Here is a 57,317-nt window from a genome sequence, read left to right on the forward strand (position 1 = left end):
AACGCCTTGGCGCAGTTGAAAGGTATAAGTGAGACCATCTTCACTGACCAACCAACTACTAGCGAGACCCGGCTCGATTAAGCCATTGGTTGGATTGAATTCTAGTAGGCGGTCATAAATCTGATGGGCAGATGCATCTGCAGTGGTGCTAGATGTATCGAGCTGCGGATTAAATGAACCTGGGTTACTTTCAGAACAAAAGGTAATAGCGTCGACATCATGACGTTGCTTTTTTCCACAGCCAAACATTAGCACGCTTACCATTGCTAAGCATATTAGTTTGGGGGGTAAAAAAGCACTATGTTGCATTAGTCTGCGTCACTATTTTCAAGTAAATTGTACTTCTTGAGATATCCTCTTAACTGATGATAGGTTAACGACAGTTTTTCTGCAGTCTTTTTCTGATTAAATTGCGATTCTTTCAAGGCCTGCTTAATCATGTCCACCTCAAAGTCCTGTGAAACTTGCTTCAAATCTAAGGGGAACGTAAGAGCAGGTTTTACCAGCGCAGACGGTTTTTGAGGATTAGTAGAAGCGACGATTTCGTCTGCAGAACTACTGTTAACTGCGACCGGCGTGGGTGGTGGATGAGATAGTGCAGTCGGTGCTTTCGTTCTGCCTTGAGGCCTAAACTTCGATTCGAAGGGGTCAATGGTAATGTCGTGCACAGGCAAGTGAGGCGAGTTTCGGTAAACTGAGCGTTCTACCACGTTCTTAAGTTCTCGTATGTTGCCTGGCCAGTGATGGTCAAGCAGTATTTCTTTGGCACGCTTACTAAACCCGCTAAATAACTCCATTTTGAGCTCCCTTGCCATATTAATGGCAAAGTGTTCAGCTAGCATCATGATGTCTTCTCTGCGCTCTCTTAATGGTGGAATGGTTACTACATCAAAAGCAAGCCGGTCTAAAAGGTCTGCTCTAAACTCTCCGTGTTCAGCTAAGGTGGGTAAATCTTCATTGGTGGCAGCAATTAATCGTACGTCGACTTTGACCGTGCGGGTGCCACCGACGCGTTCGAATTCTCCATACTCTATTACCCTTAGGAGCTTTTCTTGCACCAAGGCAGAGGTATTGGCTAACTCATCTAAAAACATGGTACCTTGATGGGCATATTCAAAACGACCTTCACGCCGTTTACTCGCGCCAGTGAATGCGCCAGCTTCATAACCAAACAGCTCACTCTCTAATAAACTATCGTTGAGCGCGGCGCAGTTCAATTTTACGTAATTTTGGTCCCAACGTTTTGATAGGTAGTGTAATCGAGCTGCCACTAGCTCTTTTCCTGTGCCACGTTCGCCTATAACTAAAACAGGTTTATCAAGTGGGGCAACTTGGGATATTTGCTCAAGTACTTCTAGGAAGGAATTTGCTTCACCGATAAGATTATCGGTTTTGGTAAATACAGCCACGAGAGATCCCTTATTAGTTAGTCAAATCGACTAAATAGTAGTGTACTTTATTAGTAGGTGAATGCCCAAAGCTTTTTAAATAAATATAAATATCATAAAAAACATGTACTTATTTGGTTTTGCTAAGTTGGCAGGTTAATTGAATATACTTGGGTAAGAACTAACGAATTGAATTAAGTAATTCTTACTAATCGATTTTATTTATAAACTAAGAGGTAACATACCATGGGTGTATTTTCACGTTTTACCGATATTATCAACTCAAATATCAATGCGATCTTAGATAAAGCAGAAGATCCTGAAAAAATGGTTCGCTTAATTATCCAAGAAATGGAAGACACATTAGTCGAAGTGCGCAGCGCATCTGCAAAAACTATCGCCGCGAAAAAAGACGTGTCACATCAAATTAACAAGTTATTAGACGAATCTGATAACTGGCAGTCTAAAGCAGAATTAGCACTTTCAAAAGATCGTGACGATTTAGCAAGAGCTGCTCTTCAAGAGAAATCAAAAGCCGCTGATGCTGCACAAACACTTGGTAAAGAGTTACAAATCATCGAAGATGAATTAACCAAGTTGCAAAGTGAAACCGGTCAGCTACAAGACAAGTTAGCCGACGCGAAAAGTCGTCAAAAAACCATTATCATGCGTCAAAACACAGTAAACTCTAGACTGCAGGTGAAAAAGCGCCTGGACTCAGGCACTGTCGATGCTGCTATGGGCAAATTTGAACAGTTTGAGCGTAAAATTGACGATTTAGAGTCTCAAGTTGAAGCCTACGATATCGGCAAACATTCGTTAAGGGATGAATTTGCCAGCCTCGAAGCAGATGGCAAAATTGAGGACGAGCTAGCCGCATTAAAACAAAAAATGCAGGGCAAAAATACGAAAACAGCAAGCGTGACGGAAGTAAAAGCGAAGACTAAAAAAGCGTAAGCTTGAGTCAAAACTATTGAGCTTTCATACTAATTGGTAATTTAGTTGAAAGCTCGCTTTCGATTTAAACGATATAAGGGAGAAATATAATGGGAGAGATGTTCGTAATACTAAGTGGAACGTCGCTGATACTCTTTATGTTAATTGTCGCTCCAATCTGGCTGATATTGCACTATCGCAGCAAGAAACAGGTAAGCCAGGGTTTAACCTCAACAGAGGTCGCGACTTTGCAAGATTTAGCAACGAAAGAAGAGCAGATGTCTGAGCGTATTAAAACCTTAGAAGCGATTTTAGACTCAGAATCACCTAGCTGGAGAGAGCGCGCATGATTAAGTCAAAGACCTTGTACAGAGACCCTACACGAGGAAAGGTTGCTGGCGTCTGTGCTGGAATAGCAGATTACTTTTCAGTTGAAGTATGGCTGGTCAGAATCGTTACCATCACCGCGTTTTTGCTAACAACAGGTACCTTTATTTTTGTATGTTACATTGCGGCTTGGTTGATACTTGACAAAAAACCTGCAGAAGACTCTGCAAGCGGGTTTACGGCATCAGGGACAGACGGTCATGCATTCTCGGGCAAAGGCTATAGAAATGCCAGCAGCACTGAAAAAGTCTGTGTTAAGTCTAAAGTATGGCAAGCAGGAATGCCGCCGAAACAGGCATTTGTTAACATTCAACAACGTTTTAATCGCAGCGAAAATCGTCTACGTAAGTTGGAAAGCTATGTCACTAGCAAAGAATTTCAACTGAATCGCGAACTTAACCGCTTGTAAAAATTAACGTTCCCGTTTATGAGGCACAAACTCCTATTTAAGTTGACCTGTGTTTGTTTATTTTATCTAACATAGGCAGAAGTTGTGCTTCATAGTTTTTTTGGTCACTAATAAGGTAATGGTTGTTTATTAGAGCTCTTTTCGACTAGTGTTTGATTTTGAATATATTATTTCTAAAGAAACCTAAATGTTGAACAAATTTACGATTGACGAAATAAACAGCTCTTTCTGAGCATTCTCCTTTCTGTTTGCCTTTAATAAATGGCTAGCTTTTAAGATGTACTCTCAAAATTTTATTATTTCTAAAGCGTTATAGAGAAGTTTTGTAAAAATTAGAATACAAAAGGTAATGGTCTTACCACTTCAATTGGGTTGCGAGATCTCTCTTTAAATTCCCTTTTTGATTAACATGAAGACGTGTTTAATTTTAGCGTTAGAGTTGTATGTCAAAGCAAACGAAATATGTTTCAAAAAGCATAAATGAAACCGGTTATATTCAGTGGAGTGATGAAGAGAACGATAGATGGGCGCGATTATACGAGCGACAAATTGGCCTTTTGAATAACCGTGCCTGCAGCCAATATATGCAGGGTCTTAAATTATTGAATATGCCCTCTGATACTATCCCGCAGTTGCCCGATATTGATAAAATATTGATGGAAACCACAGGATGGACGACTGCAGCGGTTCCAGCCCTGATCAATTTCACAGAGTTTTTTACGCTATTAGCAAATAAGCGATTTCCAGTTGCCACATTCATTCGTAGTGAAGAAGAGTTTGATTACCTGCAAGAGCCGGATGTGTTTCATGAAATATTCGGTCATTGCCCTTTATTGACGAATCCGGCTTTTGCCCATTTTACGCACACATATGGCCAGTTAGGATTGGCGGCAAATAAAGAAGACCGCGGGTTTTTGGCTCGCCTTTATTGGTTTACGGTCGAATTTGGTTTGGTTCAAACTGATGAAGGGCTAAGAATTTATGGGGGGGGTATTTTATCTTCCCCTGGCGAAACCTTATATGCTCTAGAGAGTGGAATACCGGTTCATAAGCCTTTACAGGCTTTGGATGTACTTAGAACCCCTTATCGCATCGACATTATGCAGCCGGTATATTTCATACTCAATCACTTTAATGGTCTATTCGATCTTGCTGAGCTTGATGTAATGGCATTGGTCGAACAAGCAAAAGCTTTGGGTTTATACGAACCCATGTTCCCACCAAAGTTAAAACAAGCCAGTTAAACCGTCGGCTCTGAAACACAAGCGTAAAGGCTCCAAACAAATGCCTTTACGCTTATTCAAACATTACAAAAATGTCATATTATTCAGCCTTCAAACGGTGATCTAGCCATTTCCAGTCGCGTACTTAATGCTATACAGGTAAATATATGTTTACAACGGTGACCTAGAGGCAACGAGGGTCCCTCAAATTTGCGAGTCCTAGGAGTAAGAAGGTTATGCGTTTAGAGATAAATTGTGAAGACCGTTTGGGGATTACTCAAGATGTACTCGACATATTAAGCGACTATCATATCGATTTACGAGGTATCGAAATTGACGCTTTGGGTAAGATATATCTTGATTTCCCGACGATAGAATTTACTGATTTTCAGGTGTTAATGCAGAAATTGCGTAGAGTTGACGGCATAACTGATGTCAAAACAACGCCATTTATGCCTATTCAACTGGAACGAAATCAACTTCGGGCACTCCTTCAGACATTGCCCGACCCCGTGTTTTCAATAAACACTCAAGGCAAAATCATTCTTTTCAATGACGCTGTGATAAGTGGCCTAGAGCTGCCGCGAGAAGAAATTATCAATTTACACATTGATGACGTACTCGACGGTTTTAATTTTACAAAGTGGCTAGAGGGCAAGGAAATTTATGCACAAACCCAACGTGTGAAATTTCTGGAGCAAGACTACATTGCAGATTTGTTGCCGGTTGACGTACCTGATTCAGATAAAGCAATACTTGCGGGGGCAGTTGTAATGCTTAAATCAGAGGTTCGTCTTGGGCAACAGTTAACGGTGTTTCATCGCAGCGCCAGCAATAGTTTTGATGCCTTTGATGCAAACTCTACGGCAATGAAAAAAGTGGTACGTGAGGCAAAACGAATGTCTGAGCTCGACGGCAATATGCTGATTACGGGTGAAACCGGCACGGGCAAAGAGCAAATTGCAAAAGCCTGCCATGATAGCAGTCGAAGAAGCATGGGAGAGTTCGTGACTCTTAACTGTGCGTCATTACCAGATGATGTTGCTGAAACTGAGCTGTTTGGCTATGCGTCTGGCGGTTTTAATCAACAAGAAGGCAAAATGGGGCTTTTCGAGCAAGCCTCTGGTGGTACTTTATTGCTAGATGAAGTGAGTGAAATGTCTGCCCAACTGCAGGCTAAGTTGCTTAGAGTACTTGAATATGGCACCTATCATCAGGTCGGTGATAGCAGAGTAAAGAGCATCGACTGCAGAATCATTTGTACAACATGCAAAGAGCTTGCAGACTGCGTGGAAGACGGTACGTTTAGAGAAGATTTGTATTATCGTTTGAATGTTTTGTCGTTAGTTGTGCCGCCGATTAGAGAGCGTAAGGCTGATATCGTGTCATTGGCCAATAGAATTTTGCTGCAACATAGCAAAAAGCTTGGGATACAGGTGCCTAAACTAAGTAAGTCCTGCGTTGAGTATCTACAGGGCTATCCGTGGCCTGGAAATATTAGGCAGTTAAAGAACGCCCTTTACCGAGCCATTTCTTTGATTGATGGCAAAGAAATTACAAAAGAAGCAATACAAGTTCCTTCGTGCAGTGCGACCGTTACATATATAGACGAAAACTTTGACGGCACCTTAGAGCAAGAAGTTAAAAAGTTTGAACGAGATATGCTCAAACGCTTGTATCCGTCTTATCCAAGTACGCGACAACTGGCCAGAAAGCTGGGCTTAAGCCACACCGCTATCGCAAACAAGCTGCGTGAATATGGTATTAACAAAAGCACAGTAAAGTACTAGACTGGTATTGGGCATACACAAATCGAGAAGTGACATGAGCTTAAAGTTATACGGGTATTGGCGTTCATCTGCAAGCTACAGAGTACGCATTGCGCTTAACCTAAAACAATTAGACTATGAATATATCCCTGTTCATTTAGTTAATAATGGCGGTGAGCAAAAAAGCGAAGAGTATCAACGCCTAAATCCGAGCAAACTTGTGCCGACATTTGTTGATGACAATGCAGATATTACCTTAAGCCAGTCGCTGGCGATTATCGAGTATTTAGACGAGCAGTATCCGGAGCATATTCAGTTACTTCCCAAACATGCTCAAGACAGAGCTAGAGTGCGTATGCTGGCACAGGATATAGCTTGCGATATTCAGCCAGTGACCAATCTTCGAGTTTTGAATAAAATAAAGCTTGATCATCACGCCAGTGATGAACAGGTCAAGCAGTGGGTGGACTATTGGGTTACCGAGGGTTTTAAAGCATTATCGGCTAAAATTAAAACTAGGGCAGGAAAGTTTGCCTACGGTTATCAAGTGTCGCTGGCCGATATTTGTATTGTGCCGCAAGTTTACAATGCACAGAGGTTTGGTGTTGATATGTCGGCTTTTCCAATGATTCAAAAGATATATAATAACTGCTTGGCGCTTGAGGCATTTCAAAATGCCTCGCCGGAAAATCAAAGTGACGCGACTTAGTATTAAGAGACTGCTTAAATAGGTAACGCAGTAGTTATTTTTACCTGCTTTAAGGCAAAGGTTGAGCTTAAATGGTCTACCAACGGGAGACTTGTGAGCTTAGTTTTTAGCAGAATTTCATATTCTTCAATGCTGCGAACAATCACTTTTAGCAAATAATCTTTGTCGCCACTGGTAGTGTGGCACTCAATAATTTCATCGATATCTTGAACGGCAGTTTCAAATTTTGTCAATGAGTCACCGTCATGATTTTTCAGGGTGACATAAATAAACACCGATACACCCAAATTCAGTTTTTTAGCATCGAGCAGGGTAACTTTTTGACGAATAATTCCGTCAGCTTCCATCCGCTTTACCCGTCGCCAGCAGGGTGTGTGAGATAGTCCAACATATTGCGAGAGCTCTGCCATTGAGACAGTGGCATCTCTTTGCATGACTCGCAAAATTTCCCGATCAAATTTGTCTAACTTCATATGCTATTAATCATCACTAGATAAAAGGCTCTCGATCACCAAATGGCTTGATACTAAGAAACTATGATTTTTAAATTGGTCTATATTATAGGATGTATATCCTAGAAAGGCGAAGTAATAAAAACATATATTTAACATTTAATTTCGTTAATCAGGTGTTATTGCAATACACGTCCTCGTCCATATCATATAACATGCTCGACAGTTTAGTCTAAACAGTCCTACTTTAAAGGCGGCAGCATGTCAGTGTTTGAGCATCCAGATTTCGACGAGCATGAACAGGTTTCATTTTTTCACGACCCGATTTCTGGCTTAGATGCCATTATCGCAGTGCATAACACCCAACTTGGCGCAAGTTTAGGCGGCTGCAGAATGTGGCCGTATGCAAACTCCCAGGACGCACTAACCGATGTACTGCGACTGGCAAAAGGTATGACCTACAAAGCAGCCATCGCTGGTCTGCCCCAAGGAGGAGGCAAAGCCGTAATCATTGGCAATTCAAGGCAAGATAAAACTCAAGAGCTTATGTATGCAATGGGCAGGGCGGTTGATACCTTCAAAGGGCAATATGTGATTGCTGAAGATTCAGGAATATCAGTACAAGATCTGCAATATATGGCAACACAGAGTCATCATGTGGCGGGAACCTCAGCAAAATTTGCATATGATGGCAGTCCTGCTGATGGCAATCCTGCGCCTTCAACGGCATATGGAGTATTTGTCGGAATAAAAGCCGCGGTTAAATTCGCTACAGGTTCCGACTTGCAGGGCAAAAAAATTGCAATTCAGGGACTGGGTCATGTCGGTTTGCGTCTTGCAAGACATCTGCACAATGCAGGAGCTAAACTTATAGTGGCTGATATTTTCAGTGATGGTGTGGAAGCCGCTCGACAAGAGTTTGGTGCTCAAGTTGTTGATCCCTTGGATATTCATAAGGTCGTTGCAGACGTTTTTGCGCCTTGTGCGATGGGCGGTGCTATTAATGCGCACAGCTTACCTGAGATCAGCGCTGGGATTATTGCGGGTGCTGCCAACAATCAGTTGGTGTCAAAGGATATGGGTGAGCAATTATGTGAGCGCGGCATTATTTATGTTCCTGATTATGTTATTAACGCAGGTGGCATTATCGATATATTTCATCAGCGAAACGAAAGCACCGCTGAAAAAATGCGCAGCCAATTAGAACAGATAGGCGAAACTGTCACACAAATATTAACTCGGTCACGCCAGTTAAATAAGCCAACTGAGCAGGTTGCAAATCAAATAGCAGAAGAAAAGTTCAGACACTAAGCTGCCGACGCTTGCAAGGCTATGCACAAATCGTCATAATGCGCGTCGCGTGTTTAGAATCTCCTTTTGCGAGATTTGCTAATTCGTTTCTATGGTGAACCCTGGTTCTCCCGCAATGATAACTTAGGAACCTGGTCAGGCCCGGAAGGGAGCAGCCACACTAAGGGACTCATGTGCCGGGAAGCGGCTGGGGTTTGCCACCTAATTCCTTTCGATATTTGCACATTATACGCGCTTGTTTAGCTGCGTGTTCCTTTGCATTACTAGCTTAGATAATAGACTCACATGGCCTTTTTAGGGTGCGCGTCAAGATAGTCAACAGCTGAACGGATCGCTTGAATAACATTCATTTCCATTTGTTGGCGCTCCGACCCTGGCAAGTAAAAGGCCATATCGACTTCATGCCTTATGTATCTTGGCGGCAGTTGGTTAAGAACTAAGCAAGATAAATCTGCTAAATAATCATCGCTTTTTGTTTTACCTAATTCTAGCGTTATGAGCTTTTCTAAGACTAAATGTTCGTAGTAATTATGTATGTCATCGTCTAATTTCACTTTATATTTCCTTAACATAGCGATAAATGCTTTTACCCTTCCATTTATCGGCAAGCGCCGACTATTTGTAACTTTTTATTACAGCTACTGACACGTGTTGACAAAAAACACTGGTTTATATAGCGACAGTATGTTGACCAATGCTTGCAATACCGTATATAGTATGGCGACTGGGCGAAAGCTCATGACATAAAATCAATAAATAATTGATAAAAATTATAATGTCTAGGGAGACATGAATGTTTACAAATACTAAATTAGCGAAAGCAGTTAAGATTGCTTGCGCCTTCGGCGCGGCATCTACAATAGGTTTCACTGGTTCTGCACTTGCTCAAGAGAGTGGCGCAACAGAAGAGTCAGTTGAAAAAATCCAAGTAACAGGTTCACGTTTACGTCAAGCAGAGTTTGCATCAGCAGCGCCTATCGCGGTTGTTGGTCAAGAGCAGTTTGAATTAACCGCTACTGTGAACACTGAACAACTACTTAACACCTTGCCACAAGTTGTTCCTGGTTTAGACAGAACGTCTAACAACCCAGGTAACGGTACAGCTACTGTAGACTTACGTGGCCTAGGCACAAACAGAACACTAGTTCTAATCAACGGTACGCGCGCAGTTCCTACTACTGCTGGCGGCGCAGTTGACATTAACTCAATTCCTACAGCTCTTATCAAAAGCGTTGAAGTTTTAACTGGTGGTGCTTCGGCAGTATACGGTTCTGACGCGGTTGCTGGTGTTGTTAACTTCATCCTTAAAGACGATTTCGAAGGCGTTGAAGTTCAAACTGGTTACGAAACTACAGAAGAAGGCGATGCTGAAATATTCAACGCTGATTTTACAGTTGGTGGTAACTTCGCTGACGGTAAAGGTAACGTAGTATTCAACCTTGCTTACACTGACCGCTCAGACCTTTTCCAAGGTGATCGTGACTTTGCTGCAACCGCATTGTTTGATGATGGTGATGGCGGCTTGGAGCCAGGTGGTTCTTCTGGTGTTCCAGCAACAGCAATCTTCAACGGTGGCTTTAACTCGTTTTCTGGTAACGGTGGTATTATATTCGGCCAAGACGGTGGCGTTCGTCCATTCGTTTCTTCAGGTCAAGTAAATGATTTTTACAACTATGCACCTGTGAACTATATTCAGTTACCACAAGAGCGTCACCAAGCGACTGCTCTAGGTTCATATGAAATTTCAGATACTTCGGAATTATATGGTCGTGTAATGTTTACTGACAGCCGAGTGCCTTCTCAGTTAGCACCAACGCCTATTTTTGAAACGTCTACTTTTACCTTAGACGGTAGCCCATTTATTACACCTGCTGCACAACAGATTATTTCTGACGGTATTGGCTTGGGTGTTGATACTGATGGTGATGGTATTGATGACGAAGCTCGTGCATTAGTGCGTCGTCGTTTAGAAGAAGTTGGTCCACGTCGTTCTGAAGATGCATTTACTTCATTCCAGTTCCAAGTAGGTATCAAGGGTGATATTGGTGATACTCCTTGGTTCTATGATGCTTACTACCAAACAGGTAAAGTGAACAACTCTACTGCGCAACTTGGTAACGTAAACAGAGGCCGCTTTAATCAGGCGCTTCTATTAGCTACTGATGCAAATGGCCAAGTTATCCTTGACGCAAATGGCAATCCATCTTGTGCTGATACATCAGCGAATGGTGCAACAAGTGGCTGTGTGCCAATGAACATCTTCGGTGAAGGTAATATTTCACAAGGTGCTGCAGATTTCTTAAAAACTGCCGTTGCTTCAACTGCATTGTTCGAGCAAAAAATCTTTGGTGCAACGCTTGGTGGTGATTCATCAGACTACTTCGAACTTCCGGGTGGTCCGATCGCTATTGGTCTTGCTTACGAGCATAGACAAGAAAGCTTCGAGTTCTTACCTTCACAGGATTTAGCGGCTGGTACTATCGCTGGTTTTAACGGTGCTCCTGGCTTAGCCGGTGGATTTACAGTTTCTGGTCTGTCTATCGAAATGAAAGTTCCAATTTTGCGTGACGTTGAGTTCGCAGACTTATTAGAACTTGATTTAGCTTATCGTTCAGAAGACTACTCAACTGCTGGTTCTGTAGATTCTTACAAGATTGCTGGTATTTGGGCGCCAACTGAAACATTCCGTTTCAGAGCTGGCTTTAACACAGCGGTACGTGCTCCTAACATCGGTGAATTGTTTGCTCCACGTGGCGAAGGTTTCCCTGGTGCTTCAGATCCATGCGCTGGTAACGGTAACCTAGACCAAACTGATGCATTGCGTCAATTATGTCAAGCAACTGGTGTACCTTCAAATGTTGTGTTTTCTGCTGCTATCAACCCAGCATCTGGACAGGTTCGTACCATCAGTGGTGGTAACCCTGACCTAGTGCAAGAAGAGGCCGAAACGCTTACAGTTGGTATCGTTTATGACGTGACTGAAGAGTTTACATTCTCAATCGATTATTTCGATATCTCAATCGACGATGCAGTTGGTGCATTTGGTGGTGGTACTAACAACATTCTTGCTACATGTTATACTGCAGGCGCAGTCGGTGGCGGTGTTGGCGGTCCATTCTGTAATGCGGTAAATCGTCGTTCAGATGGTTCAATTGACTTCGTTGAAGGCGCAGCTCAAAACATCGCATCTATCGAACTTAGCGGTATCGATCTTATTGCAAGCTACGATACTGAAATGATGGGTGGCGATGTAAGTGTGAACTATATCGGTACTTACACTGAAACGTCTGACTTCTTCCCTGGTCCAGGTGAACCGGCTATTGAATGTGCGGGCAACTTTGGTGCAGATTGTGGTGAACCTACTCCAGAGTACAAGCATCGCGTAACATTTAGCTATGGAACAGATGATTTCACTGCTCAGCTATTATGGCGTTATGTTGGCGAAGTAAACGATGACGATCCAGACACTGTATTTACGGTTGATAAGATTGACGGTACTAGCTACTTTGATCTAGCGGGTACTTATTTCATCAACGATACTTATCGCGTAACTGCTGGTATTGATAACTTGTTAGACGAAGCTCCACCAGTAATTGGTGACAACGATGAACAAGCTAATACTTACCCAGCAACTTATGATGTATTCGGTCGTACTTACTATGTAAGTTTCAGAGCTTCTTTCTAAGAAAGAACTTAACTGAATCAAAAAAGAGAGCTTAGGCTCTCTTTTTTTTTGGATTATGAAAATGGTCCGAAAAAAAGTATGATAACTCGATGAAAATTATAGTCAGGTAATTATGGATAAGTGGCTGGAATATTGGCAGCAAGATAATTTGCAGCCTGATGTTTTTACAGATGATACAGGCAACAAACATGCATCCCTGATGCAGTTTTGGCAAAAGCATATTACAGGTTTTGGAGAGGGTGCTAGTGTGCTCGATATTGCGAGCGGGGCTGGTGCGGTTTATCGCTGTGTATCGAATATTGCGGATTATGACGCCCATGCTCTCGATATCTCACAAGACGCTTTAGAGCGTCTGAATGCTGATATGCCAAGTGTCAAAACACACTCTGTATTTTTGAATGATAATACATTACAGGACACTCAGTTTGATGGTGTAGTGAGTCAATTCGGTATTGAATATTTAGGTGATAAAGGTTTCTGCCAAGTCCCACGTTTGTTAAAAACAGGTGCTAAGTGTGTGTTTTTGAGTCACATCAGAGGAGGTGTCGTAGATAATGTTACCGAGCAGAATCTTAACGGTCTTCTTTTAGTTCAACGAACTGATTTCTTAAATCGTGCTCAAAGTGTTGCAAATGCTTTTCGTATAGACGATAAGCTTAAGGTAGAGCATGCAGTTAAACTTTTTATGAAAATTGAGCCAGTACTAGCGGATTATTGCCACAAAGTCCCTAAAGGGCATCATGCGCATCTTTATAGCGGTATTAAAGCGCTACTGTCTCGCTATAATAGTTATGAACATAAGACCGTTATAGACTGGATTAATGTTGCGCGAAAGCAGGCCGCTGAGAACATTGAGCGTTTGCAGTCGATGCATAACGCAGCCTTAGGAACAAGCGACATTGACAGAATTTCAAAGAAATTGTCAAAGCAAGGCCTCTCTATACTGAGTACCGAACCTTTTTATCTGCGCCCCGGCGACCCGCCAGCAGCATGGGAAATTATCGGTGTTAAACAGAGATAGTGCAAAATGGATGCAGCAAGGTCTGCATTATCATCAAAGTGGTAATTTAGAAGAAGCTGAGAATTGTTATAAACAAAGCTTAGTTTTGCAGAGTGATAATTATGAAACTTTGCAATTATTAGGCGCATTAATGCATCGATTAAAACGCCACGCACAAGCTATTAACTATCTTCACCGCTCGCTCAATATAGAGCCAAACCAAGCACATGTTTTGAATTCACTAGGCAATGTTTATAAGGCAATGGGCCAACTTAGTGACGCCCAAAACCAATATGAATTGTCTTTGAAACTAAAGCCCGATTATATTGATCCCTATCTTAACTATTCGTCCCTACTACTTGATCTCAAGCGTTTAAACGAAGTAGGTGTTGTGTTAGAAACGGGACGAGCATATTTTGCACGTAATCCTAGATTTATGCTGATAGAGGCTAAATTAGCGAAAGAGCAGCAAAACTATTCAAAAGCGATTGATATATTGCTTAACTCAATATCCATCTCACCAAATCAAATTGCGACACTTCATGACTTAGGTTTGGCATACCGCTTAAATGGTCAATCTTCATTGGCTATCGAATGTTATCAGAAGGTCGAAAAGTTAGGTCATAGATCGGAAGCCTTTTTTCATAACTATGCGAATGCGCTGAGTGATCAATCAGCTTCTAATATTGCGCTAGAGTATTATTCTAAAGCGTTGCAAATGAATCCTATTGCTAGAGAAACCTTGCTCAACTGGTGTGATTTGATGTGGGAAAGTGGTCAAGCAAGCCATATGTTTGTAGCTTATGAGAGGGCTATTTCCTCTAACACAGATGCTCCCGTTGAGGTTTTTCTTGATTACATTCAAAAACGCTTGCGAATTAAACAGCGTGAAAGTGCACAAGAAATATTACAAAAGATGCAACATTTGTTTCCAAATAGCCCGTATTGTGACGTTGCAGATATTGCGATAAAACGGGAAATGAAAGATTACACCTATAATGAAAGCGCACTCAATATCGCTCTAAGAGAGCCTTCGCTTGAGCTTCAATATAAATTAGATGTTCTTGAATACCTGCTTGAGGCAGGTGCTGTCGAGGGTGTATACAGGCACATAACTGAGTTGTTGAAAGTGCATCCAGATGATCAACTGTTATTGGCGTTATTGCACACCTGCTCGCGTTTGCTGCCTCAATTGAGTTATCCCTTTGGTAGCCTTGAAAACTATCTTTTTGAATATCAAATTCAGCCACCAGAAGGTCAATCGTTAAGCTCTTACCTAGCCGAATTGAAAATTTATTTACTCGAACTTCACAGTTCAAAAGAGCAGCCTTTAGAGCAAACACTGCATAAAGGGACGCAGACGCGCGGTAATCTTTTTGATATCGACCATCCTTTACTCGCGCATATTCAGGCTCAATATCAATTAGCAGTGCGCGCATATATTGAGCAAAAGGGACATTTGCCGCAGTTGTACCCCGGTTTTTGGCAGAAAAAGAAGACCGAATTTAGTGGTTCGTGGTCGGTTGCTTTGAAACAAAGTGGTTTTCATAATCATCATGTACACCCAATGGGGTGGTTAAGTTCGGCGTGTTATATTGCACTGCCAAATCTAACTGATGTCGATAATCAAGGATATTTTCAAGTGGGCGTTCCTAATTTGGCAAATAATGGTTTAGGATTGTCTCCTCTAAAAGAAGTCAAACCTACCCCAGGAAAATTGGTGCTTTTTCCTTCGATGTTGTGGCATGGTACTGTTCCCTTTGAAGAAAATTCCCTTCGACTCTCTATTGCTTGCGACATTGTGTACAGCAAAACCTAAGTAAATTTCAAAAAACTGATATTCATATAAAAGTTTTTCTGCATAGAGAGTTCTCACTTCTTGACATTTATGCAACATCCTGTGAGTATTTGTGTATTGCCCTGCGCAAAAGGGGCAAAACTTTGAATAATAATAAGTGCAGTGACGGTATGTCATTTGTAGCATTTTAATAGACTATAAACGGTTGGGAATATGTCCAAAATGAGCAAGAGAACTCAAATAGCTTCTTGTGTGATCGGCGCCTTTGCGTTGTCAGCAGGCAGCGTCGCATACGCAGGCCCACTTGAAAATTTACAGAATGAAGAACGTAAAATTCAGGTTGCTGCCGCAAAATCACAAGAAAAAATCAATGGATTGTTTGAACAGTCTCAAGAACTGCTGGTTGAATACCGCGGTGTCGTTGATCAAACTGAAAACTTGAAAATATACAATGACTATCTTGCCGGTCTTGTAGCTGACCAGCAACGCGCTATCGATTCTTTGCAGCGTCAAATAGACTCAATCGAAGACACCAAACAAAAGATTGTTCCGTTAATGTATAAAATGATAGACAGCTTAGAGCAGTTTATTAACCTTGACGTGCCAATCAACTTAGAAGAGCGCCTTGCTCGTGTCGAAAGACTTCGTACTCTTATGACCCGTTCAGATGTAACTGTTTCTGAGCAGTTCCGTTTAGTACTAGACGCTTACTCAATCGAAAATCAATACGGTCGTACTATCCAATCTTACGATGGCACCATCAATGTAGGTGGGCAGGATATTTCTGTTGATTTCTTTAATCTAGGTCGCACAGCAGTTATGGCCTTAACCTTGGATCAATCAGCAGCCTATGCGTGGGACAATGATTCACGTTCATGGGAAGAACTAGGTGGTGAGTATCTTGACTCGGTTATTACAGCAGTGCGCATGGCGCAGGGCTTAGTACCAGAAGATCTTATCAAATTACCAATCAAAGCAGCGGAGTAAGGGTTAATGAAAACAACAATAAAGACACTTGTCGCAGCAGCATCCATTGCTTTGGTAGCGGGTTTTGCAAATGCACAGGCACCAACAACACTAGATCAGTTACTTGAGCAAGTTAAAAGAGATAGAGTTTCTGAGCAACGTATCAACGAAGCGCGTGAGCGTGAGTTTTTAGACGACCGTGCTGATAAACAAGCGCTTCTTAGAACTGCTCAAGCAACCTTAAAAGCGGAAGAAGATCGCGGAGATCGCTTAACTAGACAATTCGGTGTAAACGAACAGACATTGATTGACAAAGAAGAAGAGCTAGACCAAGCCTCAGGAACATTAGGCGAAATGTTTGGTGTAGTACGTCAAGCCTCTGCTGATGCATATGGTGTAATTTCTACTTCTATCGTTAGCGCCCAGTACCCAGGTCGCGATACCTTCCTAGCAGAGATGGCGCAAGATTCAAAAGGCCTTCCAAACATCACCGAGCTCGAGCAATTATGGTTAGCGTTACAAACCGAGATGACTGAATCTGGAAAAGTTGCACGCTTTTCGACAGAAGTTGTAGATCTAAACGGCGGTTCTAGTACTCAAGAAGTCATCCGTATCGGTACCTTTAACCTTGTGGGTGAAGCGGGTTACTTATCATTCAATGATGAAGACAACAAAGTTCAGCCATTAGGGCGTCAACCAGAAAGCTTTCAAGTATCTTCTACGCAAGACTTACTTGGTGCTACAAGCGGTATTGTCGCGACATTTGTGGATCCTTCACGAGGCGCGATTTTAGAGCTCTTCAAACAAAAAGCGACGCTCATGGAGCGTTACCATGCAGGTGGTATTGTTGGTTATATCATTACCTTTATGTTGGCCATCGGCTTGTTGATTGGTTTGTATAAAATTGTCTCTTTGACTGCTGTTGGCGGAAAAATGAGAGCACAGTTGAACAACATTGATAATCCTTCTAACAGCAATCCTCTTGGTCGTATATTGACGGTGTATCAAGCAAACAAAACCGCTGATTCTGAAAACTTAGAGTTGAAGCTAGACGAAGCCATACTCAAAGAGTTACCGCGCGTAGAAGCCGGCATCAATATCATAAAAATATTTGCTGCCATTGCTCCGCTGCTAGGTCTATTGGGTACGGTACTGGGTATGATTGCAACCTTCCAACAAATTACATTGTTCGGTACGGGTGACCCACGCATCATGGCTGGTTCGATATCAATGGCACTTGTAACGACTGCACAGGGTATTATTGCGGCTCTACCGCTAATCCTAATGCACAGTATTGTTGCTGGTCGTGCGAAGTCTATCGTTCATATCTTAGATGAGCAGACTGCTGGCATAATTGCCCAGCACGCTGAAACGGAGAAAGCATAATATGTTATTCCTGATTGGATTATGGGAATCTGTCAGGGAATTCATCGCAGCCGGCGGTAACGTTTTGTATTTCGTTGCCGGCGCGCTCTTCTTAATGTGGACGTTAATGATAGAGCGGTATTGGTATCTAACTTCTGTTTTCCCAGGTGTAAGAAAGAAAATTATTACCGATTGGGAAGCGAGGAAAGATACTACATCATGGTATGCGCATAGAATTCGTGATGCATGGATTTCACAAGCCTCTGATGGTTTACAAGCTCGCTTGATTATTATTAGAACTTTAGTGGCAATGTGTCCTTTAATAGGATTACTAGGTACTGTAACTGGGATGATTGGTGTGTTTGAGACCATGTCAACTCAGGGTACAGGTAACCCACGATTGATGGCCGCAGGCATATCAATGGCAACTATCCCAACAATGGCGGGAATGGTTGCAGCACTTTCAGGATTGTTCTTTAGCTCAAGAATTGAGGCTAAAGCGAAGATGTTGAAAGAGTCGCTGGTTGATAGTTTGCCACATCATTAAAAGAGGTTGTTATGGGACGTAAAGTAAGAGAGCCGGATGAAGATGCACAAATTGATATGACACCGATGCTCGATATCGTGTTTATCATGTTGATCTTTTTTATCGTAACAACCGTGTTTGTTAAACAAGCAGGTATTGAGGTTAATAAACCCGACGGTGTGACTGCGGTGCAGTACAAAAACGCAAACATCTTTATTGCGATCACCGAAGACGGCGATGTGTGGATGGATCGGAGACAGATTTCTCTAGAGGCCGTTCGCGCTAACCTCGAAAAACTATTGTTAGAGCAGCCGACTGACGTTGTGTTTATTCAAGCAGACCTAAAAGCGAAACATGGCTTAGTGGTTGAGGTGATGGACCAAGTGAAGGCTGCAGGTATTGATCGCGTGGCTGTAGCAGTGAGAGGCGAATAAGATGGTAAGATTCCTAGTATCCATATTGTTAGGCGCTGGTATTGCATTTACTCTTTTTGTAGTAATGGCAAAGCTAGTCGAAAACACGGGTTCACCTGGCGAGAAACCGCCGCCCCCTCCAGTTATTGATATCGTAATGGCCAAACCAGACGATGAAGCGCAAACGCGTATTCGTACTCCACCACCGCCTCCACCGCCTCCACAAGAGCCGCCAAAGGTAGAAATGGTTGAGCCAGACACTGCAGAAGCGAACGCTGATGGATTTAGTTTGAACATTCCTGGTGTTGATACTGGAAACGTAGGTGTGAGCATTGGCGGTATTGGCGATATGATGAGAGACGGTGATGCGACTCCTATCGTTCGTATAGATCCAAAATATCCGCCAGACGCAGCTCGCGACGGTAAAGAGGGTTGGGTGCTATTATCGTTTACAATAGATACTCTTGGCGGTGTTACTGACGTTGAAGTCTTAGACGCTGATCCGAAGCGAGTATTTGATCGTGAAGCCAAGCGTGCGTTGCGTAAATGGAAGTATCGCCCGAAAGTGGTTGATGGCGTTGCGCAGATGCAACCTGGTCTGCAAGTAAGACTTGATTTCACTTTGGCAGGAAATTGATTATGAGAAATTTAAATATTCAACTTAAAAAATCTGTCGCGCTGTGTTCTCTATTACTGATTGGAACCGCTTCTTCTGTCGTGCAAGCGCAACAAGAAGCACCTATTCTTTGCCCCGGGTATTCTCAACCGAAGACTCAACTTCTAGGTGAAAGAACGGGTAAGAAACTTCAAACAGCTTTCGAAGCATATAACGAAGAGCGTCTAAACGATGCGGTAGCGTTACTCCGCGACATCGAACCAAAAGAACCTTTTGACAGAGCTTCTGTTGAGCGCTTCTTAGGGCAAATTTTAGTGTCGATGGACGGGAATAACGAGGAAGAAGCGCTCAGGCTTTTAGAAGCCGCTGCAAACCGTAATGTGTTGAACGATCGTGATCAAGCTGACTTAATGAAGCTGAATGGCGACTTATCTTTGCAAGAAGAAAAGTATGCAAACGCAATTAAGTGGTACGAAAAGTGGATGGAGTTTACCTGTAAGCAAGATGCAATGACCTATACAAAAATTGCAAAAGGCTACACAGAGACAAAAGAGTTTGACAAAGTTATTATCGCGGCGGACAAAGCTATTGCTTTAGCAGAGAAGCCAGATAAAAATCCATATGCTTTGAAAGTTAATGCTTATCATGAAACTAAAAACTATCCAGCGGCGGTTAAAACTGTTGAGACATTGGTTGAACTGTTTCCTGAAGAAAAAAGCTGGTGGACACAACTTGGTTTCTTCTACATGTTAGTTGAAGACTACAGCACTGCCTTATCAACTTTCGCTCTTGCCTATAAACAAGGGTTTTTGACCAAAAAATCTGAGTATAAAGCGTTGATCCAGTTATATGCATCGAATGATGTTCCATTCAAGTCTGCTGAACTTCACAAGAAGTATATGGAAGCAGGGATGATTGAGGATGATGGTAGCTCGGTTGCCAACCTTGCTAACACTCTGCATCAGGCCAAAGCGCATAAAGAAGCGGCTAAGTACTATGAGCAAGCGGGTAGACTGACAAATGACCCTGACAACTTCCGTAAGCAAGGTGCATTATTGCTGACTGCGGAAGATTATAAAGGCGCAATTGCAGCATTGAATGCCGCTCTAGATGCAAATATAGCTGAAGAAGGAAAAGTTCATTTTTCACTTATGGAAGCTAATTTTTATGCCGGTAATTTCCGTAAGGCATATGAGCATGCCGAAGAAGCGAAGAAAGATCCATCGCTTAGACGAAATGCCACAGCTTGGATGCCCTATATTCAAGAGAAGGCAAAAAATAGAGGAATTAGACTGTAGCTTAGGTTTAAATCATCTTTTAAAAGCCCGCTTTACGCGGGTTTTTTTATGGGAAAAATGTGTTTAGTACTACACTTACATCGAGTCTTTCAAGTAATTAATTAATGCTTTTCGTATTTTCCTTTCTAAAATTTGCTTATTGCCTTGAGTTAAGTGTTTTTCATGCAGCTTATTGAAGCTTTGCTTTAACAAGCTATTTTTTGAATCTAATACTGCGAAATAAATGGCGGGTTTTGCCATAGCATATGAAATTTTATTAGTCAGAAATAGATTCAGCTTTTTAAGCGCCAACATAAGCACAGACTGTTTATTACAAAAGGCGTCATGAAGAGGGATTCCTAGATGAGCAAAAAAAGCATCAAAGCTAGGTTCATATGCTACTAGGTAGCATTTGTCTAAATGAATGAGGGAAAGGGATGAGTCTGATATTTCTGAGTACAATCTGCTGGTCTTATCTAAAAAATGTCCAGTGATGGTTCCACTGCTTGTATCCTTGCGATGTCCTAATTTTACGAGTTCATAACCATTTTTTTGCCAAAAATGGTGTAAAGCAGCAGTTAAACCAAATGAACTAGAGAAACCGTCTACATCAATGGTGATTTTTTGCTCATAAAGATGCCTTAGCATTCTACTACCGATACCTTTGCGATGAACTTCAGTTCGCACGGCGATCCTATGAATTCGACAGGTTTTGTGTGCCAATATTTCGCTTCTGTGCAGGCTCATAGTCAGTGCCTGAAGGCTCATGTGTCCTTGCACTCTGCGCTGGCCAGTGGCAATGGCTTCACATAGCGCAGGTTCGTCAAAGGTATTTTCTCCCCCTTCAATAATGGTACAGATTACGCCATAAAGATTTTCCACCGGATTTAGTGAGCTAGTGTTAATGTAAGCCCACAGTCCATGGTCTTGAGCGTCTAAGATTCTTAAAATGTCGTTGGGGGTAGATTGATAATGTGCTTGTTGCAGTAAAGCAATACAGGCTTTTAGTAATTCAGTATTTTTTAATAAGTCTGTTTTGTTCAACAAAACCAATTTAAAGTTTGCAGAAATCGGGCCGTCTGCTGCTGGCTGTTCTGGTTGAAAGGTTTCTTCTATTAGCGCTTCCAATGCATCATCATTGCCCCATCTGAAAGGCTGAGTAAGGTCATATTGTTCAATTGGTTTGTGAAGGCTAGGTAACCAACGGTAAATTAAACCTTTGCCGCTGCCTTCATATCCTTGAGTGGTCGCACTTATTATTACGTGACTAACGGCATTACATAATTGGTTTAAAAGCTCTGGTGCAATTGAGGCAGCCTCATCTATAAGCAACAGTGTAGCTGCATTTAGTTGTTCGGCTTGATCGGGTGCAATGCTCAATACTTCAATGCTAGGGGAGTTGCTTAGTGAAATGTAGCGCGCCACAATATCTCGCTGGCCTGCAGATGGTGCACAAATAGCGAGTTTCGAAAAGCCAGATAGCGAAGGCGTACTAACAGCATATTCGCATAGTTTAGATAATAGGGTGGTTTTTCCACGACCTCGAGCGCCAGTGATAAAGTGACAGCTATTAGCTTGAGTGTCCCATGAACGTGATATGGCTAACAATGCGGAATGCTGTTGATCGCTCAGAGCAATCTCAGCAGACCGTGTATGCAATTTGGGCTTGGTATTATCTTGAATAAGGGGTAAGACCGAACTTTCTTCGCTGTGCCATGCAACGCCTTTATTGGCTGTAAATATTTGATGAAGATAGTCGGCAAAGAAACTATGTTGATGACCATCCCCATAGCTAAAGCTTACAAGTTTATGAGCGGCGTAATATGCCGCCCAAGTTGAAGGCGCTGGTGTTAATATCACCAAAAGGCCGGGCGCCTCAATTAAACCTGAGGCCGAATAAATATGATTCGGTTGCCATCCTTCTCTGCAATCAAGAACAACAGCATTATACTGCTCTCCAAGCTCTTGTTTGAGAAGCTCAAGCGGTATGCTTTTGTCGAATACTACTTTTATCTGACTTGCAAAATTACCCACATATAAGGTTTTTGCATACTGTGACGCAATGGATTGAAGCGACGTTTGAATCAAGTTAGACAGTTTTTGCGCGGGCTCTTGAAGACTTGTCGCTGTATTACTTAGAACCAAAAGCTGTCGAGACTTGCTATGTAAGTTCCGAGTGCTTATCCATTGCGCAAACTGTGCGGCACTTAAGTCATCATTCATGTGTGATATGGGGTATGATCGTGATTAATCAGTCTTTATCTTACTATGTTAGGAGCATCAATATGCGATTTTTATCACGACGATTGGTAATGCCTCAAGACCTCAATTATGCAAATTCTTTGTTCGGTGGTAGGGCCTTAGAGTGGATAGACGAAGAAGCGGCTATTTATGCTATTTGCCAATTAGACACTAACTGTTTAGTGACCAAACACATTGGCGAAATCAACTTTGAGTCGCCAGCCGCCAAAGGCGATATTGTGGAATTTGGTTTAGCCACCAAACTCGTGGGCACGACGTCAATTACGATCAGTTGTTTAGTGCGCAACAAAGCAACAAAAAAGACCATTTGCTTTGCGGATGATATTGTTTTTGTATCGGTGGACCCAAGCACTCGTTTGCCAGTTGCCCACGGTAAAACCTTAGAAAAATTAGACGCACAGACCGTAGCCGAAATAAAACAGCTGAACCTTGAATAGAAAACGGCAGATTGATTGACAATCTATTTGCTACTGTTAACATACCGCCGGTGTCTTGGGCTTGCCCAGACATGTAACCAAGGGGTGCAACCGTAACGTGTTGCTGAGATTCCAGTGAAAACCCTTATTTACCTGATCCGGTTAGTACCGGCGTAGGAATGGTTGACATACTTCACCTAATACCTGCCGTAATACCGGATCTTTTCAACTAGAAGAGATCCATCATGAAACTTAAAAAATTATCATACGCTATTCACATAGCATGCTTTGCTTTCGCCGCTCCGAGTCTTGCTCAGGTAATTGCTGACGACGATGCTGTTAACACTTTAAATGATGTTGAACGTATCCAAGTCACCGCCGATTTATCAAATCGCGATCTATCTGAACTGCCGGGCAGCAATTTTGTGCTCTCCGAAGCATTAATTAAGACCAGAGAAGCGCGCCATCTCCAAGATTTGGTTGCTGCCATCCCAAACCTTAATTTCACCTCGGGCTCCAGTCGCGGGAAGTTTATCCAAATACGCGGAATAGGAGAGCGTAGCCAGTTCTCAGAGCCGGTAAACCCATCCATTGGTATTCTGCTAGACGACATCGATATTTCGGGTTTAGGAAGCTTAGCTACTCTCTATGACCTGCAGCAAGTTGAAGTGCTGTCTGGACCACAGTCGGTAGCCGTAGGTGTTAATAGCCTGGGTGGGGTAATAAAGTTGGTAAGCAACCCAGCTACACAAACTCATAGTGCGAGCTTTTCAGCGAGTTTGGCCCAGCAAAATGCGCAGCAAATTGGTACAGCGTTTGGAGCGAGTTTAGGCGATGGACTTTCAGCAAAAATAAGTGGCCAAATAAATCGAGAAGATGGCGATATTTACAATGCCTTTTTCGATGCGGATAACACTAATAATATTGATGAAACAACGGCCACCTTATTTCTGAATAAGGAATTTAGCGATACCAAAAGTTTAGGCATGAACCTCTACTACTTTGATATCGACAATGGCTACGATGCATTCTCACTAGACAATGACAAGGTCACTCAATCTGATGAGCCCGGTTTTGATAAAACAGAGGCGTTTGCCGCGAGTATTAAGTTTCAACAGCAGTTCGACCAGCTAGCGGCAGAAGTTACCTTAAGCCATTTGAACGGTGATTTTGACTATGCCTACGATGAAGATTGGACGTTTCCAGCCTTCGATCCCCTAACCTATAGTTCGTTTGACCGTTATTTAAGAAAAGTCAGCAGACAGCGTTTAGACGCTAAATTGTCTAATCATTCAGACCAAGATAAAGAGTGGCTAGTGGGTTTTACATATTCCGACTCTGAAGAAGACCTGCTTCGTCAATACACCTTTAACAGTGAAGATTTCACGAGTGATTTCACTCCGCAGACGTTTTCGGTGTATGGACAATACGGTCTTGATATTAGCGATAAGCTTCGCGCAACTTTTGCCGGCAGATTAGAGCGTTTTGACGCTGACTATTCTGACTCGGATGGTTTTGCAGAGCAAATTAACGATACCCTAGTCGCTGGCTCCGTAGCGCTCGATTATGCTCTAGATGACGCTATGCTGTATGCAAGTTTATCTCGCGGCTATAAAGCTGGCGGTTTCAATTTTGACCAGCGTTTGACCGGCGATAACAGAACATTTGCACCAGAGTTTAACTGGAACATTGAGGCAGGCATAAAAGGACAATTAATGGATAGCCTAGCAAGTTATCAGTTGACTGCTTTTTACATGCGTCGCAGTGATGCGCAGGTAAGCGATTTTGCGGTGTTTGAAAACAGGCAGGCAGATGGCTCGGTAGTCACTGGTTTTGCGGATGCGGTTCGAAATACCGATACCGGGGTTAACAAAGGCCTTGAGCTGAGCTCAAAGTGGGATATCAACAGTCGTTGGCAAGTGCAGGCAAATATTGGCTATCTTGACGCGAGCTTTGGTAACTATACTCGCATTGACGGCAGCTTTGTGCCGAATCAAGAGCAGGCTCAAGCGCCATCCTATACGGTTTATTTGTCATCAGAAATTGTGCTTAGTGATAATTGGTCATGGTTTGTCGACATGGATGCAAAAGATGAGTTTCGTTTCTCTGATGGACACGATGAACGCTCGCCATCGACCATCGTGTTAAATACTAATGTCAGTTGGCAGCAGAATAATCATTTGATTCGCGTTTGGGTGAAAAACGTCACCGATGAGCTTATTTTTACCAGAGGGTTTGGCGGATTTAGCAATGACCCTCGTGACGGCTATGCCTTTGCTGAACCTTATTTTCAGTTTGGTCAGCCGCGCCAGTTAGGCATTACCTATGCATATCAGTATTAAAGGAGAATTAGCATGCGTCTAGTGGTTGAAATTTCACTTTATCCCTTGGCCGAAGTCTATATTGAACCAATAAAAGATTTCATCGAGCGTTTGAATCACTATGAAGATTTATATGTGAAAACAGAGAGCACCAGTACAGTGATTGCCGGTGATAACTCGCATGTCATGGCGGTGTTGCAAAAAGAGATGCAAGTCACTCATGAACAGGTGGGTCAGGCAATTTTTGTTTGTAAGTTTTTGAACGGCACACATATGGAATTGAATTAGTGGCAGAGTTCTATGCCATTGTAATTGAGCAGTGGCAGCAGCAGAGCCTTTTTGAGGTTTATGCCGTGATCTTATCGGTGGCTTACGTTTGGTTAGCCGCCGAGGAATCGATTTGGTGCTGGCCCGCGGCGCTTTTGTCTACGTCGCTGTTTGCTTATGTCTTTTGGGATGTGTCTTTGCTGTTTCAACTGCTGCTGAACCTTTACTATTTAGTCATGGCGGTAATAGGCTTTATGCACTGGCGCCGCAGCAATAACCAAGGCTTTGTGACCTTGCAAATGCCCCCTAAACTGCATTACATATTGATATGCAGCGGCATCGCTTTAACGCTTCTTGTAACGGTACTAGCCACAAGCTTTGCTCAAGCGTGGTTTGGATACGATTTATTGTATTTAGATGCGGGCATCACTATGTTTTCGCTATTAGCGACCTATTTGACCGTGAATAAGTATCTGCAATCTTGGATATATTGGAGTATTATCAACTTCTTAAGTATGTACTTATTCATAACAAACGGGCTCTACTTAACGACACTACTGATGCTAATTTACATAGTCATTGCGATTAGAGGCTATATAAACTGGTCAAAACATTTGTGTGTTGATGATTCACTTTTAGACGATAGCAAGGGTTAACCATTTACATGCAGTTTTATCACTTATTGGATTATTGCGTAAAACAGGTTGGCAGCGGAGCTCAGGTTAAGCTCGAGACCCTTCAAGCCGGCACGATAAATCAAAACTATTGCTTGAGTATTGATGATCATAAATATTTGGTAAAGCAGTTTAGCGGCAACCGATGGCTGCCAATCGATCGCAATAAGACCTTTGACCTGCAGCTACAGCTTGCCCAATTGCAGTTAGCGCCTTTCCCTATTCATTTATCTGACAAACAGGACGTATACATCGAACAATGGCTTGAATATAAGCCACTATCGATGGAAGATGACGACAAAGACATCTGCATAGACGCACTTGCCGCTAGTTTAATTAGAATACATGGGGCGAATGCACAGTGTCCTGCTCTTGACTTACCCGCGCATTGGCAGCGCTATTTAAAAGCAATGTCTGATCCGGATAAAAAATGGCGTAAAAAGACGCAAGAATATACGACTCTATGGCGTAAATACGAGGCTCGCTACGGAGACGACTTTGTACTTTGTCATAATGATTTACACTTGAGTCACGTGAGCCCTGTGCAGGCCTTATACTTAGATTGGGAATATGCTGGAACAAGCTGTCGGTTTTTTGATGTGCTTGCCTGCATTCTTGCCAATCAGTTTGAACAACACAACGCAGATGCTTTGATCAGGCGATATATAGAACTGTCTGACTTTCACCGCGAAGAAGTACTGCAACGCATACGAACTCTTCAACCTATGGTGATTTTTACCCATCAGCTGTGGTGGCAAGCAAATCAACATCAAAGCTTAAAGCGCCAAAAGCCGGCAAAATAAAACCTTTATTTATTTAAGGCGCTCGCTATAATGCACGTGTTCGACAGGGGTGTAGTTCGAATTGGTAGAACAGCGGTCTCCAAAACCGATGGTTGGGGGTTCGAGTCCCTCCACCCCTGCCACTTCTTTGCAAAAAACGTTGCTGACAAAAAGATAGCAACAGCAAAATGGGCAGCAATATGAGTATTGCAAGACAGCAAATCGCATCTTTACACGCTATGGGTATTGATATTTATCAACAGTATCGTAAGCATGGCGAGAAGCCAGCGATAGTCAACAAGGCTTGGTTTGGCGGTTTATTAGATTTGCTTAACATCAATGAAGACAACTGCCAGTTTAGTGATGCATTGCCCATATCGTTTGATCCCGTTACTAAAACACTTGTTTTACCTCTAACGATTACCTCCGATGACGCCTCGATAAAACAGCAAATTTGGCAAAAAATTAAAGGTGACGTGGAGCTTTAATGATTGCAGTTTGTGCGCCTCAACGTCAACACCTCGATAGCGCCTATGCTTTGTTTTGTTCCCACCGAGAATCACCTTGGTCAAAAGCTCTTTTTGAATCCTCTTTGCATAAGCCATTTTCATTAGTCGCATTGCAGGATTCAACGTTACTAGGCTTTATTGTAATTAGTCATGTTTTAGATGAGGCTGAACTTGAGGATATTTGCGTTGACCCTGCCCACCGCCAGCAAGGCGTTGCTAGGGCTTTACTTAGCTCTTCAATGGCTTCACTTAAGGCAAAGGGTATCAAAAAATGGCATTTAGAAGTTAGGCAAAGCAATCAGCCCGCAATTCGCCTGTATGAAAGCTTAGGTTTTGTAAAAGTGGGGAAGCGCAAAGCATACTACTCCAGCGCATCTAATATAGACGATCATCAGACGGCAGAGGCCGCACTTTTGTACAGCTTATTGATTTCAGCAGGCTGAGTTGTCGTTGGTTACGCTTACAAAATATAACGCTACGGAATAATTGGGCTCGCTTTTGGTTTTTTCATCATCAGCCCCACCGCTATCATGATCAGCGTTAAGCCCGCGCCATGATAAATGGTAAAGGATTCTCCTAACCACACTACCGCGAACAAAGAGGTAATGGCTGGCCCACTTGTACCCACGATACTGGTGCGCTCGGGTCCAATTTTATGAATAGCCTCAGCCACCAACAAAGACGGAATGACTGTACAAAAAAATGCCAGCGCTGCAACTAATGCATAAGCGTCGATAGGCACAATTAAACTATTGATATCTTCTGTGGCCATAAAAAATATAAAGATTGCGAGACTTGCTGACAGCATCGCCAAGCTGGTAAATATTTGGCTGCCAATTTTACCAATAATAGGCTTACTCCAAAGCACATATATCGCAAATGCCACGGCACTTAAAAATACAAGGGCGGTTCCTTTGGCAACCTCTGGGCCTAGAGTGCTTAAGTCATGCCCAAATATGAGCAGAATGCCCGCATATGACATACCCAGCAGTAGCCAGATATTTTTGGGGAGCTTCGTTTTAAAGAAAAAGTAAGACATCAGCACGACAATAGTGGGGAAGCAAAACAGCACCACTCTCTCTAGCTGCGCGCTAATATATTGCAGACCCAGCAAGTCTAAATAGCTCGCTATGAAATACCCCAGCACACCCAAGCCTGCAACAGGAATAATATGTTGAATATAACTGGTGCGCTTTGCGCTATTTTTGCTCCAGTAAAAAAACACCACGCCCAGATAAAAAGGCATGGCAAATATCATTCGCAGCGTAATTACCTGCTCACTAGACAGCCCCGCAGCATATGCGTATTTTATTAAAATAGGCTTAAGGGAGAACATAAAAGTTCCGGCTAACGCCATTAAAATGCCTGGTAGAACAGTTTCGTTTATATTTTCTTGCGTCATAGGTTAAGGATGGAGATGTCCTGTTTTCACCAAAATTACGGTTGGCTCGTTGACTCTAGGGTGATGAGAAGAAAGATGTGGGCTGCGCATCCACGTGCCGGCTGGATATTTACCCTGCTCATCTTCAAATGTGCCTTGCAGTACAAAGATTTCCTCTCCGCCGAAATGTTGATGCGGTTTAAATACTTCGCCCTGCGGCCATTTAACCAGAGCGACATGCTCGTATTGAAACTGATGCAATGGCATCACCTCTAGACGCCCTTGCCCCTGCAACCATGGGGTCGTATTAGTATTGATGCGAATTTCAGCCGCGTCTTGAGGATCAAATTGATTGAGTTTTACCCATAACACGCAGCCTTTTTTACTGAAGGGAGCATGAGCGCTATTGGGCGGGTTTCGAAGGTAGGTGCCGGCGGGGTAGTCGCCATTTTCGTCGGAAAACACGCCCTCCAACACAAAAATTTCTTCACCTAATGGATGCTGATGAGTAGTAAATTGTGAGCCCGCTTCGTATTTCACTACGCTAGTGGTGTGCCCCGATTCTTTTGACTCTCGCTCAAGAGGTTTACGCCAAACACCTTTTGCAGGACTTGCAATCCAAGGCAGCGAATGAGTTTCAATGACTAATCGCTTAGAAAAGTCCATATTTATCATGTTAATTCCCCGATAACGGCTGGGTATACGGCTAAGACAGACAAGAAGGATATCGTAGTTCCGCTATCTTGTGCACTAAAGCTTAAAACATTTTAAGTAGTGCCGAGGTTTTGCTACAATCGCGCTCGCTCAAGCCTTCCCAAACCTGAATCTGCATGGTTTTATATAAATCATGTGTGCTTTTATTCTTGAAGGCCATTTAATTGTAAAAATTGACTGCTAATTCAGTCGATGTAGGAACATACCCATGGCTGGTGCCAAAATTACAGAAGAAATCAATAAACGCCGTACATTTGCGATCATCAGTCACCCCGATGCGGGTAAAACGACGATCACAGAAAAAGTCTTGTTGTTCGGAAACGCTTTGCAAATAGCCGGAACCGTAAAAGGTAAAAAGTCGGGGCAACACGCTAAGTCTGACTGGATGGACATGGAAAAAGAGCGAGGCATATCGGTAACTACATCAGTTATGCAGTTTCCTTATCGCGAACATCTAGTCAATCTGCTAGACACGCCTGGTCACGCAGACTTTTCAGAGGATACTTATCGCACGCTTACCGCTGTTGACTCATGTTTAATGGTCATCGACGCCGCCAAAGGCGTAGAAGACAGAACCATCAAGCTCATGGAAGTGACGCGCTTGCGCGATACGCCTATTATCACGTTTATGAACAAGCTTGATCGTGATACCCGCGACCCGATTGACTTGCTTGATGAAGTTGAAGATGTCCTCAATATCAAATGTGCGCCGATCACATGGCCGATTGGCATGGGCAAAGAATTTAAAGGCATCTACCATATCTTACGTGACGAGACAGTCCTGTATAAAAGTGGTCAAGGTCATACCATTCAGGCCAAACGCGTGATTAAAGGAATTGATAATCCAGAATTAGATGCCGCCGTTGGCATATACGCTGAAGAACTAAGAGAGATGTTAGAGTTAGTAAAAGGCGCCTCACATGAATTTGAACTAGAGGCCTTTCTGAAAGGTGAATTAACACCAGTATACTTTGGAACCGCTCTCGGCAACTTTGGAGTTGACCACATGCTCGACGGACTTATTGAGTGGGCACCCAAACCACAGGGGCGCATGACCGACGCCGAGCAATATGTTGATTCCGAATCGAAAGATTTTTCAGGCTTTGTATTTAAGATACAGGCCAATATGGATCCTAAGCATCGTGATCGTATTGCCTTTTGTCGAATTGTATCGGGCAAATACGAAAAAGGCATGAAAATGCGCCATACGCGTATCGGCAAAGAAGTGAGGATATCAGACGCGCTAACGTTTCTGGCCGGTGACAGATCCCTACTAGAAGAAGCATACGCAGGGGATATTATCGGATTGCATAACCATGGCTCGATGCGCATAGGCGATACCTTTACTACCAGTGGCGACTATCGTTTTACCGGCATCCCTAATTTTGCGCCAGAGCTATTCAAGCGTATTCGTTTAAGAGACCCTTTGAAACAAAAGCAATTGCTCAAGGGTTTGATCCAACTCTCGGAAGAGGGCGCGGTGCAGGTTTTTAGGCCGCTAACCAATAACGATCTAATTGTGGGGGCGGTAGGAGTGTTGCAGTTTGATGTTGTTGTTGCGCGACTCAAAGGCGAATATAACGTGGACGCGATATACGAACATATTCATGTTGCCACTGCACGCTGGGTATATGGTGATGCACGCAAAGTAGATGAGTTTAAGCGTAAGGCTGAGCAAAATCTTGCATATGATGGTGCTGACAACTTAACCTACATTGCGCCGACGATGGTGAATTTATCGCTTTCGCAAGAGCGTTACCCTGACATCACCTTTGCTGCAACCAGAGAACAATAAGAGACGTAACGCATGTTAATACAAGCTATTTTAGCCCAACGATTTACACTAGCAGTGGCGTCATTAGGCGTTGAGAATGCGCCGATTCCTCTTAGTAAAAGCACGCGCCCTGAGTTTGGTGAGTACCAGTTCAATGGCGCAATGGCACTTGCAAAACAATTAAAGAAAAAACCTCGGGATATTGCTGAAGATATTTTACAAGCCGTCGAGCTTTCTGATATCGCCGATAAGTGCGAGATTGCCGGCCCGGGTTTTATCAATATTCACCTTTCAAAAAAATGGGTGAGCCAGCAGGTCCAATCTGCTAGTGCTGATGAGCGCCTGAACATCAAACTGGCCCCAGCAAGGCGGGTTGTGGTTGATTATTCTTCACCGAATTTAGCTAAAGAAATGCACGTAGGCCACCTTCGCAGCACCATTATTGGTGATGCAGTAGTTAAAGTCTTAGAGTTTTTAGGACATACCGTGATCCGTCAAAATCATATGGGTGATTGGGGCACGCAGTTTGGTATGCTCTTAGCACATTTGTCAGACCAACTTGATCAAACCCAAGCAAGTGCTGCGCTCAGTGACTTAGAAGACTTCTATCGGGCCGCAAAAGTGCGTTTTGATAACGAAGAGGGTTTTGCTGATCGCGCCAGAGAATACGTAGTTAGGTTACAAAGCTCAGATCCTGATTGTTTAAGACTATGGGAACAGTTTATTGATATCTCTATTACTCACAGCGAAGAAGTTTATAAACAGCTGCAGGTATCCCTAAGCCGTAACGATGTCATGGGCGAAAGTGCTTACAATCCAGACTTGCCAGTGTTGGTCGAAGATTTAATGACTCGCGGGATTGCGGTTGTGGATCAAGGCGCGACAGTCGTATTTTTGCCAGAAATGGCAGACAAAGAAGGCAACCCGGCGGTATACATTATTCAAAAATCTGGCGGCGGATTTTTATATGCTACAACCGATTTAGCAGCCGTTCGATATCGCTGTGAGCAACTAAAGGCAGACCGCACCTTAATATTTACCGATGCTCGTCAAGCGCTGCACTTTAAGCAGACTGAACTGGTTTCACGGAAAGCGGGCTATATGCCTGAAGCACATAGCTATCAACATTGCCCATTTGGGATGATGTTAGGAAAAGACGGTAAACCGTTTAAAACGAGAACTGGCGGCACTATCAAGCTCGCCGACCTGCTCGCTGAAGCCAAAGAGCGAGCGGGCAAATTAGTAGCAACGCGCAACCCAGGCAGCCCTGCATCAAAGGACCCGAAAATTGCCCTTACGATTGGTATTGGTGCGGTAAAGTATGCAGATTTAAGTAAAAATCGCACTACCGACTATATTTTTGATTGGGATACCATGCTGAGCTTCGAGGGCAATACCGCCCCGTATTTGCAGTATGCCTTTACCCGTATTCGCAGCATTTTTCGTAAAGCCGATGTGGATATGGCATCGCAGCAGTCTGAGGTAAATGTTGAGAATGCTTCAGAGCATTCGCTTGCGGTGAAGTTACTGCAGTTTGAAGATACCTTATTAGCAGTCGGTAATGAGGCGACGCCACATCTGCTTTGCACCTATTTGTACGAGTTGGCAAGTTTATTCATGAAGTTCTATGAAGCCAGTCCTATGTTAAAAGCCGACGTAGATGAGATGACAAAACAAAGTCGTTTAACGCTTAGTGCGCTGACCGCGAGAACCTTAAAATCAGGTTTAGAAATGCTGGGTATCGAAACCCTCGAGCACATGTAATGGACATTCTTTGACGTGGAAAAAGCGCGCAATGGTTTTCTATAGTTGCAATTATGAACGGCATTAATAAAACTCGCGTAAATAACTGACTACCCAACCTTCGGTTTGACGAAGATAATCGGGACAGAAAATTCTTAAATAAGTTCTCAAATAAGGACACCCATGAAAAAAGTATTAGCATTTGCAGGTTCAGGTCGTAAACACTCTTTCAATTTTGCCGCTGTTAAAAAGGCTGCAGAGGGAGCTAAATCAGCAGGTTGTGAAGTAACAGTGGTTGATATGTCGGAGTATGCTGATATTCCTATTTTCACAGAAGATCTCGAAGCCGAGCAGGGCATCCCTGCAAAAGCTAAAGCCTTTAAAGAGCTATTGAAGAGTCACGATGCGTTTTTAATTGCGAGCCCAGAATACAACAGTGGTTACAGTGCCTTATTTAAGAACGTGATTGATTGGGCATCGCGTAAAGAAGAGGGTGAGAGGCCATTAGAAGCGTTTAAAGGCAAGTTTGCTGCATTGATTGCTGCATCTCCTGGCGGACTTGGCGGCATTCGTGTTCTAGTGCCGGTGCGTTTGTTGCTAAGCAACATCGGTATCAATGTATTAGGCGATCAGTTGGCTATCGGTAACGTGGGTAATTTAGTAAATGATAAATACGAAATATCGGATGAAGTGACGGTTAAAAAACTCAATAACATAGGTAAGCAGTTAGCTTCTATGCTTTGACCCACAAATGACGGCTCCTGTGCTACATCAGTGAGCCGCTTATCTTCTTTATCTTTTCAGTTTTAAAAGTATGGCTTAGATTTCATAAGGATATAAATATGCTAAGTTTCTTGTTGAAATCTGCGTTTATCATTTTCATTCTACTGTTATTACTGATCGTAATTGGCGTCAACCGGCTCGATTTTTCAAGTGAGAGGAAGGGTATTGAAGTTGTTGAAATCGGCGATCTTAGAATAGCCTCCCAAGAAGTCAGCGAATACATTGCTTATCGCGGAATGATCAGTACTGAGGGTTTTACTGCTTTGAAACAGGTTTACGAAAATAGGCGTCAAAAAAATAACATCCGCGTTACTACAATCAACATTGATAGTAGAGGCGGTAACTCGCTTGCAGCCCTTGAAATGGCCGAATGGATACTCAAAGAAGAGTTAAATGTGTTGGTTTCTCGACGCTGCTTTTCAGCCTGCGCGAATTTCGTTTTTTTAGCTGGCAAAACTAAAATTCTGTTTGATCATTCAGAGTTAGTATGGCACGGGAGTGCAACTGAACAAAGAGGTATTGATGCAGGGGTTAATCGCGGAATGAGATTACAAATCTCTAAGTTAGACGATGAACAGTTGTTAGCTTCACTGCATGAGATGTTTGAGATAAACCTTGCCAATGTGCATAAACAATTTCCAAACGTGACCAGAGAAGAGTACGCCGAACACTTCATAGAGGAGATCCGAAATAGTGACCTCGACTTTCATAATAGCGTTATTTTGGCGCGAGACATTGATAGATTAAGCGCCTTCTACGCTCGAATAGGCGTGGATCCTATGATTGCGAATTATGGCTTTGACCAAATTGAAAATTCAAAAGAAGCATTACCATCGGAATTTTATTATTCTCTAGAGGACCTTGCTAGAATGGGAGTAACAAATATTCATTTGAGAGATGGAAAATGGGAGCCCCGATATAGAATTCCTGTATTTCAAGTCGACCCTAAGTACATCCAAAGCTATCAGACACACTAATCGATTAGTAGCTTTCGCATTAATCTGGTCTATAGCGAGCAGCGCTAATAATCGACCATAGATGCGCGATTGCACCAACCGGCCATAAAAAGATAAAAATCACAGTAGCGGCTAAGCCATAGCAAATTACCGTTATAAGAAAAAACGTCAAAGCTGCGAGTATTCGCCCCTGCAATAGTTGCCCTAATCCTGGGAAGAAGACGTTACACAACGCCGCAATGACATTGCCGCCTGATCCTTGTCCTGACATAAAGTTCCTCACTTAATCTGTTAGTACGCAATAGAACATAAACATAAGTCAATCAATCGGCATAAACAAGTCTTAAAGCGTAACAGAATATAAATGAGCAGTCCGATATATTGCTTTGCTAGGCACTGTCAAAAAGCGAGATATTTCTGTAAACTGCGAGCCTTGTTATTAATTACTGAAAAATTAGTCGTAACTGCATGTTTGAAGTCAATCCCGTATACAACGCTATAGCCGATATTCGAGAGCGAACCGAGTCGCTTCGGGGGTATCTTTGACTACGATATCAAAGTCGAAAGACTCGAAGAAGTCAGCCGCGAATTAGAAGATCCCAATGTTTGGAATAAACCCGAATACGCGCAACAATTAGGTAAAGAGAAGGTCGCTCTTGAGCAGGTGGTAAATACTATCGCAGAGCTTAAGCAGGGTACTGAAGATGTTGAAGGCCTAGTTGAACTGGCCGTTGAAGCTGAAGACGAAGACACTTTTATTGAAGCGCAAAAAGAGCTAGACGGTTTGCAAAGCTCTCTTGAAAAGCTTGAATTCATGCGCATGTTTAGCGGCCCTAATGATGCTAACGATGGATACATCGACATCCAGTCAGGCTCGGGCGGCACTGAAGCCCAAGATTGGGCAAACATGTTGCTACGCATGTATTTGCGTTGGGGCGAAGCGAATGGCTTTAAAACCGAGCTTATTGAAGTATCAGACGGTGATGTTGCCGGCATAAAAAGCGCTACCATTAAATTTACCGGCGAATATGCCTATGGCTGGCTGCGCACTGAAACCGGTGTGCATCGCTTGGTTAGAAAGTCCCCTTTTGATTCGGGTAGCCGCAGACACACCTCTTTTGCTTCAGCCTTTGCCTATCCTGAAGTGAATGATGATATTGACATTGAGATTAATCCATCTGATTTACGCATTGATACATATCGAGCCTCTGGCGCTGGTGGTCAACACGTTAACCGTACGGATTCGGCGGTTCGTATTACTCACGTTCCCACTAACACCGTGGTGCAGTGTCAAAATGATCGCTCTCAGCATAAGAATAAAGACCAAGCGATGAAGCAACTCAAAGCCAAACTCTATGAGCTTGAGCTGCAAAAGCAAAACGCTGAAAAACAAGCCATGGAAGATACTAAGTCAGATATCGGCTGGGGCAGTCAAATTCGCTCCTATGTGCTGGATGATTCGCGTATAAAAGATTTACGCACCGGAGTAGAGAGTCACAACACCCAAGCCGTGCTCGATGGCGACTTAAACAAATTTATTATAGCTAGCTTAAAATCTGGCTTATAATCGAAGCGCAGCCTTAATTGCGCGTAGCAAATAATGATAAGCATATACATACATTAGGAAGATACATGACTGAGCAAGTGCAAGACGAAAACAAATTGATCGCAGAACGCCGGGCCAAGCTCGATGATATTAGAACGCGCTGCGAATCAAATGGTTTTCCGAATCAATTTCGCCGAGAGCATTACGCACAAGACGTGCAAGATGAATTTGGCGAGCTAGATAAAGAGACACTTGCAGAGCAGCCAAATACGATTGCGCTAGCCGGCAGAGTCATGGCTAAGCGCGGTCCATTTATTTTGCTTCAAGATATGACCGGACGCATCCAGTCTTATGCCGACAAGGGCGTACAAAAAGACATTAAAGAAAAATACGGCAGTTTAGATATTGGCGATATTATTGGCGTGAGCGGACAACTGCATAAGTCAGGAAAAGGCGATCTATATGTAAATATGGAGCACTATCAGCTATTGACCAAAGCGCTGCGCCCGCTACCTGAAAAATTTCATGGCTTGGCTGATCAAGAAACTAAATATCGTCAGCGCTATGTTGACCTGATTACCAACCCTGAAACTCGCCGCACCTTCCAAATTCGCAGCCAAGTCGTTAACGGGATCCGCCAGTTCTTGACCGAGCGCCGCTTTATTGAAGTCGAAACCCCCATGCTGCAGGTCATTCCTGGCGGCGCAACGGCCAAACCTTTTGTAACGCATCACAATGCCTTAGACATCGATATGTACCTTCGTATTGCACCAGAACTTTACTTAAAACGTTTAGTTGTCGGCGGTTTGGAGCGCGTGTTCGAGATCAATCGTAACTTTAGAAATGAAGGCCTATCGACGCGTCATAACCCTGAGTTCACGATGTTGGAGTTTTATCAGGCCTACGCCGATTATAATGATCTCATGAACCTCACCGAAGAAATGCTGCGTGAAGTTGCGCAAAAGGTTCTTGGCACTCTGTTAATTAAAAACACGCAAAAGAACAGCGATGGTGAAGTCATTAAAGAAACCATCTATGACTTTGCTCAGCCCTTTGCGCGTTTAAGTATGGCAGATGCCATCTTAAAGTATTGGCCTGATGCAAATGCAGAGGCTATTAATGATCCAGAAAATCATTTAGACGCCATGAAGGCAATGGCCAAGCAACTGCATATTAAAGAGCCAGAGGTAGACGGCATTTGGGGCGCGGGTAAATATTTGTGCGAGATTTTTGAAGCCACCGCCGAAGAAAAACTCGATCAGCCAACATTTATTACAGAATATCCGTGGGAAGTGTCGCCTCTTGCGCGTCGCAATGATAAAAACGCATTTGTTACCGACCGCTTTGAATTCTTTGTGGGCGGACGTGAGCTAGCAAATGGTTTCTCAGAGCTTAACGACCCAGAAGATCAGGCCTCGCGTTTTAAAAAGCAAGTAGCAGAAAAAGATGCAGGCGACGATGAGGCCATGCATTTTGATGAAGACTATATTACCGCGCTAGAATACGGTATGGCACCGACGGCAGGTGAGGGGATTGGCATCGACAGATTAGTCATGTTGTTTACCGACAGTCCAACCATCAAAGACGTGATTTTGTTTCCGCATATGAAGCCGCAGCACCAAAATCAAGATTAAAGCGCTTTGATTTCGTCATACAGGCTTTGAATGAGCGGCAGTGGCACCTTATGCGCTGCCGCTTTTGTTAGCAATACCCCTAAAATACTGTCGATTTCTGTAGGTCGGCGATGTTTCACGTCTTGATACATCGACGAGTAATTATTTGTGGTAAGCGCAATTACCGAATCAATATAGTTATTTAAGGCGGGCAGCTCAATATTTAATGAGAGTGCTTGGTAAAGGGTAAATACTTCTTGCTTCAAAACTTCCACTTGTTCTAAATGTTCACTAAGCTCACCGTTACGGCACTGATATTTTGCAGTCAAAGGGTTAATCACAGCATTCACCGCTAGTTTGCGGTATAGATATGTCATGATTTGGTCTTCCCAAATTGCCTTAGGATGTGCCTTCATTAACGCCCGTAATGCGCCGCTTGGAATCGTTCGATTAAGACTGCCAATCACCAGCTCTCCGCGCGCATGAATTTGGATTTGCTGAGCTTTGAGTGTAGTAATTGCATCGGTAGTAGAGCCCAAATATATAGGGTTACTAGGAAATGCATCGCCTAGCAACTGGTGTCCACCCAAACCATTTTGCAGTAATAGCATAGGAAGGGTATTGGGCAAATTGCTTCGTAGCTGCTCGATAAGTGCACTTAGGTGGTAAAACTTTACAGGAAGGATTAATAGGTCAACGCGCTTCCAGTCTTTTCCTGTCATATTACTCAGCTTGCAAACATCAGCGCTAATCATCTTTGTTTCATGATCGATTTCAATTACAGAGAGCGCGGCTCCAGCATGGTTATTATGGTTGCGAGTCAGCATTGTACATTGATGTTCGCAAAGCAGATGCGCTAGGCCCAAGCCGATTGCACCAGTGCCAATAATCGCAAAATGATAGCTCATATTTTCGGCCATGGTATTTGCCAAGGTACTAACCAGCTTTGGTCGATGCTGTTGGGGTCAAATAAGGTTTGTGTGTCAGGCAAATACGTAACTTCAAAACGCTCTGTGTGATATTCAAAACAAAGCGCATAGCTGTATAAATGCATGCATGCGTCAGGCGTCCCGCCGTAGCGGCAGTCCCCTAAAATAGGTGCGCCTTGAGATTTTAATGCGACTCTTATCTGATGAGTTTTACCCGTATGTGGTTTACAGATAAAAAGCCGTAAACTCGGTGCGATGGATGTAGAGAAATACTGAGTGATGGCTGGGTTATCTTGGGTTTTGGTAAGCTTTAAATCGCCTCTTCGGGCTTTTTGCATATCACCTTTCACCAAGCCTTGTTTCTTTTTAGGGCGTTTGTCGCTTATGGCCAAGTAGTACTTTTCAATTTGACGATGTTCAAAGAGCTTACCCAAGTCAGAAGCCGCTTGTTTGTGCTTTGCTAGCAGTAGACATCCACTGGTGCCAGTATCTAAGCGGTGTACTAGATACCAATCATGTGCCGGGTACTGCTGTCGCATCAAGCTGATGATGCCTTGTTCTGAATCATGCATCTCGACGCCGGCTGGTTTATTGATAACACTAAAGTCGGCGTGTTCAAATAAAGTCAAAATAGCAGGGCTTGCGTGCTTACTCATATTATCGGCCGGCAAAGGTTCGTGTCAGTGTTTTAGCATCATGATAGCTTTTTCGTACTGTAGCTGCTCTATAAGGTCGATAAGAACATCTTTTTCTTCATCAGACATGTCAATTGAGCCGACCAAATCGCGAAGCAAGCCGTCGTCTATAAACTCGTGTCGAGATAGCAGTTCGATAAGTTGAGGTTTAGCCTCTTCTAGGTGATTGGCTTGGTCTGCTGCTGCACCGGGCGCGACAAGTTGACTGTGGGCATCGATAGCTAAACAAGTATCGTGCATCAACTTGGTGAACTGCTCTAGGATTTCAGGGGCCGCTTGGCGCTGCTTCAGCTTTGCGTCGAAAGCCTTACAACAATCAAATAGCGCTCGAAGCCCAAGGTTGCCGGTAATGCCCTTTGCGGTATGAATGCGCATTTTTGCTGCGTCATAATCGCCGTCTTTTAATTGTTGGGTAACTTGCGCAGGGGTATCTTTAAACTGCTCTTTAAACTTTATTAACATTTTGTTCAGTAACTCAGCATTGCCGCCAAGTTGACTAAGCCCAAAATCTAAATCTACTAAAGGCTTTTGCTCATCCATAATGACCGTCCATAGCACCTAATTCAGTCATTAGCTTAATACAATTGTTGGGTGACAACAAAGTCTTTTACAAATCTGCTATTATTCATCATCATATTGGCTATTCTCATACGATAAGCGGTTCTAATGCTCAAAATATCCCCTATTATTTTAGTCGCGTGCCTATGCATGCTGATTTTCGGGTGCACATCTGAAACCTCTCAACAATACGCTGCGCAATCTGCCGCTGAACGTTCCCAGTCAAAAATGCAGGGCGATGTCATCCCCTACTATAAATATCAGTTGGAAAATGGTCTGACTATTGTTCTGCATCCTGATGATTCTGATCCTTTGGTAAACGTCAATGTTACCTACCATGTCGGCTCTGCTAGAGAGGAGTATGGACGGTCCGGCTTCGCTCACTTCTTCGAGCATATGATGTTTCAAGGCTCGCAAAATGTTGCTGACGAAGAGCATTTTAAAATTATTACGGAGGCTGGTGGCAATTTGAATGGCTCGACCAGCGCGGATATCACCAATTACTTCCAAACGGTACCGGCCAATCAGCTAGAGAAAGTATTGTGGTTGGAGGCCGACAGAATGGGGTTTTTACTACCAGCTGTGACTCAAGAAAAATTTGAAAATCAGCGCGATACCGTAAAAAATGAAAGGGCTCAGCGAGTTGACAATCAACCCTATGGCTTGCGCTCAGAGCGTACGGCTGAGGCTCTGTATCCAGTAGGCCACCCATACTCTTGGTCAACTATTGGCTATGTTGCCGACCTCGATAGAGTGGGTTTAGAAGATTTAAAAGCCTTCTTTGCCAGATGGTATGGACCTAACAATGCCGTACTGACAATTGGTGGCGATATTGATATTGCGCAAACCAAGGCGTGGGTTGCGCGCTACTTCGGTCCAATTCCCATGGGGCCAGAGGTCGTTGATGCTGAAAAGCAACCGGCGGTATTGAGCGAAACACGATACATTACTCTTGAAGACAAAGTGCATTTGCCGCTTGTGCAAATGACACTGCCTACCGTCTACGCTGGTCATCCAGACGAAGCGCCCTTAGATGTATTGGCGAATATACTAGGCGGCGGCAAAACGTCCTTGCTGTATAAAAATATGGTGAAAAATGGTTTGGCGGTGCAGGCATTCGTGTCTCACCCCTGCAGAGAACTGGCCTGCGAGTTTCAGTTTGTTGCTTTGGCAAATCCAGCTTCGGTGTCAAACCTAAAAGCACTTAGCGATATTATGGCGCAGTCGTTACTTGAATTTGAAACACGCGGAGTACAAGATGATGACCTCCAGCAGGTAAAATCCAGCATTGAGAGTGGGACAATATTTGCGTTGCAAAGTGTTGCGGGCAAAGTACGCACGCTGGCAAGCGGAGAAACATTTGACCAAAATCCAGACCGAGTGAATGAAGATCTTGCTCGTTACAATAGCGTAACGAAAGCCGATGTTTTGAGAGTGTATGAAAAGTATGTAAAACGCAAGCCTGCTGTTGTGTTAAGTATTGTGCCAGAGGGCGCAGTTGATTTGGCGGTTGCTCCTCAAAACTTCAGCTTGCCAGAGCGCAAAGTCGAAGAGATTGAAAAGCAAGCGGTTGCTATGAAGCAAAGTCCAGAGCCCGCTGCTATTGTCGACACATTTGACCGCAGCAAAATACCTGAGGCTGGGGTCAATAAGGCAGTTAGCATACCTGAATTTTGGCGTCATCGTCTCGATAACGGCTTAGAAGTTGTTGGTATCGAAAGTAAGGAAACGCCCACCGTTTCGATAACCATAAGTATGGAAGGCGGTGTATTGCTCGACAGTATCGAGAAGCTAGGTTTAGCGGCTTTCACTGCTCAGCTTATGAATGAGAGCACTGAAAACTATTCAAGCGAAGAGTTTGCCAATGAGCTCGCAGTGCTCGGCAGTTCTATCGGAGTAGAAGCTGGTGGTCGCTATACTAATGTGTACGTTAGCAGTTTGGCTAAAAATGCAGAGCGGACCATGGCCTTACTCGCAGAGCGCCTCTTTAGGCCTGCGTTTAGCGAAGCTGACTTTATGCTTGCTAAACAACGCACATTACAAAGCATGCAACAGCAGTTGAAAAATCCATCTGTATTAGCATCGCGAGCTAGAGATTTAGTGCTTTATGGTGCTGATTCTAGAGTCGGCCTGCCCGACGCTGGCACCTTGGCAAGCATTGAGGCGATAACACTGCAAGATGTTCAGAGATTTTATGAGCAATATTACCGACCTGATCATGCCACCGTAGTCATGGTTGGAGATGCAGGCCAACAGGAAACAATCTCTTTACTTGATTTTTTGGCTGAGTGGCAAGCTCAAGATTATGTGATTCCAAGTTTTTATCCGCAGGCATCCCAGGAAAAGGGTAAAATCTATTTGGTCGACAATCCTGGTGCGGTTCAGTCAGTTATTTCGATTTTTAAGCAAGCACCAGTATTTGACCCCTACGATGAATATTTTAAGTTAACCTTGGCTAATTTCCCCCTTGGCGGAATGTTTAACAGCCGCATAAACCTAAACCTTCGTGAAGATAAAGGTTATACCTATGGCGCTCGGACAGGGTTTATAGGCGGTAAAAATCTCGGGTTTTTCACCGCGACAGCAGACGTCGCAGCAGAGTATACTGAACAAAGCATCGTAGAGTTTTTAAATGAAATTGAGCGATATCAAAAAGATGGAATGAGTCAAGATGAGCTGACGTTTTTGAAAAACGCCTATTCACAATCTGATGCATTACGCTATGAGACGCCTCGACAAAAAGCTGGGTTCTTGATTAGGATATTGTCGCTAAACCTAGACCAAGACTATGCGCTAAAACAGCAGGCGATCATTGAGAACATTGAGTTAGCAGAGCTCAATCAGCTTTCAAGTAAGTGGTTAGGCATAGAAAATATGAGTATCGTTGTGGTGGGAGATGCTGAAAGTCTTGCACCACAACTCAGGTCTTTTGATAGAGAGATTGTTATCTTGGACATCCCTCGATAGAGGAACTTTAAATTTATCATTTTGCTGATTGTTAGAGCAGTGAAATGACTAAACCAACTGGATAGATTTTGAGTAAATTACAAGCACAATTTGAAGCACGTTTGGCCTTGCTAGCCAAAACTAATGTGAAAAGCACGCTAACTGGAATACAGCATGGCGTAGAGCGCGAAACGCTGCGCGTCAATGATAATGGCAGCATGGCAACTACAGGTCATCACAAGGCCTTAGGCTCTGCCTTATGCCATGACTGGATAACCACTGACTTTTCTGAGTCATTACTTGAGTTCATCACGCCTCCGGAAACCAATACCGCCACGACGATTGAGCAACTGATTGATATTCATAAGTTCACCTATGATAGTATTGAGCAAGAATATCTATGGCCAATGAGCATGCCGTGTTTTATCGATGCTAAAACTAATATTCCTATCGCTAGATATGGCAGCTCAAATGTCGCAAAAATGAAAGAAGTCTATCGTAAAGGCTTGCATAATCGATATGGCAGTATGATGCAGGTTATCAGTGGCGTGCATTTTAATTTTTCACTACCCCAGATGTTTTGGCAGCAGTGGTGCGACGAAATAAATGTTGTTCCTGATAAAGCAGGAATATCATCGCAGTATTTTGCTCTAGCCCGGCAGTTTAAGAGACTTGCATGGGTGATTCCCTATTTGTTCGGCGCTTCTCCGGCTTTATGCAGTTCGTTTATAAATCATCGCAAAGTTGCACACCCTTTTGAAAAAATAGGAAGAGGTACGCTATACCTTCCCCATGCTACTTCTTTGCGCATGAGTGACTTAGGCTATACTAGTTCAGCTCAGTCTGAACTGCGTATTTGCTATAACGATCTTTCGACCTATGTCAGCAGTCTGCGCAAAGCTATAAATTTGCCGGCCGCGCAATATCAAAATATCGCAGCAGGCGAAAATGGCAGTTGGCAGCAGTTGAATAAAAATGTATTACAAATTGAAAATGAGCTTTACTCACCCATTCGTCCTAAACAAGTTGCGCGCTCTATGGAAAAACCCACTGACGCCCTTGAAGATAGAGGTGTTAGCTATTTAGAGATAAGATCACTTGACGTTAATCCATTTTCGCCAGTGGGCATTGAGTCAGAACAAATTGACTTTTTAGACGTATTTTTAGTGTATTGCCTAATACAGCCATCAGTTGATTACTCTGATCAATTGCACAGTGAGAGTCAGAGCAACTTTGTCGATGTGGTATTGAAAGGTCGTGAACCGAATATAATGCTCACCGATGCGGGTGAGACATTGAGCATGCAAGATTGGGCCACGGATATTTTTGGTGGGCTAAAACAAGTTGCCAAAGTTTTAGATGACGCAAATAGTACCCAAAAGTTCGGCAAAGCCGTGCTAAAAGAATTCAAGAAATTTGGTGATTCGGCAGAAACTTTCTCTGAAAAGTGGCTGACTACCCTGCAAGATAACCAAATAGATAACAGTATTTTGGGTATGGAGCTAGGGCGAGAGTATAAAGCGTTTATTCAGAACATGGATTATCGCAACATGAATAAAGAAGACTTTCAGAAACATGCTGATATTTCAATGCAAAAACAACGAGAAATTGAACAAGCAGACAACAAAAGTTTTGATGATTTTATGCGAGATTATTTTGCACAAAAGTAATCTAGACGTCACTTTAGAATAGGCAAAAAAAACCCAACGTTAGGCGTTGGGTATATAAGAACACTTAGGGAAACACATTTAATACGCTACTACGAGTCCTTACTTAAACAAGAAGTTCAAAAAAATGTTAAAAAATATAAGTTTTTTTGTTTCATCACTCTGCCTAGTGCTGTTTCTGAGCAGTTGTGCGACGACTCCGCCCAGTAGCCGAGAGAACATTTGTCATATTTTTGAAGAAAAATCAGATTGGTTTGATGCAGCATCTGATATGAGAGAAAAATGGGGTGTGCCTATTCATGTTCCGATGGCTATGATGTATCAGGAAAGTTCTTTTAGACACGACGCGCGTCCTCCTCGAGACTACATCTTTTTTGGATTGATACCATGGGGTCGAGTAAGCACTGCGTATGGATATGCTCAAGCTAAAACAATGACATGGGATGATTATAAGCGCGAGACTAACAGCAGTTTCGCAGATCGTGACGATTTTGAAGATGCCATCGATTTTATGGGTTGGTTTATTACTAAAACCCATACCATTAATCGTATATCGAAATGGGATGCTGGTGCCCAATACCTGAACTATCATGAAGGTTGGGGTGGCTACAAGCGCAAAACATATCGTAAAAAAGCCTGGCTGGTCGAGGTTGCGAATAAAGTAGAGGCGCGCTCAATGCGCTATGCAGCGCAGCTAAAAACCTGTGAAGAGGATCTCAGTAAAGGTTGGTTCATGCGCTTATTTTCATAAGTTACAAGTTGCTAACATCCAATATTGATTGGTTTTTGACATTTAACAGTGCAAAAGATTGATCTAGATTAATAAATAAAGGCATCAGGATGATGATGAGATAAATACATTGATCTTGATCAGTTTAATTTTTACACACTCTGCAACAATAGCCTTGTAAACAATCAACAAGGCAGAAAATATTATGTTAGACCTACTATTAAATGATCCGGTAGCCTGGGGTTCACTAGGCGGTATTCTCGTAGTTTGCGCAATATGTGCATATTTTGTGTATTTGTTTGTGCATAACGTTCATGAAGATAAATAAAGCATGCAAAGGTGCTAAATAAACGTATTTAGCACCCATGCTGTTTATATTGGCAGTGCCATCCGGTACATAAGATTTACGGTCAATCAATCTTGAGTGTTGACTAGCGGTCCCACTCGGCAACGGGATGGCTATCTAGCTCATAATAGCGAAACCAGTCATATTTTGTTTTCATCGGATACTGATTCAGTGCTTTATTGCCGCCGAATTCATTCTGAATTTTATCGTTAGGAATCCAAAAGTTCATGATAATTTTGGTTGGATTGTCAGGGATAGGCGTCGCGTTTTGTTGCGGGCCAACACACTCAGGCTGACAATCTATATCAGCTTGCGATAGGGTTTTGACTAGCTCACCATCAACATACCAGCGAATGGCATCAGGAACCCACTCAATCGCAAATACGCGCCATTCATCGACGGGCCCAACGGTCACTTTATCTTCCCAAGCGCCATAAGCTCGAGTTCTCCACCATTCCCAAGTATTTTTACCGTAGATTAGGTTTGCTTGGAATTTGTCTGGGCGTCCACCTTCTAGTTCGATGTCAATTTCTTCCCACTCTTGAATACCTTCATCGGGCGCATTAGCATCAAAATCATTCACGTATGTAAATAGTGAAGAGATATAGCCCGAAGCGCTTTTTCGGCTTGGCGCCTTCATGCGTGTTTCGATTCGTCCATAGCGTACTTCATTGCTTAAATAGGTGCGAAGCTCACCGCAAGAATAGTCGTAATCACCTTTTTGCTGTTGATGATCCTCAGACCAACTCTCTGCGATAGGTTCTTCGCGAATTACTAACTCAAGGATACCATCAACAATTTGAACACCTTGTGGTTGAAATCGACAAACCGATTCGCCGCCGACGGCTCCGTCACCTTTGCTCCAAATTTTTGGATTAAATTCATCAAAACGTTCGTCTAGCACTAAGGTGAAGCCCTCGTATTCACCCGTGTACCCCTCAAATGCCACAATATCTTGATCCTTTGGACTTAGCGCGAAAGCGGCGAACATCATTAGAGATATCAGTACTGATAGAGTGATAAGTATCTTCATTTGTGACCCCAAAGTGCAAAACAGCTTATATTCTGTGTTTAATATTACGTTAAAAAAAAGATTCAGTTCAAGTAAAAGCACCGGTTTTGCGATATTGCATGCATAACAGCATGGCTTACATAGCGAAAGTTAAGGCTGCAGTTGCTCGCAATTTATCAATACTAATAAAGCGCCTTTTCCTCCCCATTCAAGAGTTGCTTGATGAAACCCTAAAACCTCAGGGTGCTGAACTAAGTAATTGGGGACTTTTTGTTTCAGCACACCGCCGCTTACACCATGTATTACCTGAATACACTCATAGCTCTTGCGCATCGCTTCATCAATTGCCGCAGCGAGTTCCAACTTAGTCTGTTCACTGTTAAGGCCATGCAAGTCTAAGATCAGTTCTGGTGCAATTTGTCCACGTTTGAGGCGTTTAATGCCTTGATCTGCGTTGGTCCCAGGTCGCACATATTTGAGCTTTTTCATTGGATCAAAATAAGCTTCAAAACCGTCCGAAAATTCAAAGCTAGCATTTTGTTGCTTGCGTTCGCGCTGGGCTTTTTTAGATGGGCTTTTATTTAACGAGCGGCGTTCTTTTGGATCTTGAACAAATTGGTTATGAATGAGTGGCTTTGCATCAGCAAATAATTCTGTAAATGGAACACTTTGTGAAGTGGTGCTTGCTTTTTTTACCATCTTTTCAAAATATCAGCGAAATTCAAATCAATAATGCGTATTATACTGCCATAAAATCAATCGTAACGCATACATGGATTCAGCTCTGTGGCTGGTTTTTGTACATTTGGTCGTTCTTTTTGAATAAATGGTATAGGTCATGCAAACCGACAATCAACAGTCCGAAACTCAGGCTTTAGTGACAATAGGGGATTGGATACGCTATACGATGAGTGAGTGCCATCGTAACGATGTGTATCTAGGTCACGGCACAGATAACATCTGGGATGAAGCTGAGCATTTGGTGTTTCAAGCCTTAGACCTGCCATTGCTGAGCTCGGCGGCACAAAAGGCTGTGATTTACCAAAGTCATTTACTTCCGAGTGAATGCGACAAACTTGAGCATTGGGTAAATCTGCGTGCCCATCACGCAAAGCCCTTGCCCTACATTAGTAATGTGGCATGGTTTGCGCAAATGCCTTTTTATGTTGACGAGCGTGTGCTGATTCCGCGCTCGCCTTTTGCCGAGCTAATAGAAAAACGTTTTGCACCTTTTTTGCCGAAGCATTTTGCTCCTTCCCATATCTTAGACATGTGTAGCGGAAGCGGATGTATTGCGATCGTATTGGCAAAAGCTTTTGAAGAGGCTGCCGTAGACGCCGTTGATATTGATATGGACGCCCTAGAGGTGGCTTCTATGAATATTGCAAATTATCAGCTTGAAGAGCGCGTGTACCCGATACAATCAGATGTATATCATGAATTGGCTGGGCAGCAGTACGATTTGATTATCGCTAATCCACCGTATGTCGACGCCCAAGACATGGCAGACTTACCGCAAGAGTATCATCATGAGCCGGAGCACGCTTTGGCATCAGGCGCAGATGGTTTAGACTTAAGCATGAAAATTGTTACGCGGGCGGTTGAACATTTATGTGATGACGGTTGGTTATTTGTAGAGGTAGGCAACAGCGAAGTGAATTTTGCATCGCGCTTTAACGACCTTCAGGTTACTTGGGTAGAGCTAGAGCAGGGCGGCAGCGGCATTTTTGCGATAAGTAAAGCGCAACTGTTAGCGCAACAAGATATCTTAGATGAATTGGAGTAAATAGTAGAATGTCGGGAAATACCTTTGGAAAAATCTTTGCAGTAACGACATTTGGTGAAAGCCATGGTATCGCCATTGGCGGTGTTGTTGATGGTTGCCCTCCGGGCCTAGAGCTCAATGAGGAAGACCTGCAGGGTGATTTAGATAGACGAAAGCCCGGCACTTCACGATATACGACCGCTCGCAGAGAAGAAGATGAGGTAAAGATACTTTCTGGTGTATTTGAAGGTAAAACAACAGGCACTAGCATTGGCCTACTGATCAATAATACAGACCAACGTAGCCAAGACTATTCTAAAATCAAAGACGCTTTTAGGCCCGGCCATGCAGATTATACCTATCAACAAAAATTTGGCTTTCGTGACCATCGTGGCGGCGGTCGCTCTTCTGCACGCGAGACAGCGGTGCGGGTTGCTGCTGGCGGAATTGCCAAAAAGTATTTAAAACAGACCTATGGCATAGAAATAAGAGGATATCTGTCGCAACTTGGACCGATTGGAATAGATAGTGTTGATCATGATATTACCAATACCAATCCATTTTTTTGCCCTGATGCGTCAAAGCTAGAAGCCCTTGATGCCTATATGCGCGATTTGAAAAAAGAAGGCAATTCCATTGGTGCGAAGGTCAGTGTGTCGGCAGTCAATGTACCGGTAGGCCTAGGGGAACCAGTATTTGACCGTTTAGACGCAGACATTGCACATGCAATGATGGGTATTAATGCTGTAAAAGGCGTCGAAGTTGGAGATGGTTTTGATGTAATCACCCAGAAAGGTACTGATCATCGTGACCAAATGTCGCCTGATGGTTTTCACACTAACCATAGCGGTGGGGTTCTAGGCGGTATTTCTACTGGGCAAGAGATTCTTGTGCATATGGCATTAAAACCTACCTCGAGTATTTCTATTTCTGGGGAAACCATTGATGCTCAGGGCAACCCGGCGGAAATCATCACGAAAGGCAGACACGATCCTTGTGTGGGAATTCGTGCAGTACCGATAGCAGAAGCGATGCTAGCGCTGGTATTAATGGATCATTTATTGCGTCATCGGGCACAAAATACTGGCATTGTATCGCCGACACCTGTGATACCAGGCCAGCGAAAATAGCCTATAAAAAAAACCAGCGTATGCTGGGTTTTTAATATCTTGCGAAGAATCTCGCTTACGCGAAGTTGCTCGAGGCAAAATCCCAATTTGCTAGTGCCCAAAAACCTTCAAGGTAGTTTGGACGCACATTACGGTAATCGATGTAGTAAGCGTGCTCCCACAAATCTACTGTAAGCAGCGGTGTAAGACCATCTTCGGTGATCGGAGTACCGGCGTTGCTGGTATTGACGATGTCTAAACCGCCATCAGCAGTTTTGACTAACCAAGTCCAGCTAGCGCCAAAGTTATTTACTGCTTTGTCGTTAAATGCCGCTTTAAACTCTGCATAAGAACCCCACTTCGCACTAATAGCGTCAGCAAGTGCGCCACTTGGCTCACCGCCACCATTCGGGCTCAGGCTGTTCCAATAAAAAGTATGATTCCATACTTGAGCAGCGTTGTTAAATACACCACCATCGCTACTTTTTACAATTTCTTCCAGTGATTTGTTCGCTAAATCTGTTCCTTCGATCAAACCATTTAACTTCGTAACATAGGTTGCATGATGCTTGCCGTGATGAAAATCCAGCGTCTCTGCTGAGATGTGTGGTTCGAGTGCATTCTTTTCGTACGGAAGCGCCGGTAATTCAAAAGCCATGTGTATTCTCCATTGTGTTTTTAGATATAGTTTGTATTTGAGGGCAAAATTTAAAATTTAAACCTTTTGCAGACAAAAACTAAAATAACTTGATCAGTCAGTGTAGTTATTTCGTATTTTACGCCAAACAAGATCACACTTATTTATGTTTTGGTATGAAATAAACACATACATCGCTTGATATTACTTAGCTTCACCCATACCCTTTATACAATGCAAATTACCAAACGGTTGAAACATGGAAACGATAGATAAAATTAAAGAACAAATCAGTGAAAACCCGATCCTTCTTTACATGAAAGGATCGCCAAAACTGCCCAACTGCGGATTCTCTGCTCAGGCAACGCAAGCTTTGATGTCTTGCGGCGAGCAATTTGCTTACGTAGATATTCTACAAAATCCTGACATTCGTGCAGAATTGCCGAAGTATGCCGATTGGCCAACGTTTCCCCAGCTCTGGGTAAAAGGCGAATTGATTGGCGGCTGCGATATTATTCTAGAAATGTTTCAACAGGGCGAACTACAAACCCTGATTAAAGAAGCAGTAGGTGGCGATAGCGCAAAGCAAGAGTAGGGCTGTCACTATAGATACTAAAAGGCCGAAGCAATAAGCTTCGGCCTTTTTTGTGTTTCAACACAATTGGACAGGACGTTAAGTTAACTAACCGACGTCTTTGAATAAACTCTCGTCAATGATCGTCTGGTCAATAATCGAGACGGCCATATCAATGCATGTGCCGCACTGAGAGCCCACACCCAATTGATTTTTTAAGTCGCGAATATTGCCGACGCTATTACTACGTACAGCATTTTCAATTTGCTTATCGGTTATGCCGTGGCACATACAAACAAACATTGGCGTCCTTATTTAATAACAGTGCAAATGATAATAATTGTTATTAAGATTAAACGCAAGCTTATTTTTATGTTCGTTTTGATTAGTAAGGGGGAAAACTCAAAAACAGCATATACACCTTATTCTGGCTCTTTAGTTAAGGGCCAACCGCCTAATAATTGATAGCGGTTAACCATGTAACAGAACAGCTCTGCCGTTTTTTGCGTGTCATAGAGCGCGCTATGAGCCTCCGACGGTTTAAACTCAATACCAGCGGCCTCACAAGCTTTAATTAATACTGTTTGCCCAACAGTTAGTGCCGCAAGGCTGGTGGTGTCGAACGAAACAAAGGGATGAAACGGACTGCGTTTAATATTTTCTCTTGCTAAAGCCGCATTGACAAAGCTCTGATCAAAGGTTGCGTTGTGCGCAACAATCACACTGCGTTGACAGTCCGCTTCTTTTTGCTCTTTGCGAATATGTTTACACAATGATTTAAATACTTCGTCCTCTGGAAGGGCTCCGCGCAGTGCACAAAACGGGTCGATACCGTTAAAGTCTATTGCCGCCTTTTCAATGTTTGCGCCTTCAAAGGGTTCAACGTGCTCATGAAATACCGAATCAATTACCAGTTCACCGCTGTGGTTCATTTTAAGCGTTATCGCGGCGATTTCTAATATGGCATCAGTTTGTGCATTAAAACCAGCGGTCTCAATATCGATCACAACTGGAAAATATCCGCGAAAGCGTTGCGCTAACGTCGGGTTTGAATCACTCATAATTACTTAACTTGTTTCATCATAACAATAGTATGCCCAAGTTAGCCTAGGAGCGCTAAACCTTTTATTAAAAAGGCCGATAAATCCCACAAGAAACTGGGGATTAGTATGCACAAAATTATTCAAAAAATAGCTACGACTGTTGTCTTATTAAGCACTGTAGCCACAAGCACGGCGGCGGTTAGGCAGTATCAAGTCGATATTGAGTCGTCTGAATGGCTACTCGCATCGCAGACACGACTCAAATGTGAACTGAGTCATGAAATCCCAGGTTATGGAAGGGCTTCGTTTACCAGTGAAGCGTCTAAGATGCTGAATATGGAGTTTTACTTAGATATGCTGCGCTTACCAAATCGTTACGATGTTGCCACGGTATACTCAATGCCCCCGCGTTGGATGCCTGGTGTCAGTAAACGACAAATCGCGCAAATGGATCTTCGTAAACAATATGATGGTGATTTGCCCTCTGACTCTGCGTGGCAGATGTTAACAGAGCTAGAAAAAGGATTTTGGCCGACTATTCACTACAATGACTGGCTTAATCCTAATGATGGTGTTGCCGTTGCGCTCAATGCGAGTCAATTTCAAGATTCATATCATGCCTTTAGTCGCTGTATTTCGAATTTGCTACCTTATAGCTTTGAAGATATTGCCTACACTGTCTTGGCCTATAAAAAGAACAGTGCGGAGTTAACCTCTTATTCTCAGCGCAGATTAGATATGATTGGTGAATACCTTAAAGAAGATTTAGATTTAGAGCTAGTGCTGCTTGACGGCTATACTGATAGCTATGGTGGTTCATGGAACAATGAGCAGTTATCCATTCGCCGGGCAAATGAAGTAAGAGATTATTTTTCGGCATTGGGTCTAGATACCGACCGCATTGAAGTAGTGGGACACGGAGAAAAACGCCACTCATCGCCAAATGATACCCGCCTCGACAGAGCCAAAAATAGACGAGTTGTGGTCAGACTTGAAAAAAGCTAAGTAAGCTAAGTAGTAAGGCACTAACCAAAGTAAGCGATGCTAAATTTCAAGGGTTTAGTATCGTTTTTTTGTTTTTGAACTCTATTTTATGAGTGCAGCAAGTTTCTTTATCAATACAGATTTATCAAGCGGCTTGGCAATGTAGTCATCCATACCAGCATCTAAACATTTTTGTCGGTCACCGACCATTGCGTTTGCTGTTAGTGCGATAATTGGTATCGAAGCATACTTGTCCATTGCCGGAAAGCTACGTATAGTTCGAGTGGTTTCATAGCCATCTAAACGGGGCATCTGACAGTCAAGTAATATGAGGTCAAAGTGGTCTTCGGTGTGAGACTTGAGTGTCTCAAGGGCTGTAATTCCGTCATCGGCAAGGGCATAGCTGAGTCCAAGTTGAGTCAACATGGTGGTAATGATGACCTGATTGATCTCGTTATCTTCTACAACCAAAATATGGCTAGCCTTAAGTGCAGGGAAGTCATGCTCGATAAACTCTGCTCGAGAATGCCGGTCTGTTTGAATATTTTCACTTTGATTGAGTGTAAAAGGTAGCTGTAAAGTGAAAGTAGAGCCTTTTCCCCGCTGACTTGAAACACTTATCTTACCGCCCATAAGCATCGCCAGTTCATTGGAAATTGAAAGACCTAAACCCGTACCTTGTGAGCGTTTTGTTGAACTAGAATCAAGCTGCTCAAAAGGCGAAAACAACTGCGATACTTTATCTTCATCGATACCGCAACCTGTATCAATAACCGAACATACAAAAACAATTTGTTGAGCGCTTTCAGCTTTTAATTTGGCGCGTATAGTAATCCCGCCACTATCAGTAAATTTTAGCGCATTGCTGAGCAAATTATAAAGTATCTGCTTTAGCCTGATCTCATCGCCAACCACTAAGCTCGAGTCTATAGATTGGGTTTTAAAGTCTAAGTATAGGCCCTTTTCATTCGCTTGAAGTCTATATCCGCTCATAAGATCGTTGAGCAGAATGTTAAGATTAAAACTTTGATTTTGTAATACAACTTTACCGGCTTCAATTTTTGAAAAGTCTAAAATGTCACCAATAATGGTCAAAAGATGAATAGAAGTGCTTTTTGCCAAATCTAGATAGCGTTCAAAATCAGCTGTATTTGTTTGGTCTTGATATTGACGATTTATATCGCCCATAATATCTATTAAGCCCATAATACCGGAAATAGGCGTGCGAATTTCATGGCTCATGTTCGCTAAAAATACACTTTTTTGAATGTCTGCAGCCTTAGCTTTTTGCGCCATCGTTTTTGCTAATATGGCATTTTCTTGAGCCGCATTTTTAGCTTGTTCCAAAGCCGTTTTTGCGCGTTCTGATTCGGTCAGGTCGATATTTACACCAGTAGCTTTGGTCGGGACGCCATTGTCATCGTAACTGGCTGCTGCCATGCCTAAAATGTGCTTAGTTTCCCCGGCGTCGGTCAGTATTCGAAAAGTATGATTGAAATACGCGTGTGAGTTCATCGCCTGTTCAAATATAGCTTGTGCTTGGTCCAGATCGTCGGGGTGAACGAGGTTTCTCCAGTCTTGAAAGGACAAACCTGAAGTATCTACTGGCTTTCCAAAAATTTGCAGAAGTCGTTCATCCCATACCAAACTATCAGAAGCAAAGTCATACTCCCAAACACCAATTTCTGCCGCTTCAAGCGCGAGCATAGTGCGCTGCTCTAGTGACTGGCGAGACGCTTCATCTTCTTTAGCTTTTGTTAAATCTTTGAAGGTCCCGAAGCTTCGTACTACTTTTCCGTCATGGATTTCTGAGAACCCTTGAGCATTTACGGTGAGCTCGTTGCCCTTGTCGGTGATAAATTGCAGATCTAGGTTATAAGGCGCTCCGGTAGTTTCTAAAATGTCTAAGGCATTTAATAATGGTTGCACCGACACTTCAGGATAAAACCTGAGGCCATCTTCTATATTGGGCTTAAACGTTGCGCTATCGGTTTCGTGAATATCATGCACTTTTTGTGACCAATATAGTACCTTAGTAGAGAGGTCAATTTCCCAGTAGCCTGTATCGGTAACTTTTTCGATAGCGTGCAGTGCAGACGATACGCGTTTTTGTTCGGATACATCCTCGCCCATAAAAAACAACTCTTGAGAATCGCTAGAGTAAGCCCATTGCCATTTGCACCATAGGTAACTGCCGTCGGATTTTTTCCAGCGATGGGTATGTTGGATATTGGGTGAGCCAAAGTGCCTATCTAACAAGCGTGTTACCTGTTGCAAATCCTCTACATGAAAGAAATCGTAAATACTTTTGTTAATAAGTAGCTCAAAGTCAATCCCACTTGCACTGGCGGCAAATTTGTTTGCGTCCAAAATTTTACCCGTGTCAGAGCACCTTAGGTAGATATATTGCATGTGTTCGAAAAATTTGCTGGTTGTTATCATCTATTGCTCAGCGTTTGGGGATCTTAACTAACTTAAGTTAACGGCTTTAAAGTAAAATGCATGAACTTGTGAAGCTAAAGATAGTAGTTAATCTGCAAAGCTGCATACTAATAAACATTTACTTTGGCTTTTGGGTGTGAAAATCGAATAATGTTGCCAAGTAAGGTGGGGCGATTTTAAGTGCAAAATAGAGGTTTTAGTCGTCATCTAACTTGCCTTTAAACTCACAAAGATCTTCGATAATACAGCTGCCACAGCGTGGTTTTCGAGCGATACAGGTATAGCGTCCATGCAGTATTAACCAATGATGCACATCTACTTTAAATTCTTTGGGAACAACCTTTAGTAGCTTTTCTTCGACTTTATCAACGTTTTTGCCCATGGCAAGTTTAGTGCGATTGCTAACCCTAAAAATGTGTGTGTCTACTGCAATGGTTGGCCAACCAAAGGCTGTGTTGAGAACAACGTTCGCGGTTTTCCGTCCAACTCCTGGCAAGGCTTCGAGAGCCTCTCTATTTTCCGGTACAATCGACTGGTATTGATCTTTGAGAATACGGCAGGTTTCCAGTACATTTTTTGCTTTGGAATTAAACAAACCAATGGTCTTAATATAAGATTTAAGGCCATCCAAACCTAAGGCATAGATGCTTTCAGGCGTGTTAGCGACGGGAAAGAGTTTATCAGTGGCTTTATTTACCCCAACATCGGTTGCTTGAGCAGATAAAATTACGGCGATTAAGAGTTCAAAAGGACTGGAGTAATTAAGCTCAGTCGTGGGGTGGGGGTTGTTTTCCCGAAGGCGCGAAAGCATTTCATAACGTTTTGCCTGATTCATAAATCTGTGCCCGTAACACGTGCTCGCTGCACTACTTTTTTGTTTGCATGGGCCTCGCGCTTAGCGATAACATCGTCGATAATATTTTTTGCGGCTATTAACAGACCCATACCTAAAAATGCGCCGGGGGGCAAAATGGCTAACAAAAAGTTTGATTCAGTGGTAAAAATTTGAATTTCTAATGCCGTCGCCCAATCTCCCAGCAATAACTCGGCTCCGGCCAGCAGCGTGCCATATCCTAATACTTCGCGCATTCCACCAAGCACCACCAATATCAGAGTAAAGCCCAAGCCCATCGCTAGTCCGTCAAAGGCCGCAAAAGGTACGGGGTTTTTTGAAGCGTAGGCTTCCGCACGGCCGATAATGGCGCAGTTGGTGACAATCAACGGAATGAAGATGCCTAAGGCTTGATAGAGCTCAAATGTATAAGCATGCATCACCAGTTCGACGATGGTCACAAAAGCCGCAATGATCATAACAAAGATTGGAATGCGGATCTCATTGGGAACAAAGTTACGCACCAGCGACACGGTAATATTTGAGCCGAGTAACACTAGGGTAGTGGCTAAACCTAAACCTAGGCCGTTGACGACCGTTCCGGTGACAGCCAGCAGTGGACACAAGCCCAGCAGTTGCACAATGGCGGGATTGTTTTTCCAAAGTCCCTGAATGCCTAAATTTTTATATTCATTCATCTGCTGGTTCCATATTGGCCATTTGACCATTGCAATTTGACGCAGAGGTATACAGCTGTGCCTGATGTTTGTTTACATATATTAGGGTGTTTTTAACAGCGTTGATTACAGCGCGTGGCGTAATGGTTGCGCCGGTAAACTGATCAAACTGACCACCATCCTTTTTTACCTGCCAGCGACCTTCTGTTTGTTCTGAGTAACTCACGCCGGTAAAGGATAAGACCCAATCACTAATTCGTAAATCGATTTTATCACCAAGCCCTGGGGTTTCTTTGTGTTCAACAACTCTCGCTCCCAGTACCGTTTGATTGGTATCTATCGCCACTACTAGCTCAATGTTGCCGCTGTAGCCATCGGGTGCTGTGGTCTCAACAATTAA

At 43.1% G+C, this 57,317-nt stretch carries 57 protein-coding genes, 1 tRNA gene, 1 other RNA gene and 1 riboswitch (2 of these 60 cut by a window edge); of the genes, 39 read left to right on the forward strand and 20 right to left on the reverse strand.

Going from position 1 to position 57,317, the window contains the following annotated elements; all coding sequences use genetic code 11:
- Nucleotides 1-309: the 5' portion of an ABC transporter substrate-binding protein gene (locus AB9H30_RS01235; protein WP_371192765.1), read on the reverse strand. The gene continues 1,314 nt to the left of window position 1, outside the view; 309 of the gene's 1,623 nt are visible here — the first part of the coding sequence; the start codon lies at nt 307-309; its stop codon lies beyond the left edge, outside the window.
- On the reverse strand, nt 309-1,409 hold the full coding sequence (gene pspF, locus AB9H30_RS01240) for a phage shock protein operon transcriptional activator (RefSeq protein WP_371192766.1): 1,101 nt from the start codon (nt 1,407-1,409) through the stop codon (nt 309-311). The genes AB9H30_RS01235 and pspF overlap by 1 nt, the downstream gene beginning before the upstream one ends.
- Before the next feature lie 225 nt (nt 1,410-1,634).
- Here pspF and pspA point away from each other — a divergent pair, with 225 nt between their 5' ends.
- The 6 genes from pspA (at nt 1,635) to maiA (ending at nt 6,821) form a co-directional block, all read left to right on the forward strand.
- Nucleotides 1,635-2,345: a phage shock protein PspA gene (pspA, locus tag AB9H30_RS01245; protein ID WP_371192767.1), complete on the forward strand. Its 711-nt coding sequence runs from the start codon at nt 1,635-1,637 to the stop codon at nt 2,343-2,345.
- 89 nt (nt 2,346-2,434) lie between these two features.
- Nucleotides 2,435-2,674 carry an envelope stress response membrane protein PspB gene (pspB, locus tag AB9H30_RS01250; RefSeq protein WP_371192769.1) on the forward strand — a complete coding sequence of 80 codons (240 nt, stop codon included), beginning with the start codon at nt 2,435-2,437 and terminating at the stop codon, nt 2,672-2,674.
- Nucleotides 2,671-3,120 carry an envelope stress response membrane protein PspC gene (pspC, locus tag AB9H30_RS01255; protein ID WP_371192771.1) on the forward strand — a complete coding sequence of 150 codons (450 nt, stop codon included), beginning with the start codon at nt 2,671-2,673 and terminating at the stop codon, nt 3,118-3,120. Before pspB ends, pspC begins: the two co-directional genes overlap by 4 nt.
- Before the next feature lie 443 nt (nt 3,121-3,563).
- Nucleotides 3,564-4,364 carry a phenylalanine 4-monooxygenase gene (gene phhA, locus AB9H30_RS01260; RefSeq protein WP_371192772.1) on the forward strand — a complete coding sequence of 267 codons (801 nt, stop codon included), beginning with the start codon at nt 3,564-3,566 and terminating at the stop codon, nt 4,362-4,364.
- 215 nt (nt 4,365-4,579) lie between these two features.
- The gene (gene tyrR / locus AB9H30_RS01265) at nt 4,580-6,133 is read left to right on the forward strand and encodes a transcriptional regulator TyrR (protein WP_371192774.1); all 1,554 of its coding nucleotides are present in this window, start codon (nt 4,580-4,582) and stop codon (nt 6,131-6,133) included.
- A 34-nt stretch (nt 6,134-6,167) separates the two neighbouring features.
- Nucleotides 6,168-6,821, forward strand: coding sequence for a maleylacetoacetate isomerase (maiA, locus tag AB9H30_RS01270; protein WP_371192776.1), 654 nt, complete (start codon nt 6,168-6,170; stop codon nt 6,819-6,821).
- Nucleotides 6,822-6,835: 14 nt separating this feature from the next.
- Here maiA and AB9H30_RS01275 read toward each other — a convergent pair whose 3' ends face one another.
- Nucleotides 6,836-7,294, reverse strand: coding sequence for an Lrp/AsnC family transcriptional regulator (locus AB9H30_RS01275; protein WP_371192777.1), 459 nt, complete (start codon nt 7,292-7,294; stop codon nt 6,836-6,838).
- 240 nt (nt 7,295-7,534) lie between these two features.
- Here AB9H30_RS01275 and AB9H30_RS01280 point away from each other — a divergent pair, with 240 nt between their 5' ends.
- Both AB9H30_RS01280 and ffs read left to right on the forward strand, forming a co-directional pair.
- Complete coding sequence (locus tag AB9H30_RS01280; protein WP_371192779.1) at nt 7,535-8,584, forward strand: Glu/Leu/Phe/Val dehydrogenase dimerization domain-containing protein; 1,050 nt, start codon at nt 7,535-7,537, stop codon at nt 8,582-8,584.
- 99 nt (nt 8,585-8,683) lie between these two features.
- Nucleotides 8,684-8,780: signal recognition particle sRNA small type (gene ffs / locus AB9H30_RS01285), an RNA gene on the forward strand.
- Between the two features lie 85 nt (nt 8,781-8,865).
- Here the strand turns inward: ffs and AB9H30_RS01290 are convergent.
- Nucleotides 8,866-9,138, reverse strand: a complete 273-nt coding sequence (locus tag AB9H30_RS01290; protein ID WP_371192780.1) for a late competence development ComFB family protein — start codon at nt 9,136-9,138, stop codon at nt 8,866-8,868.
- Between the two features lie 239 nt (nt 9,139-9,377).
- Between AB9H30_RS01290 and AB9H30_RS01295 the strand changes: the two genes are divergently transcribed.
- The 9 genes from AB9H30_RS01295 to AB9H30_RS01335 all read left to right on the forward strand — a co-directional run bounded on the left by AB9H30_RS01295 (nt 9,378) and on the right by AB9H30_RS01335 (nt 20,251).
- The gene (locus AB9H30_RS01295) at nt 9,378-12,269 is read left to right on the forward strand and encodes a TonB-dependent receptor domain-containing protein (protein ID WP_371192782.1); all 2,892 of its coding nucleotides are present in this window, start codon (nt 9,378-9,380) and stop codon (nt 12,267-12,269) included.
- A 112-nt stretch (nt 12,270-12,381) separates the two neighbouring features.
- Nucleotides 12,382-13,290 (forward strand): class I SAM-dependent methyltransferase, encoded by a 909-nt coding sequence (locus AB9H30_RS01300; protein WP_371192783.1) that lies wholly within the window; start codon nt 12,382-12,384, stop codon nt 13,288-13,290.
- Nucleotides 13,274-15,088, forward strand: coding sequence for a putative 2OG-Fe(II) oxygenase (locus AB9H30_RS01305; RefSeq protein ID WP_371192784.1), 1,815 nt, complete (start codon nt 13,274-13,276; stop codon nt 15,086-15,088). Before AB9H30_RS01300 ends, AB9H30_RS01305 begins: the two co-directional genes overlap by 17 nt.
- A 201-nt stretch (nt 15,089-15,289) precedes the next feature.
- Nucleotides 15,290-16,054: a DUF3450 domain-containing protein gene (locus AB9H30_RS01310; RefSeq protein WP_371192786.1), complete on the forward strand. Its 765-nt coding sequence runs from the start codon at nt 15,290-15,292 to the stop codon at nt 16,052-16,054.
- A gap of 6 nt (nt 16,055-16,060) precedes the next feature.
- Entirely contained in the window at nt 16,061-17,419 is a 1,359-nt protein-coding gene (locus AB9H30_RS01315; RefSeq protein ID WP_371192788.1) for a MotA/TolQ/ExbB proton channel family protein, read from the forward strand.
- A gap of 1 nt (nt 17,420) precedes the next feature.
- Nucleotides 17,421-17,945: a MotA/TolQ/ExbB proton channel family protein gene (locus AB9H30_RS01320; protein ID WP_371192789.1), complete on the forward strand. Its 525-nt coding sequence runs from the start codon at nt 17,421-17,423 to the stop codon at nt 17,943-17,945.
- Between the two features lie 11 nt (nt 17,946-17,956).
- Entirely contained in the window at nt 17,957-18,358 is a 402-nt protein-coding gene (locus AB9H30_RS01325) for an ExbD/TolR family protein (protein ID WP_371192790.1), read from the forward strand.
- Between the two features lies 1 nt (nt 18,359).
- On the forward strand, nt 18,360-18,974 hold the full coding sequence (locus AB9H30_RS01330) for an energy transducer TonB (RefSeq protein ID WP_371192791.1): 615 nt from the start codon (nt 18,360-18,362) through the stop codon (nt 18,972-18,974).
- A gap of 2 nt (nt 18,975-18,976) precedes the next feature.
- A complete protein-coding gene (locus AB9H30_RS01335) occupies nt 18,977-20,251 on the forward strand; it encodes a tetratricopeptide repeat protein (RefSeq protein ID WP_371192793.1) in 1,275 nt (424 codons plus the stop codon).
- 75 nt (nt 20,252-20,326) lie between these two features.
- Here the strand turns inward: AB9H30_RS01335 and AB9H30_RS01340 are convergent, their stop codons facing one another.
- The gene (locus tag AB9H30_RS01340) at nt 20,327-22,453 is read right to left on the reverse strand and encodes a GNAT family N-acetyltransferase (RefSeq protein WP_371192795.1); all 2,127 of its coding nucleotides are present in this window, start codon (nt 22,451-22,453) and stop codon (nt 20,327-20,329) included.
- A gap of 62 nt (nt 22,454-22,515) precedes the next feature.
- On the opposite strand from AB9H30_RS01340, the gene AB9H30_RS01345 reads away from it, so the two are divergent.
- The 8 genes from AB9H30_RS01345 to rimI all read left to right on the forward strand — a co-directional run bounded on the left by AB9H30_RS01345 (nt 22,516) and on the right by rimI (nt 27,904).
- Nucleotides 22,516-22,929, forward strand: coding sequence for an acyl-CoA thioesterase (locus AB9H30_RS01345; protein WP_371192796.1), 414 nt, complete (start codon nt 22,516-22,518; stop codon nt 22,927-22,929).
- A 70-nt stretch (nt 22,930-22,999) separates the two neighbouring features.
- A riboswitch (TPP riboswitch) is annotated at nt 23,000-23,105 on the forward strand.
- A gap of 48 nt (nt 23,106-23,153) precedes the next feature.
- Nucleotides 23,154-25,250, forward strand: a complete 2,097-nt coding sequence (locus AB9H30_RS01350) for a TonB-dependent receptor (protein WP_371192797.1) — start codon at nt 23,154-23,156, stop codon at nt 25,248-25,250.
- A gap of 12 nt (nt 25,251-25,262) precedes the next feature.
- A complete protein-coding gene (locus tag AB9H30_RS01355; RefSeq protein ID WP_371192799.1) occupies nt 25,263-25,517 on the forward strand; it encodes a YkoF family thiamine/hydroxymethylpyrimidine-binding protein in 255 nt (84 codons plus the stop codon).
- On the forward strand, nt 25,517-26,152 hold the full coding sequence (gene pnuC, locus AB9H30_RS01360) for a nicotinamide riboside transporter PnuC (RefSeq protein ID WP_371192800.1): 636 nt from the start codon (nt 25,517-25,519) through the stop codon (nt 26,150-26,152). The genes AB9H30_RS01355 and pnuC overlap by 1 nt, the downstream gene beginning before the upstream one ends.
- A gap of 8 nt (nt 26,153-26,160) precedes the next feature.
- Nucleotides 26,161-26,973, forward strand: a complete 813-nt coding sequence (locus tag AB9H30_RS01365) for a phosphotransferase (protein ID WP_371192802.1) — start codon at nt 26,161-26,163, stop codon at nt 26,971-26,973.
- 45 nt (nt 26,974-27,018) lie between these two features.
- Nucleotides 27,019-27,095: transfer RNA gene (locus tag AB9H30_RS01370), tRNA-Trp, on the forward strand.
- 57 nt (nt 27,096-27,152) lie between these two features.
- A complete protein-coding gene (locus tag AB9H30_RS01375) occupies nt 27,153-27,440 on the forward strand; it encodes a hypothetical protein (protein ID WP_371192804.1) in 288 nt (95 codons plus the stop codon).
- Entirely contained in the window at nt 27,440-27,904 is a 465-nt protein-coding gene (rimI, locus tag AB9H30_RS01380) for a ribosomal protein S18-alanine N-acetyltransferase (RefSeq protein ID WP_371192806.1), read from the forward strand. The genes AB9H30_RS01375 and rimI overlap by 1 nt, the downstream gene beginning before the upstream one ends.
- A gap of 32 nt (nt 27,905-27,936) precedes the next feature.
- On the opposite strand, the gene AB9H30_RS01385 is transcribed toward rimI, so the two are convergent.
- Nucleotides 27,937-28,818: a DMT family transporter gene (locus tag AB9H30_RS01385; protein WP_371192807.1), complete on the reverse strand. Its 882-nt coding sequence runs from the start codon at nt 28,816-28,818 to the stop codon at nt 27,937-27,939.
- Nucleotides 28,819-28,866: 48 nt separating this feature from the next.
- On the reverse strand, nt 28,867-29,517 hold the full coding sequence (locus AB9H30_RS01390) for a cupin domain-containing protein (RefSeq protein ID WP_371192809.1): 651 nt from the start codon (nt 29,515-29,517) through the stop codon (nt 28,867-28,869).
- A gap of 247 nt (nt 29,518-29,764) precedes the next feature.
- On the opposite strand from AB9H30_RS01390, the gene prfC reads away from it, so the two are divergent.
- From prfC to AB9H30_RS01410, 4 genes are all read left to right on the forward strand, one after another.
- Complete coding sequence (gene prfC / locus AB9H30_RS01395; RefSeq protein ID WP_371192810.1) at nt 29,765-31,351, forward strand: peptide chain release factor 3; 1,587 nt, start codon at nt 29,765-29,767, stop codon at nt 31,349-31,351.
- A gap of 12 nt (nt 31,352-31,363) precedes the next feature.
- Nucleotides 31,364-33,094, forward strand: a complete 1,731-nt coding sequence (argS, locus tag AB9H30_RS01400) for an arginine--tRNA ligase (RefSeq protein ID WP_371192812.1) — start codon at nt 31,364-31,366, stop codon at nt 33,092-33,094.
- Between the two features lie 162 nt (nt 33,095-33,256).
- A complete protein-coding gene (locus AB9H30_RS01405; protein WP_371192814.1) occupies nt 33,257-33,817 on the forward strand; it encodes an NADPH-dependent FMN reductase in 561 nt (186 codons plus the stop codon).
- A gap of 98 nt (nt 33,818-33,915) precedes the next feature.
- Nucleotides 33,916-34,833: a hypothetical protein gene (locus AB9H30_RS01410; protein ID WP_371192815.1), complete on the forward strand. Its 918-nt coding sequence runs from the start codon at nt 33,916-33,918 to the stop codon at nt 34,831-34,833.
- Nucleotides 34,834-34,852: 19 nt separating this feature from the next.
- Here the strand turns inward: AB9H30_RS01410 and AB9H30_RS01415 are convergent, their stop codons facing one another.
- Entirely contained in the window at nt 34,853-35,083 is a 231-nt protein-coding gene (locus tag AB9H30_RS01415) for a hypothetical protein (protein ID WP_371192816.1), read from the reverse strand.
- A gap of 197 nt (nt 35,084-35,280) precedes the next feature.
- On the opposite strand from AB9H30_RS01415, the gene prfB reads away from it, so the two are divergent.
- Together prfB and lysS are read left to right on the forward strand one after the other, a co-directional pair.
- Nucleotides 35,281-36,379 (forward strand): peptide chain release factor 2 gene (prfB, locus tag AB9H30_RS01420; protein WP_371192818.1). Its coding sequence is split into 2 segments (ribosomal slippage): nt 35,281-35,355 and nt 35,357-36,379, totalling 1,098 coding nucleotides; the frame shifts between segments, so codons are not numbered across the junction.
- Between the two features lie 65 nt (nt 36,380-36,444).
- The gene (gene lysS, locus AB9H30_RS01425) at nt 36,445-37,992 is read left to right on the forward strand and encodes a lysine--tRNA ligase (protein WP_371192820.1); all 1,548 of its coding nucleotides are present in this window, start codon (nt 36,445-36,447) and stop codon (nt 37,990-37,992) included.
- Here lysS and AB9H30_RS01430 read toward each other — a convergent pair.
- From AB9H30_RS01430 to AB9H30_RS01440, 3 genes are read right to left on the reverse strand one after another with little or no spacing between them, the layout of a single operon-like run.
- A complete protein-coding gene (locus AB9H30_RS01430) occupies nt 37,989-38,891 on the reverse strand; it encodes a ketopantoate reductase family protein (protein WP_371192821.1) in 903 nt (300 codons plus the stop codon). The genes lysS and AB9H30_RS01430 overlap by 4 nt on opposite strands.
- Complete coding sequence (locus tag AB9H30_RS01435) at nt 38,876-39,556, reverse strand: TIGR01621 family pseudouridine synthase (RefSeq protein ID WP_371192823.1); 681 nt, start codon at nt 39,554-39,556, stop codon at nt 38,876-38,878. Before AB9H30_RS01435 ends, AB9H30_RS01430 begins: the two co-directional genes overlap by 16 nt.
- Before the next feature lie 24 nt (nt 39,557-39,580).
- Nucleotides 39,581-40,135 (reverse strand): Hpt domain-containing protein, encoded by a 555-nt coding sequence (locus tag AB9H30_RS01440; protein ID WP_371192825.1) that lies wholly within the window; start codon nt 40,133-40,135, stop codon nt 39,581-39,583.
- A 126-nt stretch (nt 40,136-40,261) separates the two neighbouring features.
- Here AB9H30_RS01440 and AB9H30_RS01445 point away from each other — a divergent pair, with 126 nt between their 5' ends.
- The 4 genes from AB9H30_RS01445 to AB9H30_RS01460 all read left to right on the forward strand — a co-directional run bounded on the left by AB9H30_RS01445 (nt 40,262) and on the right by AB9H30_RS01460 (nt 45,824).
- The gene (locus AB9H30_RS01445) at nt 40,262-43,120 is read left to right on the forward strand and encodes a M16 family metallopeptidase (RefSeq protein ID WP_371192827.1); all 2,859 of its coding nucleotides are present in this window, start codon (nt 40,262-40,264) and stop codon (nt 43,118-43,120) included.
- 68 nt (nt 43,121-43,188) lie between these two features.
- On the forward strand, nt 43,189-44,769 hold the full coding sequence (gshA, locus tag AB9H30_RS01450) for a glutamate--cysteine ligase (protein ID WP_371192829.1): 1,581 nt from the start codon (nt 43,189-43,191) through the stop codon (nt 44,767-44,769).
- Nucleotides 44,770-44,893: 124 nt separating this feature from the next.
- Complete coding sequence (locus tag AB9H30_RS01455) at nt 44,894-45,517, forward strand: hypothetical protein (RefSeq protein WP_371192830.1); 624 nt, start codon at nt 44,894-44,896, stop codon at nt 45,515-45,517.
- Between the two features lie 184 nt (nt 45,518-45,701).
- Nucleotides 45,702-45,824: a DUF3149 domain-containing protein gene (locus AB9H30_RS01460; RefSeq protein ID WP_371192832.1), complete on the forward strand. Its 123-nt coding sequence runs from the start codon at nt 45,702-45,704 to the stop codon at nt 45,822-45,824.
- A 103-nt stretch (nt 45,825-45,927) separates the two neighbouring features.
- Here the strand turns inward: AB9H30_RS01460 and AB9H30_RS01465 are convergent, their stop codons facing one another.
- The gene (locus tag AB9H30_RS01465; RefSeq protein WP_371192834.1) at nt 45,928-46,875 is read right to left on the reverse strand and encodes a family 16 glycosylhydrolase; all 948 of its coding nucleotides are present in this window, start codon (nt 46,873-46,875) and stop codon (nt 45,928-45,930) included.
- A gap of 129 nt (nt 46,876-47,004) precedes the next feature.
- Entirely contained in the window at nt 47,005-47,553 is a 549-nt protein-coding gene (gene smrB / locus AB9H30_RS01470; protein WP_371192835.1) for an endonuclease SmrB, read from the reverse strand.
- A gap of 139 nt (nt 47,554-47,692) precedes the next feature.
- Between smrB and prmB the strand changes: the two genes are divergently transcribed.
- A complete protein-coding gene (gene prmB / locus AB9H30_RS01475) occupies nt 47,693-48,640 on the forward strand; it encodes a 50S ribosomal protein L3 N(5)-glutamine methyltransferase (protein ID WP_371192837.1) in 948 nt (315 codons plus the stop codon).
- A gap of 8 nt (nt 48,641-48,648) precedes the next feature.
- Nucleotides 48,649-49,749 (forward strand): chorismate synthase, encoded by a 1,101-nt coding sequence (gene aroC, locus AB9H30_RS01480; protein ID WP_371192839.1) that lies wholly within the window; start codon nt 48,649-48,651, stop codon nt 49,747-49,749.
- 55 nt (nt 49,750-49,804) lie between these two features.
- Here aroC and AB9H30_RS01485 read toward each other — a convergent pair whose 3' ends face one another.
- Nucleotides 49,805-50,386 carry a Fe-Mn family superoxide dismutase gene (locus tag AB9H30_RS01485; RefSeq protein WP_371192840.1) on the reverse strand — a complete coding sequence of 194 codons (582 nt, stop codon included), beginning with the start codon at nt 50,384-50,386 and terminating at the stop codon, nt 49,805-49,807.
- Nucleotides 50,387-50,624: 238 nt separating this feature from the next.
- On the opposite strand from AB9H30_RS01485, the gene AB9H30_RS01490 reads away from it, so the two are divergent.
- Complete coding sequence (locus AB9H30_RS01490; protein ID WP_371192842.1) at nt 50,625-50,960, forward strand: Grx4 family monothiol glutaredoxin; 336 nt, start codon at nt 50,625-50,627, stop codon at nt 50,958-50,960.
- An 87-nt stretch (nt 50,961-51,047) separates the two neighbouring features.
- Here the strand turns inward: AB9H30_RS01490 and AB9H30_RS01495 are convergent, their stop codons facing one another.
- Both AB9H30_RS01495 and rnt read right to left on the reverse strand, forming a co-directional pair.
- Entirely contained in the window at nt 51,048-51,242 is a 195-nt protein-coding gene (locus AB9H30_RS01495; RefSeq protein WP_371192843.1) for a bacterioferritin-associated ferredoxin, read from the reverse strand.
- 119 nt (nt 51,243-51,361) lie between these two features.
- Nucleotides 51,362-52,000, reverse strand: a complete 639-nt coding sequence (gene rnt, locus AB9H30_RS01500) for a ribonuclease T (RefSeq protein WP_371192845.1) — start codon at nt 51,998-52,000, stop codon at nt 51,362-51,364.
- Nucleotides 52,001-52,108: 108 nt separating this feature from the next.
- Between rnt and AB9H30_RS01505 the strand changes: the two genes are divergently transcribed.
- Nucleotides 52,109-52,987 (forward strand): OmpA family protein, encoded by an 879-nt coding sequence (locus AB9H30_RS01505; RefSeq protein ID WP_371192846.1) that lies wholly within the window; start codon nt 52,109-52,111, stop codon nt 52,985-52,987.
- Between the two features lie 81 nt (nt 52,988-53,068).
- On the opposite strand, the gene AB9H30_RS01510 is transcribed toward AB9H30_RS01505, so the two are convergent.
- The 4 genes from AB9H30_RS01510 to rsxG form a co-directional block, all read right to left on the reverse strand.
- Nucleotides 53,069-55,408, reverse strand: coding sequence for an ATP-binding protein (locus AB9H30_RS01510; RefSeq protein ID WP_371192848.1), 2,340 nt, complete (start codon nt 55,406-55,408; stop codon nt 53,069-53,071).
- A 196-nt stretch (nt 55,409-55,604) separates the two neighbouring features.
- A complete protein-coding gene (gene nth, locus AB9H30_RS01515) occupies nt 55,605-56,243 on the reverse strand; it encodes an endonuclease III (RefSeq protein ID WP_371192849.1) in 639 nt (212 codons plus the stop codon).
- Nucleotides 56,240-56,938: an electron transport complex subunit E gene (locus tag AB9H30_RS01520; protein ID WP_371192851.1), complete on the reverse strand. Its 699-nt coding sequence runs from the start codon at nt 56,936-56,938 to the stop codon at nt 56,240-56,242. Before AB9H30_RS01520 ends, nth begins: the two co-directional genes overlap by 4 nt.
- A protein-coding gene (rsxG, locus tag AB9H30_RS01525) for an electron transport complex subunit RsxG (RefSeq protein WP_371192853.1) crosses the window boundary here: on the reverse strand, nt 56,931-57,317 show its 3' portion. The gene runs 270 nt beyond the window's last position; the window shows 387 of its 657 coding nt (coding positions 271-657); its start codon lies off the right edge, out of view; the stop codon is at nt 56,931-56,933. The genes AB9H30_RS01520 and rsxG overlap by 8 nt, the downstream gene beginning before the upstream one ends.

The sequence above is a fragment of the Glaciecola sp. SC05 genome (assembly GCF_041380235.1).
Taxonomy (GTDB): Bacteria; Pseudomonadota; Gammaproteobacteria; order Enterobacterales; family Alteromonadaceae; genus Glaciecola.

What these genes read in the sequence shown, in the direction of transcription:
- AB9H30_RS01355 (WP_371192799.1), top strand. Translation starts at nt 25,263, where the DNA reads ATGCGTCTAGTGGTTGAAATTTCACTTTATCCCTTGGCCGAAGTCTAT.
- AB9H30_RS01280 (WP_371192779.1), top strand. Translation starts at nt 7,535, where the DNA reads ATGTCAGTGTTTGAGCATCCAGATTTCGACGAGCATGAACAGGTTTCA.
- pspB (WP_371192769.1), top strand. Translation starts at nt 2,435, where the DNA reads ATGGGAGAGATGTTCGTAATACTAAGTGGAACGTCGCTGATACTCTTT.
- AB9H30_RS01375 (WP_371192804.1), top strand. Translation starts at nt 27,153, where the DNA reads ATGAGTATTGCAAGACAGCAAATCGCATCTTTACACGCTATGGGTATT.
- AB9H30_RS01335 (WP_371192793.1), top strand. Translation starts at nt 18,977, where the DNA reads ATGAGAAATTTAAATATTCAACTTAAAAAATCTGTCGCGCTGTGTTCT.
- nth (WP_371192849.1), bottom strand. Translation starts at nt 56,243, where the DNA reads ATGAATCAGGCAAAACGTTATGAAATGCTTTCGCGCCTTCGGGAAAAC.
- AB9H30_RS01485 (WP_371192840.1), bottom strand. Translation starts at nt 50,386, where the DNA reads ATGGCTTTTGAATTACCGGCGCTTCCGTACGAAAAGAATGCACTCGAA.
- AB9H30_RS01345 (WP_371192796.1), top strand. Translation starts at nt 22,516, where the DNA reads ATGCGATTTTTATCACGACGATTGGTAATGCCTCAAGACCTCAATTAT.
- AB9H30_RS01495 (WP_371192843.1), bottom strand. Translation starts at nt 51,242, where the DNA reads ATGTTTGTTTGTATGTGCCACGGCATAACCGATAAGCAAATTGAAAAT.
- AB9H30_RS01350 (WP_371192797.1), top strand. Translation starts at nt 23,154, where the DNA reads ATGAAACTTAAAAAATTATCATACGCTATTCACATAGCATGCTTTGCT.
- AB9H30_RS01310 (WP_371192786.1), top strand. Translation starts at nt 15,290, where the DNA reads ATGAGCAAGAGAACTCAAATAGCTTCTTGTGTGATCGGCGCCTTTGCG.
- pspC (WP_371192771.1), top strand. Translation starts at nt 2,671, where the DNA reads ATGATTAAGTCAAAGACCTTGTACAGAGACCCTACACGAGGAAAGGTT.
- rnt (WP_371192845.1), bottom strand. Translation starts at nt 52,000, where the DNA reads ATGAGTGATTCAAACCCGACGTTAGCGCAACGCTTTCGCGGATATTTT.
- AB9H30_RS01410 (WP_371192815.1), top strand. Translation starts at nt 33,916, where the DNA reads ATGCTAAGTTTCTTGTTGAAATCTGCGTTTATCATTTTCATTCTACTG.
- AB9H30_RS01365 (WP_371192802.1), top strand. Translation starts at nt 26,161, where the DNA reads ATGCAGTTTTATCACTTATTGGATTATTGCGTAAAACAGGTTGGCAGC.
- AB9H30_RS01435 (WP_371192823.1), bottom strand. Translation starts at nt 39,556, where the DNA reads ATGAGTAAGCACGCAAGCCCTGCTATTTTGACTTTATTTGAACACGCC.
- AB9H30_RS01505 (WP_371192846.1), top strand. Translation starts at nt 52,109, where the DNA reads ATGCACAAAATTATTCAAAAAATAGCTACGACTGTTGTCTTATTAAGC.
- AB9H30_RS01405 (WP_371192814.1), top strand. Translation starts at nt 33,257, where the DNA reads ATGAAAAAAGTATTAGCATTTGCAGGTTCAGGTCGTAAACACTCTTTC.
- AB9H30_RS01275 (WP_371192777.1), bottom strand. Translation starts at nt 7,294, where the DNA reads ATGAAGTTAGACAAATTTGATCGGGAAATTTTGCGAGTCATGCAAAGA.
- lysS (WP_371192820.1), top strand. Translation starts at nt 36,445, where the DNA reads ATGACTGAGCAAGTGCAAGACGAAAACAAATTGATCGCAGAACGCCGG.
- AB9H30_RS01440 (WP_371192825.1), bottom strand. Translation starts at nt 40,135, where the DNA reads ATGGATGAGCAAAAGCCTTTAGTAGATTTAGATTTTGGGCTTAGTCAA.
- AB9H30_RS01390 (WP_371192809.1), bottom strand. Translation starts at nt 29,517, where the DNA reads ATGATAAATATGGACTTTTCTAAGCGATTAGTCATTGAAACTCATTCG.
- AB9H30_RS01430 (WP_371192821.1), bottom strand. Translation starts at nt 38,891, where the DNA reads ATGGCCGAAAATATGAGCTATCATTTTGCGATTATTGGCACTGGTGCA.
- AB9H30_RS01465 (WP_371192834.1), bottom strand. Translation starts at nt 46,875, where the DNA reads ATGAAGATACTTATCACTCTATCAGTACTGATATCTCTAATGATGTTC.
- rimI (WP_371192806.1), top strand. Translation starts at nt 27,440, where the DNA reads ATGATTGCAGTTTGTGCGCCTCAACGTCAACACCTCGATAGCGCCTAT.
- AB9H30_RS01490 (WP_371192842.1), top strand. Translation starts at nt 50,625, where the DNA reads ATGGAAACGATAGATAAAATTAAAGAACAAATCAGTGAAAACCCGATC.
- AB9H30_RS01325 (WP_371192790.1), top strand. Translation starts at nt 17,957, where the DNA reads ATGGGACGTAAAGTAAGAGAGCCGGATGAAGATGCACAAATTGATATG.
- AB9H30_RS01415 (WP_371192816.1), bottom strand. Translation starts at nt 35,083, where the DNA reads ATGTCAGGACAAGGATCAGGCGGCAATGTCATTGCGGCGTTGTGTAAC.
- AB9H30_RS01445 (WP_371192827.1), top strand. Translation starts at nt 40,262, where the DNA reads ATGCTCAAAATATCCCCTATTATTTTAGTCGCGTGCCTATGCATGCTG.
- AB9H30_RS01315 (WP_371192788.1), top strand. Translation starts at nt 16,061, where the DNA reads ATGAAAACAACAATAAAGACACTTGTCGCAGCAGCATCCATTGCTTTG.
- prmB (WP_371192837.1), top strand. Translation starts at nt 47,693, where the DNA reads ATGCAAACCGACAATCAACAGTCCGAAACTCAGGCTTTAGTGACAATA.
- argS (WP_371192812.1), top strand. Translation starts at nt 31,364, where the DNA reads ATGTTAATACAAGCTATTTTAGCCCAACGATTTACACTAGCAGTGGCG.
- tyrR (WP_371192774.1), top strand. Translation starts at nt 4,580, where the DNA reads ATGCGTTTAGAGATAAATTGTGAAGACCGTTTGGGGATTACTCAAGAT.
- AB9H30_RS01340 (WP_371192795.1), bottom strand. Translation starts at nt 22,453, where the DNA reads ATGAATGATGACTTAAGTGCCGCACAGTTTGCGCAATGGATAAGCACT.
- AB9H30_RS01460 (WP_371192832.1), top strand. Translation starts at nt 45,702, where the DNA reads ATGTTAGACCTACTATTAAATGATCCGGTAGCCTGGGGTTCACTAGGC.
- maiA (WP_371192776.1), top strand. Translation starts at nt 6,168, where the DNA reads ATGAGCTTAAAGTTATACGGGTATTGGCGTTCATCTGCAAGCTACAGA.
- AB9H30_RS01320 (WP_371192789.1), top strand. Translation starts at nt 17,421, where the DNA reads ATGTTATTCCTGATTGGATTATGGGAATCTGTCAGGGAATTCATCGCA.
- aroC (WP_371192839.1), top strand. Translation starts at nt 48,649, where the DNA reads ATGTCGGGAAATACCTTTGGAAAAATCTTTGCAGTAACGACATTTGGT.
- pspA (WP_371192767.1), top strand. Translation starts at nt 1,635, where the DNA reads ATGGGTGTATTTTCACGTTTTACCGATATTATCAACTCAAATATCAAT.
- AB9H30_RS01300 (WP_371192783.1), top strand. Translation starts at nt 12,382, where the DNA reads ATGGATAAGTGGCTGGAATATTGGCAGCAAGATAATTTGCAGCCTGAT.
- AB9H30_RS01330 (WP_371192791.1), top strand. Translation starts at nt 18,360, where the DNA reads ATGGTAAGATTCCTAGTATCCATATTGTTAGGCGCTGGTATTGCATTT.
- AB9H30_RS01510 (WP_371192848.1), bottom strand. Translation starts at nt 55,408, where the DNA reads ATGATAACAACCAGCAAATTTTTCGAACACATGCAATATATCTACCTA.
- AB9H30_RS01385 (WP_371192807.1), bottom strand. Translation starts at nt 28,818, where the DNA reads ATGGCGTTAGCCGGAACTTTTATGTTCTCCCTTAAGCCTATTTTAATA.
- AB9H30_RS01455 (WP_371192830.1), top strand. Translation starts at nt 44,894, where the DNA reads ATGTTAAAAAATATAAGTTTTTTTGTTTCATCACTCTGCCTAGTGCTG.
- prfC (WP_371192810.1), top strand. Translation starts at nt 29,765, where the DNA reads ATGGCTGGTGCCAAAATTACAGAAGAAATCAATAAACGCCGTACATTT.
- AB9H30_RS01520 (WP_371192851.1), bottom strand. Translation starts at nt 56,938, where the DNA reads ATGAATGAATATAAAAATTTAGGCATTCAGGGACTTTGGAAAAACAAT.
- AB9H30_RS01295 (WP_371192782.1), top strand. Translation starts at nt 9,378, where the DNA reads ATGTTTACAAATACTAAATTAGCGAAAGCAGTTAAGATTGCTTGCGCC.
- phhA (WP_371192772.1), top strand. Translation starts at nt 3,564, where the DNA reads ATGTCAAAGCAAACGAAATATGTTTCAAAAAGCATAAATGAAACCGGT.
- smrB (WP_371192835.1), bottom strand. Translation starts at nt 47,553, where the DNA reads ATGGTAAAAAAAGCAAGCACCACTTCACAAAGTGTTCCATTTACAGAA.